Raw genomic sequence first — 47,098 nt, 5'->3', positions numbered from 1 at the left:
GCGATGATTGAACGCTGGATCAATGAACTGCCTCGAAAAATCTTTGCTTACGAAGATGCTGAATCTAAATTTCAGGCCGAATTGTCTCGAGTGTCCTAATTGGTATTGCAATTAACCATTTTTTCTGCGGTCTTGAAAAAATGGTTCTCTGTCAGCCATTCTCGATTTCCCGTTTCCAAGGCTTCTTTCAATTCCTTGACACAGATATTTTCCATCTGAATCGTCTCCATGGTCGTCGTCATGTACTTCGTTTCTTCGTACAGGTAGTTGTCCCATTCTTCTTTTACGACGGCATCTTTTAAGGCAAAGAGCAGGTCTTCCGACTCCTGCTGTATCGCCAGTAATTCAGTCCAATGGGCGTATTCTTCTTCCGTCAGGACGAACTCGCCGTACATATCCGTTTCTAATTGTTCCTGGGAACAGACGATGGGTTTGGCATAGTCTCTTCCCGTCTCGCGGTCATAGACGTGGAGCTCACGGTTTTCTCCATTGACAGTAACACGCATGGTGTACACCTCCGCTTGAGTTTAATCAAAGTAAATACAAGTTCTATTATACAGGATTTTAAGGCCGCGTCAAAGGGATTTTTGCAAACAAAAAAGAACCGACACAGTCGGCCTGAGCCTCACTGCGGCAGTTCTTTTCTTCACGTATTTACGCTTCTACAGGGTATACGCTGACTTTGCGGTTGTATTTACCAGCGCGTTCGAACGCAACTTTGCCTGCAGCCGTAGCAAATAACGTATCATCTTTGCCGATGCCTACGTTAGTGCCCGGATGGAAGTGCGTACCACGCTGGCGAACGATGATGTTGCCGGCTTTAACGATGACGCCGTCATGGCATTTTACGCCAAGGCGTTTCGATTCGCTGTCACGACCGTTACGCGTGGAGCCTGTCCCTTTTTTATGAGCGAAAAGCTGTAAGTTGAAATTGAACATTCCGTCCACCTCCTGACATCTATAAGTCGAGTACGACGTATTCTCCATACTGTCGCACCATTTCCTGCAATCCTCTTGCCATAGTCCCTAAGATAATCTCTGACGCTTCAGAGGGCTCAGGAACCGTTACCGATAAGAATCCTTCGTTTACTTCATAGGGTACGTCCTTCGAAGCATACTCCATGAGACCCAACAAAGCAGTCTGTGACAGTGCCGATACGGCGGCACAGACAATATCGCTTCCTTCTTCCGCATAATCGGCATGGCCGCTTATGGTAAATCCCGTATAGCGATATTCCTTATCTCGATGCATCGTAATGGTAATCATTAGCCTTCGATTTTTTCGATAGAAACTTTCGTGAAAGGCTGACGATGGCCCTGACGACGACGGTAGTTAGATTTTGCTTTGTATTTGAAAACAAGGATTTTCTTTTCTTTACCCTGAGCCAATACTTTTGCCGTTACTTTAGCGCCTTCGACAACGGGAGCACCTACTTTAACATCACCGTCGTTGACGACTGCCAATACCTGGTCGAATACGACATTGGAATCAACATCAGCATCCAACTTTTCGACAAAGATGTTGTCGCCTTCCTGGACACGATACTGTTTTCCGCCTGTTTTAATAATAGCGTACATGAGTGACACCTCCTCATCAATATACTCGCTGGATACGGCGTTCCCTAAAAGGACGCTTACAAGCCTCTCCACGCGGCTTATCCATAGCCACTTATGCTACGACTCATCTACTATATCATGAATTATCGGGACTGTCAATATAAACGCCCTTGGAAACTTACAAAACAGCCTTTGTCCCGGACAGACAATATCCCCGTCACGGCCGAGCCGATAACGGGGATATTCGAAAGAAACGGGATTAGTTTCCGTTGTGATTAAAGTAGTCCGCTAACCCTTTTACAATGCTTTCGGCAAAGTTCTGCTGTTGTGCCTCTGTATTGAGGGCCTGTTCTTCACTCGGATTGGAGATGAAGCCCAGTTCGAGGAGCGTCGCCGGCATGTTGGTATGCAGGAGGACGTAGAAGTTGGCCGTCTTGACACCGCGGTCCGAGAAGTTCGTCGCCTTCATGTTCTGCTGGTGAATGTAGTTGGCCAGGCCGTAATCATAAGGCGTCTTGCTGTTGTAATAGGCCGTGACACCGCCGGCAGACGGTGAATCGAAGGAATCGATGTGAATGCTGATGAATACGTCAGCCTTGGCGGCATTGCCAATATTGCTGCGGGCCTGCAGTTCTTCTACGGCACCGTCATACGGAGCGTAAACGTCAACGTCAGTCGTACGGGTCATGACGACGTTGGCACCGGCTGCATTCAACAAGGAAGCAACCTTCTTAGAAATGGCCAGGGTAATGTCTTTTTCCTTCGAAAAAGCACCGACAGCACCGGAGTCTGAGCCGCCATGACCGGGATCGATGGCAATGGTCTTACCCTGAAGCCCTTTGGTCAGGCTGTAAGACTGGCTGCTGGCGTAGACAGGAACGGTCGTAGCCGATGGTTTAGCCGGAGTCGTCGTCTTTGTCGGTGATTTCCAGGTCGAAGACGGCTTTACCGCCGGTTTGGACGTGGTCTTACTGTTCTTGTCGGTACTCCACTGACTCCACTGTTTAACCTTACCGGACTTATCGTTTATGTCGATGACGACACGGCTTGACCCCTTCGCGCCCGTCGCCCCGGGAAGGGTAAAGACTTTGACGTCGTTCTTGGTCACCGCCTGGGGCACCTTGATGGTGACATCCGTACCGGCTGAGCGCGACGACAGTTTCACGCGGGATATGACGTTACTATTAGGTTTGTAGGTTTTATCTACCTTCTTACCGATGCTGGTATTGGGCAAGGTTACAAAAACATACTCGCCAGAGTTATCGATGTAAAGTTTGGGATTTACCTTGCCGCTGACATCGAGAACGGTCCGGACAAAAGGCGTATTGGCATCGTTTCGCGTTGCCGTCCGCACATTGGTAATTTCCGTTTTCGCCGCTGCATGAGCTGATACCATCGGGATCAGACAGATGAGCATGATAAGCGGAAGCATCCATATTTTTTTAAGCACGCTATCTTCTCCTTTACGATCCTAAACTGTTAACTTATTTATTATCCCACGAATAGCCGAAAAAGTCCATATTGGAGTGCAAATAAGTCAAATAGCCACTCTTTTTTAACTCCATTTTAGGATAAATCTCAAATTTTCAGCGATTCCGTCACATCGACTCATGGTGATAACGTTTCAAGGTAATTACACACCGTATCTTCACAACGTCCCCCATTCACGATTAGTGAAGTATAACGAATATGTAAGAATTTTGATATCTCGTTACGAGTATTTATACTTATACTTTAGAATATTGTTTTTGCAAACCACCTCCCCCTATGCGAAAGAGGACTGCCAATTGACAGTCCTCTTTCGTGTTTTATCTATGCAGGGGAGGATGACTCTTAGAATAAGAAGTTGATTTCTACATCCGTGAATTCATCGGGATCGTCCGAGCCGTGTTTAGCTTTAGTGCCAAAGGTCTGAGCAGCTGTGAGGACGACGTTTTTCGCTAAGGTGTAGTCGATGCCGACACCCCAAGACTTGACGTTGTCGAGGACGCTGTCATCGCGCCAAGAGTTCGTCGCACCGCCGAGGAGGGCGCCTTTATCAGAGTTGAGGTATTCAACCCAAGCATCCCACGTACCTTTCGTATCGCTGTCAGCCGAACCGTAAGTCAATTTGCCGACCCATACTTCCGGATCCTTCGTATATCCATCGCTGAGCTGAGCACTGTTGCTGTTGATCTTTTCATAGTTGGCCAAGGCGTTCCACTTGCCAAAATTCAAGCTGGCATAAGCGCCCCAGAGATCATCGGCTGCAAAGTAATCGCCTGTATTGGTGCCGCCGCTGACGGAGAAGTCATTGTAATAAGCACCGATAGCAGAACCTGCCGAGCTGCCGCCGCCGAAGATGCCTTCTAAGACGCCGTAGCCGGTCTTGACACCGTCCAGGCCGTCATCGTCGGAACCTGCAATGTCGCCGGCTTTAAACTTACCATAGCCGCCGGTTACCGCAAAGTGGTCGCCGGAATAGGACAATTCAGCGCGGTCGAAGACGTCGCCGTACTGGAAGCCGTAGGCATGATCACCGCCGAGGACGTACGTATCGGTACGGCCGACGCTGAGGTTCCACGTATTGCCTCCGAAGTTGTAGTCCACTTTGGCATTATCCGTGAAGATATCGTTGTTGCTGTCAGCTGCACCGTTATCGGCAAAGTTAAGGTCGTTGGTGCTGATACCGTAGGTTACCGTCGTACGGTCATTGACCTGTGCATTGGCGCGAATACGAACGCGGTAATCCCAAGAGGAATCATTGCGGTAGCCGGCGCCATCGTTGCCGTTGGCAGAGCCACGGCTCTGGTGCTGGAAGCGGACACGAGCATCACCGGTCAATTTGACATTGCCGACGCGGTTTTCAAGAGCACTGACGCGAACGCCGAGGTTGTTGAGTTCGTCAGCGAATTCATCAGCCAATTTGTTGATGAGAGCCCGCTGTTCAACAGAAGCCTTATCCATGTGGGCCATGGCTTTAGCGACCATTTCGGCAGCTTCATAACGGGTAATGTTGCGCTGACCCTGGAAGTGTTCGCCGTCGACACCCTGGATGATGCCGGCATCAGCCAATTCTACGACAGATTTATACGCCCAGCTGTCAGACGGTACATCGACGAAGGGATTGGCTGCAAAGGCGCTGGCAGCACCGACAGCCATCATAACGGCTAAGGTTGTTGTGATTTTCTTTTTCATTATGTATACCTTCTTTCTTGGTTTTCAAGCCAGAAATGACAGGTTATACAGATCATCTTCATTCGCTGCAATCGAGTGTTCCTAATTTCCTCTCACCTAAAACAAAGATATTATCTGCCTTTTCCTTTCATCTCAAGGCTTGTTACAATGAGTACATACTCATTATAGTATTTTGTGATATTGGTTGTCAATATCTAATTTATTGTATACCTTTTACATCCACAATAGTCATAAAACCCGCCGCACAGCCATTGGAAAAAAATCCCGACAAAAAAGGCCCTGCAAAAAGATGCAGGACCTTTGTGATAAATCTCCTTATTCAGCTGTCGGAGGTTTGTATTTCGGCGACATGGGATTCGTTTGAGGCGTAAGGTTCTTCATGCGGCCCAACTGATCGCTCTTATCGGAGAAATAGGTATGTAAGGTAAATTCTGCCATTTCCGACAGCGGTTCATCGAGGAATACTTCATAGAGTTCGGCGATTTCCGGATTCTGCCAGCTGGCCTTGACGTCCGTATCGGCATCGCTCTGATACAAAGACGCCGTCCGGGCTTCTTGTACCTTTTTGATTTGAGGCATCTTGACTTTCGGCTGACCGCCGCCGCCGATGCAGCCGCCGGGGCAGGCCATGATTTCAATGAAGGAATAGTCTTCAAAGGCATCTTCCTTGATGAGTTCGTCGATAAAGGCCCTGGCATTGGCAAGGCCGCTGATAGCTGCGACGTGGATGACGAAGTGACCGAAGATAACCGTCGCTTTCTTGACGCCCTGCAGGCCTCGTACCGGTTCAAAGGGGATGAAGTCCTTCGGTGCCGGACGGCCGGTGAACATATGATAAGCCGTGCGGATGGCCGCTTCCATAACGCCGCCGGAGTTGCCGAAAATACGACCGCCACCGGACGAAGACCCAAAGGTCTTATCGAAATGGCTGTTTTCCAAAGCATCGAAGTCGATGTTTTCTTCCTGGATCCATTTCGCCAATTCCCGCGTGGTGATACAGATATCGGTATCGCGGATTTCCGGTTCATCCCAGAACAGGCCGGCAGCGCTCAGCTGAGGACGGCGGATTTCAGATTTCTTCGCCGTACACGGCGTAACGCAGACATTGACGATTTTCTTGGGATCGATATTTTTCTGCTGGGCAAAATACGTCTTGATGATCGGGCTCAAGATGCTGATTGGGCTCTTCGTCGACGACAGATGAGGAATGAGGTCCGGATAGAACGTTTCCGCAAATTCGACCCAGGCCGGGCAGCAGCTGGTGAACTGCGGGATAGGAATTTCTTCAGACTGCAGACGGTGCAGGAGCTCCATCGCTTCTTCCATGATGGTCATATCGGCACCAAAATCGGTATCAAAGACGTAGTCTGCACCGAGGGCGCGAAGGGCCGATACCATTTTTCCTTCGACGAAGCTGCCCGGTTCCATGCCAAAGGCTTCCCCGAGGCCGACGCGAACGGCAGGAGCCGTCTGAAAAATAACGATCTTATCCGGATCGTTCAGAGCTTCCTTGACCCGGCCGACGTCATTGACTTCGTTAATGGCATCAAAGGGGCAGGCTGTCGCACACTGGCCGCAATGAACGCAAATCGGCAGATCGCCGGTACTGGACAGGGAGTAATAGTCGAGTACGGTCTGCGTGTCGGCACAGGCTCTGCGGCATAAGGTACAGTTCTTACACTTAGTCACGTCGAACTGAACGGCACAGTTATGTTCATCAATGGGGACGCGGCGGTCGATGTTTTCAAAGCGGGAATGAAATTCAGGCATGGCGAATACTCCTTTTCGGTCTGAAATTTAAAATGCTGGGTATGATGTTGGCAGCGCCAAGAACTATGTAACATTTTATCACAAACTTTGTTACTTATAGGATAATACAAACCAGCATAAATTTCCATTGCTTTTAGAGAATTCGAGCCCCTTTTTTGCCATATTTCCTATGCTTTTTTATCATGTTTAAAAAATTACGGTTACTCCCCTTTTAAATCTTCTAATTCACACCATCTTTCCGTCAAAGCATCTACTTTCTCTTGCGTTTCCTTTTGATCGGCCAAGAGAGTTTCCACTTGTTCGTAATTACTGCCGGCGGCGGCGATAGCCGCGTTGATTCCTTTGAGCATGGCCTCATAACGAGGCAGTTCTTCCGTAATTTTCTTCAACTCTTCTTCTTGGCGCTGCGTCAGTCCGGCCTTAATCTGTACCGCTTTTATATTCGTTTTAGTAATAGAAGGTCCAGAGGCTTTTTCACTTTTCTTTTCTTGGTGATGGCTGTATTTTTCTTCCAAGTATTCACTATAATCGCCGTAAAATCGTTCCCACTGCCCCGCGTGTAATGTGAAAAGTTTATCAACCACCCGATCCAGGAAGTAACGATCGTGAGACACGACGAGGACGACACCTTGAAAAGTATCGAGATAATTTTCAAGGACCGTCAGGGTCGGAATATCGAGGTCATTCGTCGGTTCATCTAATAAGAGCACGTTGGGCTGATCCATGAGCAGGCGCAGTAAATAAAGGCGCCGCCGTTCACCGCCGCTTAACTTGGCAATGAACGTATGCTGCATCTCTTCGGTGAACAGGAATTGGTCGAGGAGGCGCGTTGCCGAAATGCGCTGGCCGAATTGGTTGACCACAAAGTGCCCCCGTTCCTGAATGTAATCGATAACCCGCATCGATTCATCAAAATCGGGAAGCTGCTGGGTAAAGAAGCCAAAACGAACGGTCTGTCCGATAGTAAGGGATCCTTCCGTCGGAACTAATTGGCCGGACAGGACTTTGAGCAGGGTCGACTTGCCGACGCCGTTGGCACCGATAATCCCGATGCGGTCATGTTTAACGACGTGATAATCGACGTGTTGGAACAAGGGCTTGACCGGGTCGTAACCAAAGGCCACATCGTCGATGTCGAGGATGGTTTTCCCCAGGCGGGCTGACGTGTCGAGAAACTCGACTTCACCGATGGGTTTGCCGTTTTCAATAGCACAGAGCTGTTCATACCGTTCTTTTCGGGCCTTCTGCTTCGTCGACCGGGCCTGGGCACCGCGCTGAATCCAGGCTTTTTCCCGACGGATGAGGTTGCGCCGTTTGGCTTCACTGGCTTTATCCCGCTCCAGTCGTTCCTGGCGAAGTTCGAGATACTGGCTGTAATTGCCGGCATACGTATAGACATGCCCTCGGTCGAGTTCGATCATCGAATCGACGACGGTATCGAGAAAATAGCGGTCATGGGTACTGAGCAGGATAGCCGATTTGCTGTCGCGGAGGTATTCTTCCAGCCAAAGGATCGTCTGTTCGTCGAGATGGTTCGTCGGTTCATCCATGATGAGGAGGTCGCAGGGCATAATCAGCGCCCGGGCCAGGCCCAGACGTTTGCGCTGGCCGCCGGACAGGTCGTCAACGGATTTCGTAAGGTCAGAAATCCCCAGTTTGCCGAGGATGATTTTGGCTTTCGACTCCAGTTCCCAGGCCTGCTGGCGGTCCATTTCGGCACTGAGGGAGACGACGGCCCGGTCATCCCCTTTTTGAACGGCCTCTTCGTACTGCCGGAGAAGCTTCATGACCGGCAGATTGCCGTCAAGGACACTCTCAAGGACCGTGTGGCCTTGTACGAACTGCGGTTCCTGGGGCAGATAATGGATGCGCGCCTTGGGATTGAACCACAACGTGCCGCTGTCCATATCGGACAGACCGGCAATGATCTTGAGGAGGGTCGTCTTCCCCGCCCCATTGAGACCGATGAGTCCCAATTTCTGCCCGCTGTCGATGGCGAAGGTCACGTCGTCGAAGAGGACGCGAAGGCCGTATGATTTTTTTACCTGTTCTACTGTCAGTACATTCATTATAATACATCACTTTCTCTATCTGGATTTTACGTTTACACTAGCACAAAGACTGCCAAGATGCAAGCCTTTCGGCCGGCCTTTGACTATATACAAGGCCTGGCAAATGTGATAAAATTAGTTGTTATCGTGATAAATTTCTAGAGAGATAAGGGGTTATTATGGCAAACAAGTTTATCTCGGGCACCTTGATCCTGACCTTGTCCGGTTTTGTCGTCAAAGCCATTGGCAGTATCAACTGGATCATCTTGTCCCGTATTCTCGGCGGTGAAGGCATCGGCATCTATCAGATGGCCTTTCCGATTTACCTCTTGGCACTCGATATTTCCAGTGCCGGCCTTCCCATTGCAATTTCCATTATTACGGCTGAAAAAGTAGCCAAAGAGGATTACTTCGGGGCCCAGCGCATCTTTCACGTATCCCTGTCGATGCTGTGTACGACGGCCTTTGTCCTGAGTGTCCTCATGTTCTTTGGCTCCAGCTTCCTTATCGATGAACATATCATCCGAGAAAGCCGGGCTTACTACTCGCTCATCGCCCTGGCACCGGCCATCTTCTTTACGACGATCATCGCCGGCTATCGCGGCTATCTCCAAGGCTGGCAGCAGATGACGCCGACGGCCTTATCCCAAATTGTGGAACAGTTGGTCCGCGTCGTCGTCATGCTGGGCTTTGCCGCTCTCCTGTTGCCTTACGGCCTCGATTATGCAGCCGGCGGCGCCAGTCTCGGTGCCGGAGCCGGGGGCCTTGCCGCTTGGCTGGTTCTCGTCTATTACTATTATAAACTGAAGCGGTCCCTTCCCGTCGACGGACCTGTTTTCGAACAGGAAAAAATCAAGGATATCTTAAAGCGCCTCGTCGTCCTGGCGATCCCTATTTCCCTGTCGAGCATCATGCTCCCCGTCGTCTCCAACCTCGATCTGCTCATCGTACCGCGGCGGTTAGAAGCTGCCGGCTATGCTACCCATCAGGCAACGGCCCTCTTCGGCTACCTGACGGGCATGTCGGTCCCGCTCATCAACTTGGCCACCATTTTGACAGCCGCCATGGCCATGAGCCTGGTACCGGCTATCAGTCACAGCTTTACCTTGAAAGAGTACGGTGAAATCCGGGAACGGACGGCAACGTCCATGCGCATCGCCTTTTTGGTCACCATCCCCTTCAGTGTCATCCTCTACGTCATGGCAGAACCTATCGTCACCTTCATCTACAACGCCCCGGCCGCAACAGAAGCGACAAGGGCCGTGGCCATCGCCATCTGTTTCTTAGGTCTGCACCAGATTTCAACGGCCATCCTTCAAGGCCTCAAGAAGCCGAAGATTCCGGTCATCAACATGGCCCTGGCCTGTATCGTCAAAGTTCTCTGCAACTGGTTCTTAGTCGCCATCCCGGCCTTTGGCATTACCGGGGCCGCCTATGCCACCGTCGCCGACATCGGCGTTGCGGCCGTCCTCAACATGTGCTTCATCTACCGTGAGATCGGCTACGTCATTGAAGTCAAGGTCATCTTAAAGAACATCGTCTCGGCTGCCGTTATGGGCGTCGCCATGTACTTTATGTACCCTTACCTTTTCAGCCATATCGGCCTCTTCTTGGCCCTCTTCCTATCGTGCATCATCGGATCGGTCATCTACATTGGCGGCATGGTCTTAAGCGGCGGTGTTACCCGTCAAGACGCTGCCAAAATGCCCTTCATTGGACGATTTATTTAACCACAGCAAAAGAGCTGCCCCATGGGGACAGCTCTTTTTTTATGGAAAATTTGAGAAATCAGTTGATAAGCAATACAGAAATAAGATTATTTGCGGTATTTTTCGACGAAGCGGCCCATTCTCTTCAGCGCTTCTTGGATCGTTTCCATGCTGGTTGCATAAGAGATGCGGACAAAGCCTTCACCCTGTTCGCCAAAGGCCGTACCCGGAACGACGGCAACTTTTTCTTCCTGAACCAATTTTTCGCAGAATTCAGAAGACTTCATGCCCGTGCAGCGAATATCCGGGAAGATGTAGAAAGCGCCCTTCGGTTCAAAGACCGGCAGGCCGATGTCGCGCAGGCCTTTATAGATAACTTGGCGGCGGCGGTCGTATTCCTGACGCATAGCTTCTACTTCTTCATCGCAGTCCTTAAGGGCTGTAATCCCACCGAACTGAGCCGTCGTATTGGCGCACATGATGGCATACTGGTGGAGTTTTAAAATCGGTGCTAACCCGTCGCGAGGTGCGCAGATATAGCCGAGACGCATGCCGGTCATAGCATGAGCCTTGGAGAAACCGTTAAATACGATGGTCCGTTCGCGCATGTCCGGTAATTTAGCAAAGGTCGTAAATTTAGCATCGCCGTACATGAGTTCGCAGTAAATTTCGTCAGCCATGACGATGAGATCGTGTTTTTTAACGAATTCAGCAATAGGCATCAATTCTTCGGCCGTCATAACCGTACCGGTCGGGTTGTTCGGATAGCCGATGACCAAAGCTTTCGTCTTCGGCGTAACGACTTTTTCCAGAGCAGCCACGCTCAGTTTAAAATCATCTTCCGGATAAGTCGGTACGAATACGGCTTTCCCGCCTGCTAATTCAACAGCTGCCGGATAAGCTACATAAGCCGGATCAGGAATGAGGACTTCGTCGCCCGGTTCGGTCATAGCCAACAGAGCCATTGCCAAGCCTTCGGAAACGCCGACCGTAACCAAGATTTCATCTTTCGGATCGTACTTGACGCCATAGCGTTTTTCAAAGGTTTCGCTGATGGTTTCACGAAGTTCCATCATGCCAGAGTTGCCGGTATAGCTCGTTTCTTTCGCATCGAGGCTTTTCTTCATCGCATCGATAACTTTGTCCGGGGCCGCAAAATCCGGTTCGCCGATACTGAGGGACAGGACGCCTTCGACCTGGGCTGCAATATCAAAGAATTTGCGAATCCCCGATGGCTTGATAGCCCTAACATTTGCCGCTGTTTTGTCGTTCCAATTCATACTAATACACCGCCTTTTCCTATGATTATTTTTGCACTTTAATATGCATTCTTTACATATATTATATCACTTTTGCAAGAATGATAAAAGGTTTATAACAAAAAAAATACTGTCCTCGTGAGAGGAACAGTATTTTTTCTTATCTATTCGCTTATGGGCTTGTCAAACAGATACTCTTCCCGGCCGACGGCTTTGCCGTTTTTCATATAAACACGGGGAACGCGGCGGGATAAATTGCACATGATTTCATAATTAATCGTACCGCAGACACGGGCGATTTCTTCGATGGAAATGAAGCTGTCGCCTTGCTGACCGAAAAGGACGACTTCGTCTCCGGCGTGAACGTTGGCTTCACCGCTGACGTCGATCATGCACTGATCCATGCAGATCGTCCCGACCTGAGGGACGCGGTGTCCGTGATAGAGGACGTCGACCTTGCCCGACAAAATGCGGGAATAGCCGTCGGCATAGCCTACGGGAAGGGTCGCGATTTTACGGCGGTCCGGTGCCGTATAGTGCCGGCCATAACTGACGGTCGCTCCGGCATCGATGAGTTTGACGTGGGCGATACAGCAGCGAAGGGACATGACCGGCCGCAGGTCGTAGGGCGTAATATCGATTTCCGGCGACGGTTCACAGCCATACATGATGATACCCGGCCGCACCATGTCGCAGTAATATTCGGGAAGCTCGAGGACGGCCGCACTGTTGCAGCAGTGGCGCAGGGCAATGTCAATGCCTTCTTCTTCCATACGCTTACACATCCAGCGAAAATGGCCGTATTGTTCGCGCGTAAAGGTCTTATCCTCACAGTCCGATACGGCAAAGTGGGTAAAGATACCGCGGACTTCGATATTGGGCAGGGCTGCCAAGGTCTTGATGTCGGCGACGCTGGCTTCATTGACGGGAAAGCCGACGCGGCTCATGCCCGTATCGATGGCAATATGAACTCGCAGGACCTTGCCAAAGCGCTGAGCTTCTTCGGAGAAAAAACGAGCATTTTTCAAGTTGAAGACGGCCGGTTCAATATCATAGGTAAGGAGTTCTTCCGTCCGCCTGGCATCGGTATGGCCGAGGATGAAGATTTCCTTATCAAGGTGGGCATAGCGCCGCAGTTCAACGGCTTCATCTAAACTGGAAACGGCAAAGCAGTCGGCTCCGTTTTCGGCAAAGGTGCGGGCCAATTCGACGCTGCCGTGGCCATAGGCATTGGCCTTGACGACGGCCGCTATCTTGACGTTTGGACCGACGTGTTTTCGAATCTGACGCATATTATGGGCCGCGGCATCGAGATCAATCTGGGCCCAAACGGCCCGCCGGGTAAAATTCATCGTACTTTCATAAGCATTCATGTCTATATCGCCTTCCCCTATGGAACTTTCCGTATTGGTATCATCATAGCACAGGGCCTAGAGGCCGTCAATAAAACGGCACAGACCGTCGAGAACCCGTTCTTCCCAGATATAATTGGTACTGAAAACGCCGGCGCTTCGCGGATCTTCTTCAGAAACTCCCTCGCCGTTCATGACGTAGGCAAAACCGCTCTTCGTCCCCGGTATGACAAAGATTCCCGACAAGAGGCCAAAGGCCTGCCCCGTGTGTCCCCAAAGAGAAAAGTCTTTCTCCCGACAGGGACGAGCCGGGCCGGTACCATCCACCAAAAAGGCCCCTAAGCCATAAGAAAAAATCGTCTGACCACAGGTATCGCCGTTGTGGCCGTCATACTGCCACTGAGGCCGGAAGATCTCCCGTAAGGAAGAAGGACTAAGGATTCGCCGCCCTCGATACTCCCCGTCATGAAGGATCATCTCGAGAGTCTGCCCCATTTCTGCCAGAGACAGGCGCAGGCCGCCTTGAGGCGAAAAAAAGGTGGCATTGGTCCCCCGTCGATATCCGTCCAGCTTATAGGTCTGACAGACCGTTTCTGCATAAGGATTTTGAAGGGCAACTGTCTCTTTTTCCGGCTGCCGGCCTTCAAAATCATCGATCCGCCCCTGCCAGCTGCCGCCTTCATCGTCCTTACTGTAAATAGTACCCAGTTTTTCAAATGCAGCCTGCGGCAGGTTGCCCGGCACATAGTCGCCTCGGCAATCGAGATCCTTTAGGATGTGCCCCTTTTGATACTGGTCAAAGCGCTGACCGGTCACGGCTTCGATGACCGTTCCCAAGAGGCCGTAATTTAAGTTGCAGTAGGTAAAATACTGTCCCGGCATTTCTCCCGTTGGAGCAAAGTGCTGTCCCTTTTCCCAATAGGGGCTGTCAGGCTGAAAAAAGGCCTCTGCGGAAACGAATGGCGGGATGCTGTAGACCTTTCCGTCGCGCAGCCCCGACGTATGCGAGGCCAGCATGCGTACGGTCACCGGGATGTCGTCATAGGCCGGGTGGCGCAGGCGAAAGCCAAGATAGTCGCTGACGTCGTCATCAAGAGACAATACGCCCGCTTCGACTAACTGCATGAGGGTAAAAATAGTGAACATCTTCGATACCGAGGCTATGCGAAAACGGCTGTCCATCGTCATCGGCAACGGTTTCGGCCGGAATCTTCGGATACCGCCGGCAAAGCGGTATACCTCGCGGCCTTCATGATAGGCGACGAGGGCCAGTCCCGGAACTTGAAGCAATTCATCGCCAATCAAGGATGAAAAATAGAGGTCCCAATCTGGTATCATCATATGCTCTCTCCTGGTAAAAAAGCCTTATAAAGGCAGGATTATCATCAAAAAAAGACTGCCCTTGCAGACAGTCTTCCCTCCGACCGCATCAAGAGTTCCCTCCCCTCTGAAAGGAAACGCTTATCCGCGGTAGTTTTCCGGATAAATGGTGATATCGAAGTGATTCTTATCCCATTCGTGTGTAATTTGATGCTTGTACGGGGCTAAGGCCGCAAGAAGGACTTCATAAGCCTTACTGCCCTGGTAGATGCCGTCATCGGAGATATCGACTTTATAGCCATTTTCATGGGAATAGAGTCCGCTGGCATGGTACCCGCCTTCAGCGCCGCCGGTGATGATGAAGGAAATGCCGGCCAGACGGGCTTCCATGTTCAACCGATCCAAAAAGGCAATGGTCGAGCTCTGGAAATGAACCGTATCCGTCGTGTGATTGCTGTCCCACGGCGTATCCATCCCTTCGGTGCTGCTCCACTTGCGAAGGTTGCTCTTGCCAAAATCACGGCGATAGGCGTAGGCATTGGCAATGGCCGCATCATACGAATCGTGCTGGTACTGGTACTCATACTGATCTTCATACTTTTGGCGGTTCCACGACGTAATGACCGTCGCTTCATGAGTCGATTCAGCATAATGGTATTTTTCTTCGCCTGTCATGACTGCGGAAGGAGCGCTCTCTTGGTTGTTCAAAATAGCATGGACCCGGTCTTTCAACGAACCTTCATGATGGGCGGCATTTTTCGCCGGGACATATTGTTTCTGCGTCGGGCCTTCATTCTGAGCTTCTTCCGTCGCGCTTACTGCTGCCGATACCGTTTTCTCCGTTCTGACCTGTACCTCTGCTGCCGACGCCGTAGCCGCGCCCATGAGGCAGCATATGGACAAGGCCGCTATAACAGCCTTCTTCATCAAATTCCCCCTTCAATACGATGATGTGTATATTATAGGCAGTTTCACTCAAGAATAACGCCTACAATTATAGCACATCTTGTGGGAATTTGAAAAGTAAATTATTGTGATAACAATTCGCGCTGAGTCAATTCCTGAATCGAGGCCTCATCCTGGTCGGCTTTTTGATTGTCTCCCAGCTTCCGGAAAGCCTGGCTGCGCGTTTTATAGCCATCCTCATAAGGCGCGATAGAAATGGCCTTGGTCAAATATTCAACGGCCTTCTTGTAGTCGCCCTGATCGAAGGCCAGCTGCCCCATACTGTCGTAGACGGCATGGTAGTCAGAATCAGTTTCGGCCAGACGCAGGGCATTGGCATAGTCTTTGCGGGCCTTGTTGAACTGCTTGAGATAGCGGTAGCATTCACCGCGGTTGTTATAGTCCATGGCCGATTCCTTTATGGACAAGGCCTTGGTTAAATCGGCAATCCCCTTTTCCGGCTGATCTAATTTAGCATAGACTAAGCCCCGTACCGAGTAAACTTCCCGATTTCCCGGCTCCTGTTCAACCGCTTTGTGCAGCAAGTTCAAAGCCGTTTCATTCAAATCGCTCTGTTCAGCCATGACACCGGCTAAGAAATAATGGCCTTGGTACATGAGCTCATACATGGTTCCAATATCCATGCGCCGCTTCGCCAGCTGCTTCTTCCCTTGCTTCTGATAAATCAGGCTTTCAAGGAAATAATTTTTAGAAAAATAGGGCATCAATTTTTCGCCTTGGCGAATATCTTCCAAGGCCTGATCATAGGCCTCCATCTTGGTATAGGCTCGGGCCCGGTTAAAATAGCCCAGTACCTGATAGAATTCGCCCGGTTTCGCCAAGGTCAAGGCCTGCGTATAATCCTTGACAGCCAATTTATAATCCTGTCGCTGTTCATAGACCGAGCCGCGGTTGAGGTACAACGACGGCTTCTCCGGAGACAGAGAAATCGCCCTTTCACTGTCGGCCAAGGCTTCGTCCGAGCTGCCCATCATCAAATAAATGAGGCCGCGACGTGCATAAAGATCGGCATTGTCAGTGTCGGCTTCAATCTGCCGGTTCACGATGTCTAAGGCTTGTTCATAATTTTTATTCTGAACCGCTTGAGACAGTCCACTATCATGACTGTCTTCCGGCAAGGCCGGCTTCACTTCCGTTTTTGTTTCAGCTTTGGTCATCAACTCGCTGCCGGAAGCGTCCTCTGCTAAAGCAAAATTAGGCAACACCAGCAAACAAGATGCCATCCCGGCCAGCACACATCGTTTCAATCCGTTCATAATTAAGCCCCCTTAGTGGTGGTTACGTAAATACTTACTATATATATTTCGACATATTTACCAAAAATCCTTCAAAAACTTGGCTAAACACTAAATTCACAATTATTTCTTTTCGAAAAAGCGCAAAAAAATCCCTTCCGGTGGGGATATCCGCAGCCGGAAGGGATAAGAATACAGATTTTTTTAAGGCTCAGCCCTGATGAGGGTCAAAGTCAAGTTTTTCTTTTATGAAGGTATTATTTTGCAGTTCTTCAAAGGCCTGCTGTAATTCCTGTTTAGTATTCATGACGATGGGGCCGCCCCAAACGACGGGTTCATGAAGAGCTCGTGACTGCATGACCAATATCTGTGAGCCTCCTTCAGCCCCTTTCAGGGTCAGGCTTTCACCGTCTGAAAGTTTAACCGCCGTCTTAGCTTCTACGGACTCACCGGCAATGACGGCATCACCTAAGAGTGTAAAGGCCATAACCGAGTCGTCGGCCTTGGTGTCGAGGACGAATTCAGCACCGGCTTCCAAATGGATGTCGTAGTAATTGAGAGGCAGATGGTCGCCTTGATGGGCCTTGCGGCCCTTGTATTCTCCGGCCAGCAGACGGATAAAGCCTCCCTCGATCTGGATGTCTTCTATTTCATCATTGCCGATATGGCGGTACGTCGGCCGGCTCATCTTTTCTTTCTGCGGCAGGTTGAGCCAGAGCTGGACGCCTAAAATCCGCGGTGACGCCGGAACCTGTTCTTCGTGAAGGATACCGGAGCCCGAGTTCATCCACTGGACTTCACCGTCGGAAATACTGTCTTCATTCCCCAACGTATCCTTGTGGACCATCTTCCCCTTGTAGAGGTAGGTCACCGTTTCGATTCCCCGGTGAGGATGCATGGGAAATCCCGCCGTATAGTCATCGGGATTGGTACTGTCAAAAGAATCGAGCATGAGGATCGGGTCAAAAGCTTCTACCGTAGCGTTTCCCAAGACGCGGGTCAGGTGGACCCCTGCCCCATCGATCGCTTTAAATCCCTTCACGAGCTTTACAATTATCCGTTCCATACGTTTCCTCCATTTCTACTCATGATTTCACCAATCGGTGATAACACAGACATCTGCCCCAAAGGCCGACCCTTTGCCATCACGCAACAAGGCGTCATAAGAGACAGACAAGTTAATTACACAAAAAGTATTATTTCACGTCCATGATACCCTTTTTCTGCTTTCCGGTAAAGAGGTCATTTTTTCGATTGTGTCTAGAGATTCTTATCGATCAAACGTCGACAAACTCCGCCTCATTCCCGTGTGCTGCAATGAGGGAGAGCAAGTCGTCAGCCGAAAGCCATACCGTCGCCGTATTGTCATTGGGATGAACGCCTATGAGGTGACCCTGAAAGTCGGCATCGACATAGAGATGGACCTGTCTTGCCTCATCGTTGAGGAGACCTAAGGGCGTCACGGCACCGGGAGTCAGATGTAAGATAGCCATCAAGTCATGCGGCGAGGCAAAAGAAAGGTTCCTCAGGCCTTGGGCTTTGCGAAAGGCCTTCAAATCGATCCGCTTGTCGCCCTTGACAGAAATCAAGTAGTAGTGCTGCTTCTTATCGTCGCGGACAAAGAGGTTCTTGGCATCCCACTGCGGATAGGGCAAGGCCACGGCCCGTATTTCGTCCATATTGAAAACGGCCTCGTGATCCGTTACCTCATAGGAAATTCCCTTGGCCGTCAAATAAGCGTATATCTCTTCTTTTCCCATGATGGATTCCTCCTTACCGGCCCTTATCACAGGCGCAGCTCATATCTTTATGTTCTTTAGTATACCATGGTTTGGGCCATTGTTTGAATGCTAAAAAAAAAGAGTGCCGCCCTCCTAAAAAGAAGGATCAGCACTCTTTCTCCTGCCCTTACGATTATAAAAAATCTCAGAAAGCGTACTCGTCAAGCCTGGCTCGTCGGATAGATGGTCATTTCACTGATGTCGACGTCTTCCGGCTGTTCGATAGCAAACCGGACGCAGGAAGCGACGGCGTCAGGAGAAATGCTGTGGACTTGGTAAAAACTCTTCATCCGCTCTGCTGTCGCCGGTTCTCCGATATGTTGCACAAGCTCCGTATCAATGGCCGCAGGAAACAGGGTCGTCGTGCGAATACGGGTACCCTCCTGGGCCGACTCCATGCGGACGACTTCCATGGCGTTGCGGACGGCAAATTTCGTAGCCCCGTAGACGCCGGAACCGACGTAGTTCTTGAGACCGGCTACGGATGAGGTAGTGATAATATGGCCCCTCTTTTGAGCCTTAAAAATAGGCAGTACCGCAGCGATACCGTGGAGGACGCCTTTGAGGTTGACGTCAATCATGGCATTCCATTCATCGAGGCGGACGTCACTCATAGGCGAATTGGGCATGATGCCGGCATTATTGAATAAGACATCGACCCGGCCGAATTCATCCATTGCGGCCTGTACCAGCCCTTGGACTTGGTCAAATTGAGTCACATCGACCTGATAATACGCGGCTTTCCCGCCTAAATGCTCGATATCGCGGACAAGGGCTTCGAGCCGCTGCGTGCGCCGGGCGCCAAGCATGACCTTGGCCCCTTGTTTGGCCAGCATTATGGCTGTCGCTGCGCCGATGCCTGAAGATGCACCGGTAATGACGATGACTTTATCACGAATAGACATAGTAATTCTCCTTTCTCCTTACGAATCTTCTTTCGTCAGCCTGTGATGGTAGCGGACGACGTTCATTTCTTTCAAATTATCAGGATTGATTTCAATCGTTTCTCCGTAGGGTTCGAGGTAAATACTGTGGTCGCCGCTGATGGACCAGGTGCCGGAATAGATGTTGTCTACATTATGCTGGTTTTCCGTCCACGTGTGATCGGCATTAAAAGTAATCTTTTGGTTGATGTCGGTGTCGATATGATTGATCCATACGCCGACGATATCCTTATCTTCAATGGCCCGTTTTTGGCTGGCCGATGAACTTTCATCGACACCGGAAGCCTGAGCGGCACTGGTATTTTGCTGCGGCTGAGATGCATTTTGTGCCGCTTCCCCGCAGCCGGCCACCAAGGCTGCCACCAACCCTATCATCAAAATGGTCGTGATTTTCTTCGACAATTTCATGATTATCCCTCCTTTAGGACTTCAAATAAAACATCGGCTTCCCCCATACCGGCAAAGAAACGGATATCGCCGTCGACGTGGCCGATGGGAACCTGTTCAAAAACTTCGCCGTTCTGACTGTATAAGATGACCAGACTTCCGAGAGGCGGCCAGAAAGAAATGTCGCCTACGGCGTAATCCTTATTCTGCGACGCTTTTACAGGCAGGCTGCCGCCACCGAAGCGGTGGCACATTTCCCTTCCGTAGAGGTTGGACATCTTAATGGTAAAGGGCATCTTTTTCAACAAAGCCCTGGCTGTGGCATTGTCCTTCCAATGGGCCCAAAGGATTTTTTCGTGATTAATCGTTACTTTTACTTTCGTATCGTTCATCTTATAGATTCACTCCTAACGTCTCAATCCAGCTGCGGATTTTTTTCTGGCAATGGTTTACTTCATAACTTCCGATACAGAGCCCTCGTCCCAGTGTCGAATCCGGCAGATAGCGCTTCATATCGGCTATCGTATCGTGTAAGTCGCTGCCGCCGGAGGTCGCAAAGGGAATGACCGTCTTCCCGGAAAAATCATAGGCTTCATAAAAAGACCGGACGACCATGGGCTCGCGGTACCACCAGATGGGATGGCCGATGAACACCACATCGTAGTCGTCCATGGCGGCTACCTGAGTTTTCAAAGGCGGGCGGATATCGTCATTTACTTCCTGATGAGCCTGACGCGAACAGGGATCGTGGTCTCGGGGATAGAAACGGTCAGTTTCTATTTCAAACAAGTCGCCGCCGGTCTGCCGGGCAATTTCCCGGGCCACGGCGCGAGTATTTCCGCTATGGGAAAAATAGGCAATTAAAATCGTATGCTTCATCGTTGTCCCTCCTTCTGACAAGGTTATTATGCCACGCCTTGCCTTGACTGAGAATCGTCAATAAGTTACCATAGCATTAACCAAAAGTTTATGGAGGCTATGATGGATATTCAAAACCTGCAAACTTTCCTGGCTGTCGCCAAGCTGGGAAGCTTTACCAAGGCGGCCGAACAGAACTTCATTTCCCCAACAGCCGTCATGAAGCAAATCAATAAACTCGAAAGTGAACTGGACTGCACCCTCTTAGAGCGATCGTCAGCCGGCATCCGCCTGAAGCCGGAAGGCGAGGTTTTCCTCACCTATGCCCAGCAGCTGATTGAGCTCTCCCACGAGGCCTATTTGGCCTGCCATAAGGCGACGAACCAAGTTTTCACCCTACGCCTGGGAACGTCCCTCCTCCATCCCAGCCGCCCCTTTTTATCGATTTGGAACCGCATCAAGGACAAGCTGCCCCAATACAGCCTGACCATCGTCCAGCTCCCAAGCGACCTCGTCACCCAAAACCGGGAATACGAAGCCCTGGGAAAGACCTGCGACATCCTCATCGGCACCTTTGACCAGGCGACGACGCACACCTTGGTCGACGCCGTTCCCTTAGGCTCCTATCGCTTCAGTATCGCCGTCCGGTCGGACAATCCCTTAGCCGAAAAAGACCTGTTAGCCATCAAAGACTTGGAAAATCAGCACCTGCTCATGGTCCCGAAGGGCATCAGCCATAAAAATGATCTGCTCCGAGCTCAGATGGAGAAAGAGTTAGCCCATTGCCAAATTCTCGAAACACCGGGCCGTTACAGTCTCGATACCTTCAATGCCGCCATCGATAAAAATGCTGCCCTCATCAACCTGACGCCGTGGGAAGACATCCATCCGGGCCTGGTCAGCATCCCCTTGGCGACGGATATCACCGTCGACTACGGCATCTTAGCCGCCAAAGATGCACCGTCTCGGGTCAAAGAATTTCTATCGACCATCCGCTACCAGCTCCTCACGCAAATGGGCGAATACGGTCCGGTTACACCTGTCGAAGAAAATCCCTGACAGCCGACTAAAACACGAACTCCACCGTCTCTTGCAAGAACGTTTCCATTTTTCCATTACCGGGAGTGAAAATCATGATTGATAAAATGCTCATTCGCGGCGCCAAGGTCCATAACCTGAAAAACATCGACGTCGATATCCCCCTTCATAAAATCGTCGGCATTGCCGGCGTCTCAGGCTCGGGCAAATCGTCCCTGGCTCTCGGCGTCCTCTACGCCGAAGGCTCCCGCCGCTACCTGGAATCCCTGTCGACCTATACCCGCCGCCGCATGACCCAGGCGTCGCAGGCCGCCGTCGACGAAGTCCTCTATGTGCCGGCAGCCCTGGCCCTTCACCAACGGCCTGGCGTTCCGGGCATTCGCAGCACCTTTGGTACGGGCACAGAACTCTTAAACAGCCTGCGCCTCATCTATTCCCGCCTGGCCAGCCACCGCTGCCCGAACGGGCACTACGTCCGGCCCTCTTTAAACGTGGCCGCCGAAAAAGCCCTCGTCTGTCCGGAATGCGGCGTCCATTTCATGGCCCCGTCAGCAGAAGAACTGGCCTTCAACTCCCAAGGCGCCTGCCCCGACTGCAGCGGCACGGGAACGGTCCGCACCGTCGATATGGCAACCCTCGTCCCCGACGAATCCATCAGTATCGACGACGGCGCCGTCGCCCCTTGGAACAGCCTCATGTGGTCCCTCATGACTGACGTCTGCCGAGCCATGGGCGTTCGCACGAACGTGCCCTTTCGCGATTTGACGGCCGAAGAAAAAGACATCGTCTACCACGGACCGGCCGTAAAGAAACACATTTTCTATAAGTCTAAAAACTCCAACGAAGCGGGCGAACTCGACTTCACCTACTATAACGCCGTCTACACCGTAGAAAACGCCTTGTCTAAGGTCAAGGACGAAAAGGGCATGAAGCGCGTCGAAAAATTCTTGAAAGAAGAAGTCTGCCCGACCTGCCACGGGACCCGCCTGTCAGAAGCAGCCAGAGCGCCTAAAGTACAAGGTATCTCCCTCGATACGGCCTGCACCATGACCCTCTCGGCCTTAACGGACTGGGTTCAAGCCGTTCCGGAATCTCTCCCAAAAGACCTGATTTCCATGGCTGACAGCATCTGTGAGGCCTTTCAAAACACGGCCAAGCGTCTCCTCGACTTGGGTCTCGGTTACCTCACCCTCGACCGCTCGGCGGGAACCCTCTCGACGGGCGAACGGCAGCGGATGCAGCTGGCCCGGGCCGTCCGCAACCGGACGACGGGCGTCCTCTACGTCCTCGATGAACCGTCCATTGGCCTCCACCCGTCGAACATCGTCGGCCTTACGGGCGTCATGAACGACCTCATCGCCGACGGCAACTCAGTCATCCTCGTCGACCACGACACGCAGATTTTAAAAGAAGCCGACTGGATCATCGAAATGGGGCCGAAAGCCGGCATCCACGGCGGTCACGTCTTGGCCCAAGGAACGATAGAATCCATCGAAAAAAATCCCGTCTCGCAGATTGGACCTTTCCTGTCAGGCAAGGCCGAGACCAAGGTCCGCGGCGACGTCCCGCCGGATGAGCTCTTCGCCAAGAGTGAGATTCGCCTTTCTACTTCGGCCATTCACACGGTCAAGCCCCTGGACCTCACCATCCCCAAGGGACGGCTGACCGTCGTCACCGGCGTATCCGGTTCAGGCAAGACGACGATGGTCCTCGAAAGCCTCATTCCCGCCATCGAAGCCGTCATAGCGAATCGTCCCCTGCCGGCTCACATTAACAGCGTCGACACCGGCGGCATCGAACAGGTAAAACTCATTGACGCCACGCCTATCGGCATCAACGTCCGCTCTACCGTTGCGACCTATGCCGGCGTTCATGACGAACTGCGAAAGCTCTTCGGAAAGTCACCTGATGCAAAAGATAAAGGCTATAAGGCCCGAAACTTCTCGTACAACACGGGCTCCCTGCGCTGCCCCGACTGCGACGGCACAGGTACCATCAGCCTCGACGTCCAGTTTCTCCCGGATGTGCACATCCCCTGCCCGACCTGTCACGGCTCGCGCTACGCCCCGGCCGCATCGGGCGTCAAATTGACCAACCAAGAAGGAATATCCCGGACGCTGCCGGAAATCATGGCCATGGATGTCGACGATGCCGTCGCTTTCTGCGCCGAATGGAAGGGCGTCTCTCAAAGACTCACAACCCTCAGCCGCCTCGGTCTGGGCTACCTGACTCTCGGTGAAGAAACGCCGGGCCTTTCCGGCGGCGAAGCCCAGCGCCTGAAACTGGCCAGTGAAATGTGGCGAACCCAGACGTCATCCCTCTTCGTCTTCGATGAACCGAGCATCGGCCTCCATCCCCTGGACGTCCAAGTCCTCCTTCGCGTCTTCCAAGCCCTCCTCGATAAAGGGGCAACAGTCGTCGTCATCGAACACGATCTCGACGTCATAAAGAACGCCGACTACATCATCGACATGGGCCCCGGCGGCGGCGAAGACGGCGGCCGCATCACGGCCACGGGCACGCCGGAAGCTATCAAACAGAACAAAGACAGCATCACCGGCCGCTATTTATAACACAAAAGGCCTCATCACTGACTTCTTTATCTTTCCAATAGAGAAATCGATGATGAGGCATCTTATTTTTTACAGCAAATTCCATACAAAAGAACCTCCACCGATCAAGTTGACCGATGGAGGTTCTTTTGCTGTTATCTGCTATTTATTTTTGGCAGCAAGGCGGGAGTTTAGATTTATCCCCCGTCTTTGACTGTCCGCTCGACGAGCAGCTGCCCGAGCAGCCGCCGCAGCAGCCGGCTGTTCCGTTGAACAGGCCGCGGACATGACGGATGAAGTACGCTACGGCGATGATGACGACGATAGCGACAATAATCGTTGCAGGACTCATACCAGAACCCCCCTTTCTATGGGATAGAAGGTCTTATGCGCCGAGACCGGCCATAAGAGCTAACTGATAGGTAACGTAAGCCAGGACATAGGCCAAGACGAGGCACATGGCATCGCTGGCGAGGAGCATCTTCCAGGAACCCGTTTCACGCTTGATGACAGCCATAGCAGCGACGCAAGGCATGTAGAGCAAGGTGAAGACCATCAGCGACAGGGCAACAGCCGGATTGAAGTTCGGGTCATCAGCCAGGAAGGTGATGAGGTTGGCTTCATGAGTATCGTCAGCCTGGACGCTGTAAATCGTAGCCAAGGTCGAAACCATGACTTCTTTAGCGGCCGTGCAGGCAACGATGGCGACGCCGATCTTCCAGTCATAACCGAGCGGTGCGATGACCGGTTCGATGAAGTGGCCTAAGCGGGCTGCATAGGACTGGGAAATCTTTTCAGCATTCTGCTGGCTGTCGAGTTCAGTCGTAGCATCGTCAGCAGCGACTTTGGCGTCGAATAAGGGCAGTGCCTGAGCATATACCGTCGGGTTCGAAGCTTCGAGATCGGCAAAAGCATCGGGATACTGCGGTTTTTCTTCGACAGCTTCCGCCTGCTGGACGCTTTCAACATCTTCTTCTTCGCTGTCTTCTTCTTCAGCGGCAGCGTCGGCAGCGGCAATCATCGATTCATACATGCCGTTCAATTCACTGTTTTCTTCGATGGACGTAAGGCCATAGGTCTGGAGAATACCAGCCTGCTGCTGTTCCATCTGAGCCGTAACCTGGTCTTTAGCGGCATCGAAGTCCTGAGAATACTGGACATCCATCGGATATGCCGTGAGGAACCAAACGATGATCGAAGCGCCGAGGATGAAGGTACCGGCCTTTTTGAGGTACAGTACGCTTCGTTCCCACATGTGCATGAGGACGCCTTTGAGGGTCGGAATGTGGTACGGCGGCATTTCCATAACAAACGGTTCTTGTTCGCCTTTAAAGGTCGTATGACGAAGAACCAAGGCAACGGCAACAGCGACGATGATACCTAAAAGGTAGATGCCGAAAAGAACCGTACCGCCATAACCGGAAGCGCCAAAGAAGGCGCCGATGAGCAGGGTATAAACAGGAAGACGAGCGCCGCAGCTCATGAAGGGGCACGCCAGGATAGTGACCAGGCGGTCCTTTTCATTATCGAGTGTACGAGCGGCCATGATGCCCGGTACGTTACAGCCAAAGCCGAGAATCATAGGGATGAAAGACTTGCCGTGCAGGCCGAGAGCTCTCATCGCGCGGTCGATAAGGAAGGCAGCGCGGGCCATGTAGCCCGTGTCTTCGAGAAGACTGATAAAGAAATACAAGAGGACGATAAGCGGTACGAAACTGAGGACCGAACCGACACCGCCGATGACACCGTCGACGAGGAGCGAGCGCAGCTGTTCATCTTCAACGACCGTACTCAACCAGTCACCGAGCATGCCGAAACCTTGGTCAAGCCAATCCTGAGGATAGGCGCCGAGGTCGATGACGACGGTAAACATGAGCCACATGAGGCCTAAGAAAATAGGAATCCCCAAAACGCGATGTGTCAGGACGCGGTCGATTTTATCAGACAAGGTATCGCTCGTACCGACATTGATAATGGATTTATTAAATACGTCAGTCGCAAATTGATAGCGGCATTGAGCAAAATAAAAGTCTAAATCGAGGTTTTTAGCCAGGGAATCGCGGAGAGAAGCCGCCAGTTCCAAGATATGTTCCGTACCGTCAATAGCCTTGACCTTGGCCACGGCATCGGAGTCGTTTTCAAGGAGTTTAACGGCCAGCCAGCGGATCGGATAATTGATGACGCCAATCTTATCGATGGCATCGGTCAATTCAGCAATCGCCGGTTCGACGTCAGCACCATAATCGACTTCCGCATTGACCAAGTGTTTTGCTTCCATGCTGGAAATGGCGTCGAGCAATTCTTTCGTCCCTAAGTTTTTACTGCCGACTAAAGGAACGACGACGGCGCCGATCTGACGGCCTAACTTTTCGAGGTCGATTTTAATGCCCATTCGTTCGGCAATATCCATCATGTTCAAGGCGATGACCATCGGTCGTCCCAATTCGACGAGCTGAGCCGCCAAATACAAGTTACGTTCGAGATTCGATGCGTCGAGAACGTTGACGATGATATCCGGCTTTTCATTGATGATGACGTTACGGGCAACCACTTCATCGAGGGACCGCGCCGTCAAGCTATACGTACCCGGAAGGTCGACGAAGAGCAAATCCTTGCCGTTAAAGGTGCGATGGCCTTCCTTCTTTTCGACAGTAACGCCGGGATAGTTGCCGACGTGCTGCTTTGAACCTGTAATGTTATTAAAAATCGTCGTTTTCCCGCAGTTAGGATTGCCGGCAAGGGCAATCTTAATCTTTCCTGCATTTTCCATGACTACTAAATACCCCCTTATTATTGATCCACGGCTACCGAAATCATAGCCGCTTCATTCATGCGCAAGGCCATAGCACAGCCTTTAATTTTGACTTCTACCGGATCTCCGAGAGGGGCCTTTTTAAAAACAGAAATACGAGAACCTTTGACGACACCCATATCTACCAGGCGATGTTGGATATTTCCCCGGCCTTCAAGGGCTTCGACAATACCTGACTGACCGACTTTCATGTCAGCTAACGAAACAATCTTCATGACTAACTCCCCTTTGCTTGCCTAGACGACGGCTTCCTCCGTCCTGGCGGCTAGTATAGTTTTCAGTGCACTTGAGCTGCTGGTATGGGAACGGACAATATCCACGTTCTTGCGCTGGGCTTCCTTCAGAGCGCAGCGGACCATACTGTGGCTCACGGTACTGGTAAACAACACCACGAGATCAGGCGACCCGATTTTCGACTTAAAATCACTGGGTACCTGAGTAAATACTTTGGCCTTATAATCGAATTCTTTGCAAATACGTTTATAACGGCACACCATGCAATCATTTCCACCTACGATGACGACACTCATTTACATCGCTCCTTTCAGCTCCGTAAATAATACTCACACATCCCTTCAACTAATGATAATATATTTCATTACCAAATATATTATATATTTTTTCACATACTCTGTCAACACATTGCTATTGAAATTCATTTATAAAAAGAAAGAAGCGCACGAAAGTGCGCTTCTTATCTTTACAAAATGCACCTTGATGCATCCTTTTGAATATGTGATTATATATCCTAATTAAGACTTATTCTCTAAAATTAAGACTTTTTAGGCTCGCCGTTTCGGCATGGATGGCCCGAGAATGCGAACACTATTCAATACGACAGCCAAGGTGGCCGTATTGTGGATGACCGCGGCCCAGAGGGGGCTTATCTTCCCTAAGGCACCGAGAAGCATGGCTGCCGAGTTTACAGCAATGGTCGCCGTAAAGTTCTGGTTAATGGCCCGCATCGTTTCCCGTCCGATATGGAGGGCATCATATAACTTAGCCGGGTCTTCCGAACGGATTGTAATGGCTGCCGATTCAGCAGCAATATCGGTTTTGTTTCCGCCGAGGCTGACACCGATATCGGAGAAAGCCAGGGCCGGCGCATCGTTGATGCCGTCGCCAACCATCATGACGTTGCCTCTTTTTTGCATCTTCATGACGTAGTTAGCCTTTTCTTCCGGCAGGATTTCAGCATAATACGAGTCGATATCCATATCCTGGGCGACTTCGGCGGCGACGTCTTTCGAGTCGCCGGTCAGCATGACCACTTCATCGATGCCGAGGCGGCGCATGCGGTTCAAGGTCTTCTTCATGCCCGGACGAATCGGATCCTGAATGGTCAAGAAGCCGAGGTACTGGCCATTTTTAGCGATGTACAACAGATTCTTGCCCCAGGTCTTATTATCGACGACCGGCATGCCTCCTACGCCCTCTTCGGTCATGAAGCGGCGGCTGCCGACAAGGATATCCCCGCCTTCGTAGTTTTCAAACGGCGGTACGACAGCCTTCATGCCCCTAGCAACGACCGTTTCTGACGAAGCATGTGGCGGTGTCTGCCAGCCCTTGGCATTGACGTACTTCTGTACGGCTACAGCCAGAGGATGTACGGAATGCATTTCAGCCGATGCGGCCAACAGTATCATTTCTTTATCGCCGACGCCGTCAATCGTTTCGATATGGTCGATCTGGGGGACGCCCATGGTAATGGTCCCGGTCTTATCGAGGACGACCGTATCGATATCGGCTAAGTTTTCGATATAGTTGCCGCCCTTGATGAGGATCCCTTTCCGAGCGGCGACGCCGATGGCTGCCGAAATGGCCGTAGCCGTCGAAAGTTTCAGGCCACACGAGAAATCGATGAACAGCAAATTGAGAACTCTTTGCCAATCTTTGGTCGCCCCGTAGACGATGGCTGCCCCGATAAAGGAGATCGGCACTAAGAGATTGGCCATCTTATCGGCAAAGTTCTGGACCGGCGCCCGGCGGGTCTGGGCTTCTTCGACGAGATGGATGATCTGAGCCAGGGACGTATCGGCGCCGACCTTTTCGACGCGGATGACGAGGTCTCCGGCTTCAATGACACTGCCGGCATAGACCGGCGACTTTTCCTGTTTGATAGCCGGATTCGATTCGCCGGTAATGGAAGCCTGATTGACAGCGGCGTTGCCGTCGACAACGGTACCGTCGACGCAGATCTTTTCGCCGAGATGAACGGCAATGAGGTCGCCCCGCTTCAGTGATTCTACGGGAACCTTGCGTTCCCTGCCGTTTTCGATGATCCAGACGTCGCGCTGATCCAGTTTCAAAAGGCCGGAAATCTGACGGCGTGCCCGTTCGGCAGCGTATTCGGTCATCATTTCAGCCCCGTTTGACAGGGCCAGGAGCGTCAGACTCGATTCCGGCTTTCCGGACAGGACCGAGGCTGCTACCGCCGTTGCCGTCAAGGTATCGGCGTTGGCCTGATGGTCTTTTACCAGGCCGAGGATACCGCTTTTAATATAGCGACGCGCGATGTATAAGGTAAAGAGTCGACGAAACAAGAGCATGGATCCGTAAAATTCCGGATTGACCTTGCGCAGGATGTTCATAGCAATGAAACCGCCGACAGAGATGATGGCTTCCCGTCGGTACGTGGCAACGTCCATGTCTTCCGGTTTATTTTCCTTTTTCCGGCCGTACTTATCTTCAAAAGCCCGAATGAACAGTTTCAGCGCCCGTACATCCAGCGTTTTACGGTAATAGACGGTAACCTTTTTTTCTTCGACAACGGCCGAGACGATATCCCGCACCTGACGAAGCTTGACGCTCAGGACCGGACGCATGCGGCTGGGAATTTCGCTGTGAAGAAAAATCGTATTGCACAAATACATGATTATTCCCTCCTCAAGAGCGAAAGGGCCCACCACAGCATCTGCGGCCCGGATGGACGATCGCCCATGAATACTGTTTTGCGAAGTCCGCGGATAACCAGGAACAAGGCAGCTAAGGTCGTCAAATCGAGAAGATGCTTCGTTTTTCGGCGAATGACCTTATTGAAGAAATCCCCCGTCGCTCGAGCTACCTTGAGGTACGCCGTTTCATCCGCCCGGCCCGATCCTTTGCGGTCGGCATCATAGACGGCATTGATAATCCCTTCAACGGCGCTGGGAAAGAGGCGGGAACGGAAGAAATCTTCCAAAAGATCCAGGGCAGCTTCACTTACTGCATAGACCAAAATACTGCCCGTAACGGTGTTGACCTCGATGGAACTGATACCGGTCATGACACCGATTTTCTTTTCCATGAATTCGGCCAACCCTGCATTGCCGACAAGGGACGCAGCCCGATAGCGACGACGGCCCGGGAGTGCGGAAACGCAGGCAAACCGCGGCACATCAGCTGCCTTTCCTCCTTGCATCGAAGGCGCACCGGCAAAGGCGCTGCCTCCCTTTTTCTTATTATGGAACAAGTCGTAAACGGCCTTTCCGATCGACGTGCCCACCATAAAACCTGAGGCGTATGACATAATCACCTTCTCCTTTCAGCATGGGTCATGATATAGTTTTCTACCCGAACGAGTTCTCGGTTTGTCCGCAGGACCTGCGGCCGATAGGTAATCAGTACCGAACCCGTAAGGACGTTGATATCGACGTTATCGATTTCTTTATAGCTGGCAATATAGGCGTATACCTTGCGGCCCAATTCAGCATTGCCGATGAGTTTCTTACTGTGCAGGCGAATGCGGCCCGGTAAGTAAGACGAGATTGAGACAGAACGGATGATGAAGTCCCATTTCGACGTCGGAATAAACATAAACGCAGCCCTTTCTATCTTTTTACCCTTTAAAAAAGACCGTTACCGAAAGGCAACAGTCTTCTTTTGACAGTCTGTAATTATTTTGCCTGTGCGGCTTCCTGAGCTGCAATCATGTCTTCTAATTCTTCCTTCTGGCGCTGCAATTCAGCGAGGGGAACGGACGCCGTCAAAGCGCCGGCTGCCGGCTGCTGCATAGCCAAGAGCTGCTGTTCACGTTCGGACATTAATTTGTAGCCGAAAACCCCTGCGACGACACCAATACCTAAGCCAATCCAAAAATCCGTATTCTGAAACATACGACACATCTCCCTTTTTAATAATCTATACCAAAATCTGCTTTTATTATAAAGTGTATTTCTTCACATGTCAATATCGTTTATCAGTTTCATTATAACTTTTTGGTCTAAACAACCATAAAAAAAGATACTCCGCCCATATCGAAGTATCTTTTAGAATGCTCAACCCCTGTATTTTACTGATATTTTAAAGAGGATTCCATTTCTTTTACAGCCCAAATTTGCTATAATCAACTCATACCCCATGTATGAATCGGGTAAATATTGAAACCATGTCTTACTAATAGAACTAAATAGAAAGGTGTGACTCTCTTGTTCAATCCGTCTCTCTTCAAAAAGGTTCAGGAAGTAATCGCCGAAAACCCGGATAAACGGGTTCTCCCCCTTTCTTTCGATGGAATGAACTACTTTATCAAACGCCGCATGAGTAATGGCCGCAACGCCTTTGCCAAACAGAATCCGTCGGCCGCTTTTTGGTGTGAAGCCTATAAAATCATGACTGTCAATTCCCGCCTGCCCTTGGCTCCGAAAATCGTCCTTCTCGACGAAGATTTTTTCGTCATGGAAAATGTCGGCAGAACCCTTCAAGGCGTCGCCAAAGAAGAAGCCTATGCCGACGTCCGTCTCAAAGCCTTTACCAAAGCCGGAGAAAGCCTGGCCCGACTCCACGTCGCCGGACTGCACCACGGCCGCCCGGCCTTGCGGGATATCGCCTATGACCGTGAAACCGATGCCATTACCCTCCTTGACTGGGAAAACGAAAAGAAATTTATCCATGCGCCGGCCGCCGTCCTCGATCTCTTTCTCTTCGTTCACAGCTGTTTCCGTAAAAACTGGTCCGATCATGCCCTCATCGACGCCGCCATGACGGGCTACACCTCCGTCGAAGGCAGTAAGCGAACCCTGAAGGGGGTGAAAGAGCTCATTCACGACTACAATACCCTCTTCTATGTCTGTCACGTCCTGCGCCCCTTCGGCTGGATCGATGTCGTCTCCGTCGATAAGACGCGACACTACATTTCGCACCTATAATTGAAGATTTGCCGCAGCACAGCGAATATAGCCGCCGGGGAGTTCCTCGACGGCTTTTTTGAGCTGCAGCCGAAGGAGGGTGTGCAGCAGTTTGGGAAGAGGCAATCCCGTCGCCGGCAGCAAGTCTTCAGCCGGAATGGCCCGCTCCATCGATAGGGCCGCTAACACTTGTTTTTCCGTCTCATCGAGGTCGACCGCTTCTCCGGCCCCAGCAGCCGTCGGAATGAGCCATCCTCGATTTTGAAAGACCTGTAAAATATCCTCCGTATCGGTAAGAGCCATGGCCCCCATCTGCAGCAGGCGATTCGTCCCCTTACTGGTCTCGGCAAAAATACTGCCGGGCATGGCAAAGACATCGCGCCCCTCTTCTAAGGCAAAGTCGGCTGTAATGAGGGAGCCGCTGCCAAGGGCCGCTTCGATGATGACGGTGGCCGCCGCCATGCCGGCGATAATCCGATTGCGGGCGGGAAAATGCTGGGCCCGCGGCTCGGTCCCGAAGGTATATTCCGAAAGGATGGCCCCGCCATTTTCAACAACCTCTCGAAATAGCCGCTTATTTTCCCGCGGATAGGTCCGATCGAGGCCGTTGGCCACGACGACGATCGTTCGCCCCTTCCCTTTCAAAGCTCCCGTATGAATTCGCGTATCGATGCCCCGGGCCCCTCCGCTGACCAAGGTAATCCCCCGTTCAGCCAGACTCATGGCCAAGGTTTCAGCAGCGTTCAGCCCGTAGGGGCTGGCCTTTCGAGAACCGACCATGGCCAAGGTATACCGATCGGCTGCCAGCGTTCCCTGACAAAAGAGGACCAACGGCGGCTGGGCAATGAAGGGCAGCCAGCAGGGATAGTCGTCGTCCCACAAGGCAATGGGCCGGACGCCATAAAAAGAAAGTTTGCGGGAAAACCCGTCCCAATCAAAAACGTTACGTTCTTCAATAAGTTTACCAAAAGAAGCTGACGAAAATCGAAGCCGACGCCGCAGCTCGTCGTCCCACGGCGCATTCCAGGCAGCTTTAGCCGAACGATAACGGTCGAGGATCGTCTTCAAGCGCCGGCTGCCGAGACCGTGAAGGGATTGCAGGGCCGCTGCATACATCGTTTCTTCCGTGATGCCACGCACAGCGTCACCTCCGTTACAGTTTATTGCGGTAGCTGATGGCTTCGGCTACATGATGTTCTTCAATCTCCTCGGCGCCGGACAGGTCAGCAATAGTCTGGGCCACCTTGATGAGCCGGTCGTAGCTGCGAGCGCTGAGGCGAAGAAGGTCAAAAGCCTCTTTCAGCATATCGCGAGCCGGCGGGCTCAAGCAGCACGTCTCCTTAATTTCTCGGTGCCCCATATGGGCATTGCAATAACAGTCATAAGGCGACAGCCGTGCCGCTTGCCGCTCCCGAGCCAGAAGGACCCGGTCCCGTATCGTCGCCGACGTCTCGGCTCCACTGCTCGCTACCAGATCACCGTAAGCCGGCCGGGCTACGCGAACGTGGAGATCGATACGGTCCAGCAAGGGACCTGAAATCTTATGGGTATAGCGATGGCGGTTGTTTTCAGAACAAGTACAATCGTCGTCAAATCCATAGCGGCCACAGGGACAGGGATTCATGGCCGCCACCAGGACGAACCGTGAAGGATAGGATAAGGCAGCATTGACTCTGGCGATGTGGACGATGCCGTCTTCCAGGGGCTGACGCAATACTTCCAGTACCGACCGGGGAAACTCCGGCAATTCGTCGAGAAAGAGGACGCCATGATGACTGAGGGTCACTTCGCCGGGATGAGGAATCGTTCCGCCGCCGACAAGTCCGGCCCGGGAGATGGTATGGTGAGGACTTCTAAAGGGACGCCTTTGCATGAGCTGCCCTTCGCGAAGGAGTCCGGCGACACTGTAGATTTTCGTCACCTCTAAGGCTTCCTTCTTCCCCAAGGGCGGCAAAATCGTTGGAATCCGTTTGGCCAGCATGGTCTTACCGCTTCCGGGCGGACCGATCATTAAAATATTGTGACCACCGGCGGCCGCAATTTCAAGGGCCCGTTTGGCTTCGACCTGACCTTGTACTTCGGAAAAATCGAGGTCGTAATCGAGGATATCGGACAACCGTTCTTGAGCCGTAATGGGCTTTAAAGGCGCCTCGCCCTTCAAATGACCGGCAACACAGGACAAGGACTCGGCCGTATAGACCGTAACGGACGGACAAAGGAAGGCTTCGGCGCCATTTTTCGGACTCACAAAAACGGACTTCGCGCCTTGAGCAGCCCCTTCGATAACCATGGGCAGGACGCCGTTTATGGGCCGTATCTCTCCATCGAGAGCCAATTCTCCTAAAAAGAGGCAGTCCGTGCAGGATTCCAGCGGAATCTGGCCGCTCGAGGCCAAGATAGCCACAGCCAATCCCAAATCGAGGCCGGACGTATCCTTCTTCAAATCGGCCGGTGCCAAGTTGACCGTCAGGCGGCGCATGGGAAACTCATAGCCGCTGTTCTTAATGGCTGCCCGGACTCGTTCCTTGGCTTCTTTGACCGACGTCGAGGCCAAACCTACCAAATCAAAAGACGGCAAGCCGTTGGATATATCCGTTTCGACGGCGATGACGTGGCCGCCGAGACCTAAGGTCGCCGCCCCTGAAATACGTGCAAACATGAAATCACCGCCTTTCCGCCAAAAAGGCATGGACGACGTGACGGATGACAGGCTGATCGTCGACTCCCGGCCAGACTTCGATGACGTCAAAGCGACAGGGCTTATCCCATAGTCGGAACTGCTTCAGATAGCCTGAGGCGACGGACGTGATTTTCTGCCGCTTCCGCCATTCGACGGCCTCACAAGGCCTGCCGTAACGCTCGGATCTTCGCGTCTTGACTTCGATAAAAACAAGGGTCCGTCCATGGTCGGCAATAATATCGATTTCACCCATGCGATTGCGGTAGTTGCAGCAGCGGATGCGATAATCCGTCTGATGCCGTATATAAGCCAGGGCCGCCTGTTCTCCATAATAGCCTAAAAGCTTTGTTTCCATGATACCTTCCCCTTTCACGTGGTTATTCCTTCCATTATAACCGTCACGGATTAAAGGGGCGTAAAAAAAAGACCCTCGCGGGTCTTTTTTCATGAAAGAATCATTAGATTTTATGAATGGCTAAAAAGGCGACCAGGACTATGAGGAGTACGATGGCAATGATACGGGTAATCGAGGCCAAGGAAATCCGAACATCCTTCTGCGCCCTTCTTTGCGGCCGACGTTCACTCATACGCCGGGCCATGCCATTTCCTTGCCGCCTAAGATATGGGCGTGCATATGATGAACGGTCTGACCGGCTTTTTCTCCCGTATTGAATACGACGCGGAAGCCGTCCTTATCGAGATTCATGACCTGAGCGACTTTTTGGATTGCATAGAGCATCTTGCCGGCTATATCGGCATCATCCGGCGTCAGGGCCGCAATGCTCTGGACGTGTTTTTTGGGAATGACCAAAACGTGTACCGGTGCGACGGGATTGATGTCCTTAAAGGCGAAGAAATTGTCGTCTTCCCAAACCTTAGTGCTGGGGATATCCCCGGCGATGATCTTGCAGAAAATGCAGTCTTCCATAATAAATTCCTCCTTCTGGATACGGCAAATCAGGCTTACGAGCCTTCCCTCAAAGGGCCTCGGCCAAGAGCTTCTTGCCATCCGTTCCGACAAGGGCTACGGAAACGACCGTCCGCTGTGAGCCTTCCGGCAGTCCCTTCACGGCGACGCGTTCATAGTTTCCCGTAAAGCCTTCCCCTTCAGTCCCTTCCTGAGTTTCGATGAGAACCGACGCCTTGGTCCCGACAAGAGATTCGAGGAGCGCCGCTTTTTGACGGGCCGACAATTCATTGACCAATTCGACGCGGCGTTTCTTTTCAGCCGTATCGATTTGACCGCTCATGGTTGCTGCCGGCGTCCCTTTACGCGGCGAATAAGGAAAGGCGTGGATATGGGAAAAATCGAGGCGTTTCAAGGTCTCCATCGTCTCTTCAAAAAGGGCCTCGGTCTCACCGGGAAAGCCTAAGATCAGATCCGTTGAAACGGTCAGGCCTTCGATGCGGCTGCGCAGACGAGCAATCAAGGCTTCATATTCGGCAACGGTATAATGGCGGTTCATAGCCTTCAACACGGCATCGGACCCCGCCTGAAGCGGCAGGTGCAGATGACGGCAAATCCGGTCCGAGCTGTTCATGACGGCGATCATCTCGTCGTCGATTTCCAGCGATTCGATAGAGCCCATGCGAATGCGGGATACGTCCGTTTCTTTGACCAAACGGTCTAAGATATGTGCCAAGGACGGGTGATCGTCGAGATCGCGGCCATAGGCACCGAGGTGGATGCCGGTCAGGACGATTTCCTTAAAGCCGGCTTCGACGAGGCGTTTCGCTTCGGCAATGACGGCATCGGGACGGCGGGACTTCAAAGCACCTCGCGTATAGGGAATGATGCAGTAAGCACAGAAATTATTGCATCCTTCTTGTATCTTCAGGTCTGCCCGCGTATGCTCGACGGCCGACGGATAGAGGGGAATTTCCTCAAACTCATCGTGTTGGCGCACGTCATGGACAGCCGTGAAAGCTTCATCATGGCCATTAGTGAGTAAATCACCGACGATAGAGACGATGCGTTTTCGTTCGTTCGTCCCGACGACGGCATCGACTTCGGGCATGGACGAAAGCAACTCCGGGTCAAGCTGGGCGTAGCAGCCGGTGACGATGACCTTAGCCGCTTCGTTGCGCTTCTTGGTCCGCCGAATGAGTTGACGTGACTTCTTTTCACCGACTTGGGTGACCGAGCAGGTATTAATGATATAAACATCGGCAGGGCCGTTAAAATCAGCTTCTTCAAAGCCAGACTGAAGAAATAAGCCCCGTATGCTGTCCGTATCGTATTGGTTGACACGACAGCCCAGGGTCGCAAAAGCAATAGTTGGCATTACTTGAATCCTCTTTCGTACATAATGATAGATAAGGCCGCCAACGACGCCGTTTCAGCCCGCAGGATCCGCGGTCCGAGAGAGACCGTGCGGCACCAGGCAAAGTGCTGTTCAGCGTAGGCGATTTCCTTTTCGGCATAACCGCCTTCAGGACCGATGGCGATGACGACATCACCGGTCCGCACGTCGCGGCAGGCTTCGGCCAGCGGCGCCGTTTCCCGTTCATAGGGAAGGATGCAGCGCGTATCGGCATAAGCGTCGACAAAGTCCGTAAAATTCATGACCGGTGCCACTTCAGGCACGTCGTCGCGGCCGCATTGCTTAGCCCCTTCCAGGGCCAGGCGCTGCCACCGTTCAAGGCGGGACTTCTGCCGTTTATCATCTAATTTTACTACACAATATTCCATTTGTACAGGAACGATTCGGCTGGCGCCGAGCTCCGTCGCCTTCTGGATGACCCAGTCGAACTTGTCGCCTTTTAAGATACCTGCTGCCAAGGTGACCACCCCTGCCGAAGCCGCCGGCTCGGATAACTTTTTGGCCGGCGTCAAATAAGCCGAATGACCTTCGATGCGAGTAATGAAGCATTCATAGGTCGTACCGGTCACGTCGGTGACGGGAATGGTGTCGCCTACGGTGTGGCGCAGGACGAGGACGACGTGACGGGCGTCGTCGGCCGATAATTCAAAGGTCCCACAAATGGGAAAATCCGTGAAAATCTTACGCATGATCTCACCTCGTCAATGTCACGGCATACCAGCCGCTTCGGAGCTGTTCATCAGCCCAATTAAATCCGGCTTCTTCAGCCGCCTGCCTTACGTCATCGATGCGGTCGTCGATGATACCGCTGACGATGAGCGTACCGCCGTCTTTTAAGTATGGCCCTACTGCCGGTAAGAGAGCCAATACGGCGTTGGTCACCAGATTGGCCACGATAACATCAGCCTGTTGCCCCTTGGGAATAGCCGTCAAAAGGTCGCTGTTGGCGATGGCCATCCGGTCTTCAACGCCGTTGAGGGCCGCATTGACCCGAGCCTGAGCGACGGCGGCGCTGTCAAAATCGACAGCTGCTACGTGAGCGGCGCCCAGCTTTGCCGAAGCAATGGCTAAGATTCCCGTGCCCGTGCCGATGTCAAAAACGACATCGCCCGGCCGCACTGCCTCTTCCAGGTATTGGACACAGAGACAGGTCGTGTCGTGAAAGCCGCTGCCAAAAGCAAGGCCCGGATCGATGGTAAGGACGTCTTCTCCCGGTTCCGGCGATGCTTTTTCCCAAGCCGGTTCCGCCCAGAAATGGCGGGAAATCTTCTTGGGATGGAAATGATCCTGCCAGGCAAAGAGCCAATCTTCGTCGTTGACATTTTTTTCAATGACCTGCCAGTTGCCGAGGTCGGCGCCGCGGCTTTCAAGGGCATTCATTTTTTCTCGAATCGTTTCCACCAAGCCTTCTTGTGTCAGCGGGAAATACGCTGTAATGCGAATGCGGCCCTCAGCATCTGGCTGCTCATCGTCGATGACCGAGCCGTTGCTGCCGCATTCATAAACAAGAAGGGCCACCAAATCGGTGGCCATTGGGGAAACGAGCAAATCGACTTCATTCCATTGCATCGTCTATGCTCCCTTCATCTTTACAGATCTTCTTTTAATCGGGCCCAACTCCAACAGAAGTCGCCCCATACTTTCCGCAAGCTCTGAAACAAATCGTCTTTCAACTTGTTCCAGACGCTTTTCTTGCTCTTTTTGGTATCTTTTTTCGTATTGCTCACAGCACTGTCATCAGCCTTTTTTTCAGCCGACTTTGGCTCCCCCACCCACGTTTCACCGCTGGCATAGGCGAATTCACGCAGGAGTTCCTGCTGTTTATCATTCAATTTCTTAGGAATGGAAACGGTGACCCGGACGTGGTGATCGCCGCGGCGATTCTTGGCACCGAGGACCGGAATGCCCTTGCCGCGAATGCGGAACAAGGTACCGGTTTGTGTACCGGCCGGAATGTTCAACTCAATCTTTCCATCCAAGGTTTCGACAGGAATCTTGGTCCCTAAGGCTGCCTGGGCAAAGGAAATCGTTTCTTCTGACAGAATATCGCTTCCTTCACGGGCAAACTTCGGATCGCGGCGAACGAAGATGTAGACGTACAAATCGCCGTGACCGCCACCGCGGGTACCCGGTTCGCCTTCACCGGCAACGCGCAGGCGTGCACCGTCATCGACACCGGCAGGAATCTTGATTTTCAGTTTCTTGCGAACTTTTACGGTTCCCGAGCCATGACATTTCTTGCATTTGTCATGGATAATCTTGCCCGAACCGCCGCAGCGGCTGCAAGTACGGACATTGACCATCTGGCCAAAAGGCGTGTTCTGGACGACACGCTGCTGGCCTGTACCGTGACAGTCAGGGCAGGTATCGACCTTGCTGCCCGGTTCGGCACCTTCGCCGTGACAGTGGTCACACGTTTCTTCCTTGGGAACTTCAATTTCCATTTCCGTCCCAAAAGCAGCCTGCTTCAAGGCGATGTCTACGTCATAGCGCAGATCGGCGCCTCGCTGAGGCCCGTTGGACGACTGCCGGCCGCCTTGACCGCCAAAGAAAGAATCAAAGATATCTTCAAAGCCGCCGAAGCCGCCCTGACCACCCTGGCCGAAACCGCCAAAGCCGCCAAACCCTCCGAAGCCGCCCTGGCCAAAACCGGCACCGGAACCGGCAGCATTCCCATTCTGGAATGCTGCCGGACCGAACTGGTCGTACTGGGCGCGTTTTTGCGAATTAGACAAGACGCTGTAGGCTTCGTTGATTTCTTTGAACTTTTCTTCAGCTGCCTTCGGATCATCAGGGTTGCGGTCCGGATGATACTTAAGGGCCAGCTTTTTAAAAGCTTTTTTTATTTCCGCATCGCTGGCGTCTTTGGAAACGCCGAGCACTTCATAATAATCTCTTTTGCTCATCTGAGAAGCCCCTCTTATCTATCTTACTTCTTATCGTCGTCGACTACGGTGTAATCGGCGTCTACTACATTGTCATCCTGCTTCTGGCTGTCACCGGCATCGGACTGAGCGCTGCCTTCCGGCTGTGCCTGCTGCGAAGCGGCGTCAGCATTCTTATACATTTCGCTGGTCAAGTCGTAAAGCGGTTTGGTCAAAGCTTCCGAAGCGGCTTTGATCTTATCGACGTCGTCGCTCTTTACAGCTTCTTTCAAGTCAGCGATTTTATCTTTGATTTCCGAAACTTTAGCAGCGTCGGCTTTGTCGCCCATATCCTTGATGGTCTTTTCAGCCTGATAAATGAGGGAGTCGGCGTTGTTCTTAGCTTCGATGCCTTCTTTACGCTTCTTATCTTCAGCTTCGTGAGCCGCAGCTTCTTTGACCATGCGGTCGATTTCGCTCTTGTCGAGGCCCGAAGAGGATTTGATGGTGATCTTCTGTTCCTTACCCGTTCCGAGGTCTTTTGCCGAAACGTTTACGATACCGTTGGCATCGATGTTGAAGGTAACTTCGATACGAGGTACTCCACGGGGAGCTGCCGGAATGCCCGTCAGTTCAAAGCGGCCGAGGGTCTTGTTGTCAGCTGCCATTTCGCGTTCGCCCTGAAGGACGTGGACATCAACGGACGGCTGGTTATCGGCTGCCGTCGAGAATACCTGGCTGCCGGAAGTCGGGATTGTCGTGTTGCGGTCGATGATCTTAGTGAAGACACCACCGAGGGTTTCGATACCGAGGGACAACGGCGTAACGTCGAGGAGGAGAACGTCTTTGACGTCGCCTACGAGGACACCGGCCTGGATAGCAGCGCCGATAGCAACGCATTCGTCAGGGTTTACGCCCTTGCTCGGTTCTTTGCCGAGGATCGATTTGATGGCGTCCTGAACGGCCGGAATACGGCTGGAGCCGCCGACGAGGATGATCTTGTCGATTTCGTCGATGCTGAGACCGGAGTCGGCAATAGCTTTCTTGGTCGGTTCCATCGTAGCATGAACGAGGTCTTCCGTCAGTTCGTTAAATTTAGCACGGGTCAACGTCAGGTCGAGATGTTTCGGGCCCGAAGCGTCAGCCGTGATGAAAGGCAGGTTGATGTTGGTCGAAAGGACCGTCGACAATTCGATTTTTGCTTTTTCAGCAGCTTCTTTCAAGCGCTGGTCAGCCATCTTATCTTGCGAGAGGTCGATGCCGGTCTGTTTCTTGAATTCGTCAACCATCCAGTCCATGATCTTGTTGTCGAAGTCGTCGCCGCCGAGTTTCGTGTTGCCGTTGGTAGCCTTTACTTCAAAGACGCCGTCGCCCAGTTCGAGGATCGAGACGTCGAAGGTGCCGCCGCCAAGGTCGAAGACGAGGATCTTGCCGTCGCCGCCTTTATCGAGGCCGTAAGCGAGAGCTGCTGCCGTCGGTTCGTTGACGATACGGAGAACGTCGAGACCGGCAATCTTGCCGGCGTCTTTCGTAGCCTGACGCTGGCTGTCGTTAAAGTAAGCCGGAACGGTGATAACGGCCTGAGTTACTTTTTCGCCCAAGTAGCTTTCAGCGTCTTCCTTCAATTTCTGAAGGACCATAGCCGAAATTTCCTGCGGCGTATAATTTTTGCCCTGAACGTCAACGGTGTAGTTTTCACCCATGTGACGTTTAATCGAGGCAATCGTGTTTTCCGGGTTAGAAACGGCCTGGCGTTTTGCCAACTGGCCGACGAGGCGTTCGCCGGTCTTCGAGAAACCGACAACCGACGGGGTGAGACGAGAACCTTCCGTATTCGTGATGACCGTAGGTTCGCCGCCTTCCATAACAGCGACTACGGAGTTTGTCGTACCTAAGTCAATACCAATAACTTTGCTCATAAAAGATTCCTCCAATCTTATTCTAAACGATAATTAACCGTTAAATGCAACTTTAACCATGGCCGGACGCAAGGTCTTTTCGCCCAGGAGATAGCCTTCCTGAAGGACTTCTACGACGATGTCGTCATCGTATTCGTCGCTGGGCACGCGCATGACGGCCTGGTGATAATTGGGGTCGAAAGGTTTGCCGACGGCATCGATTTTCGTGACCCCTTCCTTTTCAAGGACGGCCATAAGCTGTTTATAAATCATTTCATAGCCTTCGATAAAGGAGTGTACGTCGTCGGAAGCGGCATCCGTCGGGGCCTTGAGGGCCCGTTCAAAATTGTCGATGACCGGCAGGATCCGGCCCAGGACGTCCATTTTGACGACTTCCGAAATCTGAAGCTTTTCGGAAGCAGTACGCTTCTTATAGTTGGCAAAATCAGCTTGCAGGCGGACGAACTGCTTTTCAAACTTCGCGGCTTTTTCCGCATCGGCCTTGTCAGCAGCCTCGTTGGCATCCGGTTCCGTCGTTTCAGAGCCCTCATCTGCCGCCTGAGCGTCTACGGCTTCGGCTTTTTCCTTGGCAGCGTCTTCCGCTACTTTATTTGCTTCTTCCTGTAATACAGTATCTTTCTTCTCTTCGTTACTCATCTCGTTCGGTACTCCTCCTTACGTCTCGTCCTGGTAATGGGACAGCATCTGTGTCATATGCTGTTTCATGAAATCCAACAGGCCGATGATTTTAGCATATTCCATTCGTGCCGGCCCTAAGACGGCCAGCTTGCCGAGAACGACATCGTGATCGGTGAAGGTCGCTTCAATGATGCTGCAGTCGTTAATCGGCGACAGCTTCGTTTCCTCGCCGATGCGGACGGTAACGGACTGTCCTTCGCCTTCATCGTGAAGGATGTTGGCGACGATGTCCTGTTCTTCCAGCATGGTAAAGAGGCTCTTGGCCTTGTCGACGTCCTTAAATTCCGGTTTATTGAGCAGTTCCGTCGTACCGCCTTTGTAGAAATGCTCGCCTTGGCGGCGGGTCTGCTCCATGGCCCGGAAAGCCAGTCGATAGAGTTCGACGTCGTCGACGATGGTTTCATGAAATGTTTCGATAGCCTTTTCATCGATGCGGTCCATGGCCGTACCGGTCAAATAGTTGGTCAGCTTCTGGGCGATGATGTTCAAATCGTCCATGCTGGCCCCACTGGGTTTCGGGTAAATACAATTTTCAACCTGTCCCGTGTCGGTGACGACGATCATGATGGCCCGCCTGTCATCAAGGGGCAAAAAGCGGATGTACTTCAACTTCGAGTTGAGCCGCTCCGACGCCATAATCAAGGTGACGTTGTGTGTAATCCGGGCCAAGAGCTTGGCCGTCGACTGAAAGATTTCATCGACACTGCTCAGCTTATCCTGAAACCAGGACTGGACGAATTGCTTTTCCGCTTCCGTAATCTTCGTCGGCTTGAGGAGGCAGTCGACATAGAGCCGATAGCCTTTCAAGGACGGGACACGGCCGGCCGACGTGTGGGGCTGTTCCAAATATCCCATCATTTCCAGATCGAACATTTCGTTGCGAATCGTCGCCGGGCTGATGCCCAAATCATACTTACGGGCAATCGTCCGCGACCCGACAGGTTCGGCAGATGCGATATAGTCCTGAACGATGACTTGCAGTATCTTCTGTTTGCGTGCATCTAAGTTCATGACGATATCACCTCTGCTCATTTGACTTTTCTTAGCGTTCTGACTATTTGACCTCTAAGACTATATATAAGATAGCATGACCCCATTCTTTTGTCAAGCGTTTATAGTCAAAAAGTCAAAATAAATATCAAAATAGACAAAGACCGCATAAACTCCTCTTTTCCCCATAAATTTGCCATGAAAAGAAGCCGTAAAATCCGGGAAGTTCTCTTCAAATCTGTGGTATAATCAAGGAAAGGGCAATCCGTCAAGAACGCCCTATATATAACATTAACTTAAGTATCGTCTAAAAGGAGGAACTACCATGTCTCATGTAACATTCAAAGGTAACCTGAGAAACGAATTGCACGACGCCAAACAGAAACAGACTATCATCACCGACGGTCCGAAGAGTCACGGCGGCCTCGAAGAAACGTACTCCCCCGTAGAATTACTGGCTGATACCTACGCCTCCTGCGCCATCACCATCATGGCAGCCGTTGCCGGCCAGCTGGGCGGCGACCTGACCGGAACCTATGCCGATACGGAAACGTCCGTCAACGAGAAAGACTTCCGGATCGAACACATCGGCGTCCATTTCCATATGCCCAAATCCCTCGATGAAAGCCAGCGTAGCGCCATCGAAGCCTCAACGCGTGACATGTGCATCGTCGGCCGCAGCCTCCATCCCGACATCAAAAAAGATTTGACCTTCACCTACGACGCATAAGAAATCTTTTCAGGTATCACAAATTCATCCTTGATAGAGTAAACGGCCCCGTAAGATCAGACGAAAAATCTGACCTTACGGGGCCGCTCGTATCTAACAAATATAATTTCTATATCTATATTTATCCCGTAACTTCCTCATATTTGCGCCTATATTGATTCAATTGATTATGCTTAATTTTCTTATCATGCTGAAGTCTGCCAATAATAATATCAGGACTTACTTGAATCGAATCCGCAAAAACCTCGATAGAATGAAGCGAATAATCAGCCTCTAAGTAAAACGCTTTCAATTTCTCCGAAGGAATCAAGATGTCAGCAGCTGTTCTATCGGCCCTTTTTTCATCTTCTTCCGACGTACCGTCTTTTTGGTAGATGTGCCCTTCCAGAATATGCGAAATCTCATGAAAAAGGCTAAAACAGAATTGATCCGCATATTTTCCATCCATAGTAATTCCCAGTACCACTTTATTGGCGCCAGGATCATAAAAGGTAATACCATGTAAAAACGCTCCCTTGAGTTGAGGAAGGTACACTAGGGCGATGCCACAGGACTTTAGAAGTGCAGTCAATCTTTCACTGACATCATCCGGCTGATGTACCAGTAAGTTTCTGACTTTTCTTAAGTTCTGTCTCAAAGCATCTGCTGAAAACACCGCTGTTTCCATGTCCCGAGCTTTAAGTTTGGCATATTGAGCCAAGGTACGCATAATATATGTACTCGTTTCCGTATCAGACAGCTTTCTGCAAGCAATGGGCATAAGTTCTCTATTTTGAAGTAGTTCTAAGCGGCTCACTTCAAAGAACTTACATAAATTAACAATTTTCTCTATCCACTTACGAGCAGGAGGAGCCATCCCCCACTGCACAATTTTGTTGTAGGGATATTTTTGGGCGAGTTCTTTCTCTTCTTCCAATTCATTTTCCCGTTTTACTTTTACTAATTTTTCCTGATAAATGGCTTCCAGATTATTCCAAAAACCAGCCGGTACCCCTAATACTAACTCGAGTTTTTCAGCCATATCCGGAGTCAAATGCACTTCTCCATTGATCAGTTTGCTGGTATGTTTTTCGGACATCCCCATCCGTTTAGAAAATTCTTTTTGGGTCATGCCTCGATCTTCAAGCAGTTCTTTAATGGTAGCACCGGGCGGCGTCGCAATATAGCTCTTGCTTTCCAACATGAATCTCACTCCTCCCAAATTCTTAATGATAATCTATAATTTCCTGTACTTCTGCAATTTGTATTTCACTACCTATTTGGGTAAATATTAAACGATAGGGATGTTCTAAATCCAGCGCATACTGATTTTCTCTATCCCCCGTTAAGAGATGACAGCGCCCAATACGATATTGAACCATCATCTCCACTGAATCAGCAGCGTTAAGTTCATCAATCCGTTGATGAATTTTTCTAGCCATTATATCCCCGTATGTTTTTCGTGCAGCCTGAGCATTGGTACATACTTTTTCTATTTTTCGGTTTCTATAACTGACCTTCAACGTTTCATCTCATTTACCTATAAGGTTAATTTTATTCTACCATAGTTATCAAGTTTAATCAACAATTTTTATTTACCTCTTAGGTAAATAGCGAAAATATAATTCATCATAACCACGTCCCTTCGGATTGACCGCATTCGTATGAATCTCTTCGTCAAAAAATATATAGCTTTATTAATAAAAAGATGAGGCCTCTATTTTCTATCTAACCATACCATGGTTTCACCATCAAAAACGGTATTCACAGTAAAAATTAATCATATTTTATTTTTTCGCCTTGACTTAGAGACGACTCCAATAGCTATAATGTAAATCAAAAGGAGGGACTACCTTGAAAATAAAAGATGTAAGTGAACAATTACATATTTCGCCGGACACGCTTCGTTACTACGAAAAAATCGGGCTCATCCGCAATGTGCCTCGCGATAAAAACGGCATTCGCGACTACAGTGAAGAAAACTGCAAGAGCATCTCCTTCATCAAATGCATGCGGGCAGCCAACGTTTCTATCTCCGGCCTGACGCGCTATATGGAGCTTTTCGAGAAAGGCGACGCCACTCGTAAGGAACGGCGACAAATTTTAGTCAATGAACGAAACCAACTCCAGAGCAACTTGCAGGACATCCAAGATGCCTTGAGCCACTTGGACTGGAAAATCAAATTATACGACGAAGGAAAGTTCTAGTATTTTTGCAAACATTTTGCAGGAAAGCTTATTTCTCTTTATCGCCGCAAATTTTGACGCCGGTTCCATCATTCACACAGGAGGTACTTATGGAAAATATAGCGCGGCGCGGCTTTTTAAAACTAGCCGGCAGTGCGGCCCTCGGCCTTGCTTTAGGCAAAGCCAACATTCTGCCTGCCATGGCCCAGGCACCGGTCGTAGGCAGTCAGGAAACGACGGCCCAGTCCGGTCAATCCGGCTCCTATGCCAAGGTCTATTACACCAAGCACATCGACGCCGAACACTTAATTAAATTGTACCAGAAGGTCAACGAGGGCATTTACGGCAAGACGGCCATCAAAGTCCACACAGGCGAACAGCACGGCCCGTACATCCTGCCGCGGGACATGGTCAAAGCCTTCCAGGCCCAAGTCCCCGACAGTAATATCGTCGAAACGAACACCCTCTACCCCGGCGACCGCGATACGACAGAAAAACACCGTCGGACCTTAGAAGTCAACGGCTGGAATTTCTGCCCCGTCGACATCATGGATGAAAAAGGCAACGTCATGATGCCCGTCCGCAAGGGCCTCCATTTCTCGGAAGTATCCTTAGGCCGCAACATAACCAATTACGACTCCATGATCGTCCTGACCCATTTCAAAGGCCACGCCATGGGCGGCTACGGCGGATCACTGAAAAATATCGCCATCGGCTGCGCGGACGGTCAGGTCGGAAAACGCCAGGTCCACGCCTTCCATGAATCGCGGACTCCCGTCGGTTCTGACTGGTCAGACAATATGGTTCTCGAAGAAGGTTTTATGGAAAACATGGCCGACTGCGGCAAGGCCATTTGCGACTACTTCGGAAAACA

48 protein-coding genes (1 of these 48 only partly in view) are annotated in these 47,098 nt (G+C 51.4%); 7 read left to right on the top strand and 41 right to left on the bottom strand.

From position 1 onward, the window contains the following. Nucleotides 1-95 precede the first annotated feature (95 nt). From UCI88_RS11400 to UCI88_RS11365, 8 genes are all read right to left on the bottom strand, one after another. The gene (locus UCI88_RS11400) at nucleotides 96-506 is read right to left on the bottom strand and encodes a hypothetical protein (RefSeq protein ID WP_256180125.1); all 411 of its coding nucleotides are present in this window, start codon (nucleotides 504-506) and stop codon (nucleotides 96-98) included. A 148-nt stretch (nucleotides 507-654) separates the two neighbouring features. Continuing rightward, nucleotides 655-939, bottom strand: coding sequence for a 50S ribosomal protein L27 (rpmA, locus tag UCI88_RS11395; RefSeq protein WP_020311207.1), 285 nt, complete (start codon nucleotides 937-939; stop codon nucleotides 655-657). 19 nt (nucleotides 940-958) lie between these two features. Continuing rightward, a complete protein-coding gene (locus UCI88_RS11390; protein ID WP_044504137.1) occupies nucleotides 959-1,267 on the bottom strand; it encodes a ribosomal-processing cysteine protease Prp in 309 nt (102 codons plus the stop codon). After that, entirely contained in the window at nucleotides 1,267-1,578 is a 312-nt protein-coding gene (gene rplU / locus UCI88_RS11385) for a 50S ribosomal protein L21 (RefSeq protein ID WP_044504138.1), read from the bottom strand. Before rplU ends, UCI88_RS11390 begins: the two co-directional genes overlap by 1 nt. Nucleotides 1,579-1,816: 238 nt before the next feature. Continuing rightward, on the bottom strand, nucleotides 1,817-3,007 hold the full coding sequence (locus UCI88_RS11380; protein ID WP_225069694.1) for an N-acetylmuramoyl-L-alanine amidase family protein: 1,191 nt from the start codon (nucleotides 3,005-3,007) through the stop codon (nucleotides 1,817-1,819). Between the two features lie 383 nt (nucleotides 3,008-3,390). After that, nucleotides 3,391-4,734 (bottom strand): S-layer homology domain-containing protein, encoded by a 1,344-nt coding sequence (locus UCI88_RS11375; protein WP_065360492.1) that lies wholly within the window; start codon nucleotides 4,732-4,734, stop codon nucleotides 3,391-3,393. A 315-nt stretch (nucleotides 4,735-5,049) separates the two neighbouring features. After that, the gene (locus tag UCI88_RS11370) at nucleotides 5,050-6,504 is read right to left on the bottom strand and encodes a [FeFe] hydrogenase, group A (RefSeq protein ID WP_044504140.1); all 1,455 of its coding nucleotides are present in this window, start codon (nucleotides 6,502-6,504) and stop codon (nucleotides 5,050-5,052) included. A 200-nt stretch (nucleotides 6,505-6,704) separates the two neighbouring features. Then, entirely contained in the window at nucleotides 6,705-8,573 is a 1,869-nt protein-coding gene (locus tag UCI88_RS11365) for an ABC-F family ATP-binding cassette domain-containing protein (RefSeq protein ID WP_256180124.1), read from the bottom strand. Between the two features lie 161 nt (nucleotides 8,574-8,734). Between UCI88_RS11365 and UCI88_RS11360 the strand changes: the two genes are divergently transcribed. Then, nucleotides 8,735-10,285: a putative polysaccharide biosynthesis protein gene (locus UCI88_RS11360; protein WP_065360489.1), complete on the top strand. Its 1,551-nt coding sequence runs from the start codon at nucleotides 8,735-8,737 to the stop codon at nucleotides 10,283-10,285. Nucleotides 10,286-10,371: 86 nt separating this feature from the next. On the opposite strand, the gene UCI88_RS11355 is transcribed toward UCI88_RS11360, so the two are convergent. From UCI88_RS11355 to UCI88_RS11305, 11 genes are all read right to left on the bottom strand, one after another. Further along, nucleotides 10,372-11,544, bottom strand: a complete 1,173-nt coding sequence (locus UCI88_RS11355) for a pyridoxal phosphate-dependent aminotransferase (RefSeq protein WP_044504144.1) — start codon at nucleotides 11,542-11,544, stop codon at nucleotides 10,372-10,374. 143 nt (nucleotides 11,545-11,687) lie between these two features. Continuing rightward, nucleotides 11,688-12,896 carry an alanine racemase gene (gene alr, locus UCI88_RS11350; protein ID WP_044504145.1) on the bottom strand — a complete coding sequence of 403 codons (1,209 nt, stop codon included), beginning with the start codon at nucleotides 12,894-12,896 and terminating at the stop codon, nucleotides 11,688-11,690. Between the two features lie 57 nt (nucleotides 12,897-12,953). After that, nucleotides 12,954-14,216: a serine hydrolase domain-containing protein gene (locus UCI88_RS11345; protein WP_256180123.1), complete on the bottom strand. Its 1,263-nt coding sequence runs from the start codon at nucleotides 14,214-14,216 to the stop codon at nucleotides 12,954-12,956. Nucleotides 14,217-14,336: 120 nt separating this feature from the next. Beyond that, nucleotides 14,337-15,122 carry an alginate biosynthesis protein AlgP gene (locus UCI88_RS11340; RefSeq protein WP_256180122.1) on the bottom strand — a complete coding sequence of 262 codons (786 nt, stop codon included), beginning with the start codon at nucleotides 15,120-15,122 and terminating at the stop codon, nucleotides 14,337-14,339. 101 nt (nucleotides 15,123-15,223) lie between these two features. Further along, complete coding sequence (locus tag UCI88_RS11335) at nucleotides 15,224-16,417, bottom strand: tetratricopeptide repeat protein (RefSeq protein ID WP_256180121.1); 1,194 nt, start codon at nucleotides 16,415-16,417, stop codon at nucleotides 15,224-15,226. A gap of 190 nt (nucleotides 16,418-16,607) precedes the next feature. Beyond that, the gene (locus UCI88_RS11330) at nucleotides 16,608-17,462 is read right to left on the bottom strand and encodes a pirin family protein (protein ID WP_256180120.1); all 855 of its coding nucleotides are present in this window, start codon (nucleotides 17,460-17,462) and stop codon (nucleotides 16,608-16,610) included. Nucleotides 17,463-17,673: 211 nt separating this feature from the next. After that, nucleotides 17,674-18,156, bottom strand: a complete 483-nt coding sequence (locus tag UCI88_RS11325; protein ID WP_256180119.1) for a prolyl-tRNA synthetase associated domain-containing protein — start codon at nucleotides 18,154-18,156, stop codon at nucleotides 17,674-17,676. 182 nt (nucleotides 18,157-18,338) lie between these two features. Continuing rightward, on the bottom strand, nucleotides 18,339-19,082 hold the full coding sequence (locus UCI88_RS11320; RefSeq protein WP_044504153.1) for an SDR family oxidoreductase: 744 nt from the start codon (nucleotides 19,080-19,082) through the stop codon (nucleotides 18,339-18,341). An 18-nt stretch (nucleotides 19,083-19,100) separates the two neighbouring features. Then, nucleotides 19,101-19,529 (bottom strand): hypothetical protein, encoded by a 429-nt coding sequence (locus tag UCI88_RS11315; RefSeq protein WP_256180118.1) that lies wholly within the window; start codon nucleotides 19,527-19,529, stop codon nucleotides 19,101-19,103. Nucleotides 19,530-19,531: 2 nt separating this feature from the next. Beyond that, a complete protein-coding gene (locus UCI88_RS11310; protein ID WP_044504154.1) occupies nucleotides 19,532-19,900 on the bottom strand; it encodes a cyclophilin-like fold protein in 369 nt (122 codons plus the stop codon). A gap of 1 nt (nucleotide 19,901) precedes the next feature. Next, on the bottom strand, nucleotides 19,902-20,387 hold the full coding sequence (locus tag UCI88_RS11305) for a flavodoxin (RefSeq protein ID WP_256180117.1): 486 nt from the start codon (nucleotides 20,385-20,387) through the stop codon (nucleotides 19,902-19,904). Nucleotides 20,388-20,489: 102 nt separating this feature from the next. On the opposite strand from UCI88_RS11305, the gene UCI88_RS11300 reads away from it, so the two are divergent. Continuing rightward, nucleotides 20,490-21,425, top strand: coding sequence for a LysR family transcriptional regulator (locus tag UCI88_RS11300; protein WP_044504156.1), 936 nt, complete (start codon nucleotides 20,490-20,492; stop codon nucleotides 21,423-21,425). 74 nt (nucleotides 21,426-21,499) lie between these two features. After that, entirely contained in the window at nucleotides 21,500-23,977 is a 2,478-nt protein-coding gene (locus UCI88_RS11295; RefSeq protein ID WP_256180115.1) for an excinuclease ABC subunit UvrA, read from the top strand. 145 nt (nucleotides 23,978-24,122) lie between these two features. Here the strand turns inward: UCI88_RS11295 and UCI88_RS11290 are convergent, their stop codons facing one another. From UCI88_RS11290 to UCI88_RS11255, 8 genes are all read right to left on the bottom strand, one after another. Beyond that, nucleotides 24,123-24,308: a FeoB-associated Cys-rich membrane protein gene (locus UCI88_RS11290; protein WP_044504158.1), complete on the bottom strand. Its 186-nt coding sequence runs from the start codon at nucleotides 24,306-24,308 to the stop codon at nucleotides 24,123-24,125. Between the two features lie 33 nt (nucleotides 24,309-24,341). Next, entirely contained in the window at nucleotides 24,342-26,726 is a 2,385-nt protein-coding gene (gene feoB, locus UCI88_RS11285) for a ferrous iron transport protein B (protein ID WP_044504159.1), read from the bottom strand. A gap of 20 nt (nucleotides 26,727-26,746) precedes the next feature. Then, nucleotides 26,747-26,983, bottom strand: a complete 237-nt coding sequence (locus tag UCI88_RS11280) for a FeoA family protein (RefSeq protein ID WP_044504160.1) — start codon at nucleotides 26,981-26,983, stop codon at nucleotides 26,747-26,749. A 21-nt stretch (nucleotides 26,984-27,004) separates the two neighbouring features. After that, nucleotides 27,005-27,298: a DUF2325 domain-containing protein gene (locus tag UCI88_RS11275; protein WP_044504161.1), complete on the bottom strand. Its 294-nt coding sequence runs from the start codon at nucleotides 27,296-27,298 to the stop codon at nucleotides 27,005-27,007. Nucleotides 27,299-27,550: 252 nt separating this feature from the next. Then, nucleotides 27,551-29,641 carry a heavy metal translocating P-type ATPase gene (locus UCI88_RS11270; RefSeq protein ID WP_256180114.1) on the bottom strand — a complete coding sequence of 697 codons (2,091 nt, stop codon included), beginning with the start codon at nucleotides 29,639-29,641 and terminating at the stop codon, nucleotides 27,551-27,553. A 2-nt stretch (nucleotides 29,642-29,643) separates the two neighbouring features. Beyond that, nucleotides 29,644-30,255, bottom strand: coding sequence for an HMA2 domain-containing protein (locus tag UCI88_RS11265; protein WP_288159787.1), 612 nt, complete (start codon nucleotides 30,253-30,255; stop codon nucleotides 29,644-29,646). 23 nt (nucleotides 30,256-30,278) lie between these two features. Then, nucleotides 30,279-30,563 (bottom strand): HMA2 domain-containing protein, encoded by a 285-nt coding sequence (locus UCI88_RS11260; RefSeq protein WP_044504164.1) that lies wholly within the window; start codon nucleotides 30,561-30,563, stop codon nucleotides 30,279-30,281. Nucleotides 30,564-30,643: 80 nt separating this feature from the next. Further along, nucleotides 30,644-30,862, bottom strand: a complete 219-nt coding sequence (locus tag UCI88_RS11255; protein ID WP_044504165.1) for a hypothetical protein — start codon at nucleotides 30,860-30,862, stop codon at nucleotides 30,644-30,646. 399 nt (nucleotides 30,863-31,261) lie between these two features. Here UCI88_RS11255 and UCI88_RS11250 point away from each other — a divergent pair, with 399 nt between their 5' ends. Further along, nucleotides 31,262-31,894, top strand: coding sequence for a BUD32 family EKC/KEOPS complex subunit (locus UCI88_RS11250; protein ID WP_330024236.1), 633 nt, complete (start codon nucleotides 31,262-31,264; stop codon nucleotides 31,892-31,894). On the opposite strand, the gene dprA is transcribed toward UCI88_RS11250, so the two are convergent. From dprA to hrcA, 12 genes are all read right to left on the bottom strand, one after another. Further along, nucleotides 31,889-33,013: a DNA-processing protein DprA gene (gene dprA, locus UCI88_RS11245; RefSeq protein WP_256180113.1), complete on the bottom strand. Its 1,125-nt coding sequence runs from the start codon at nucleotides 33,011-33,013 to the stop codon at nucleotides 31,889-31,891. The two genes, UCI88_RS11250 and dprA, sit on opposite strands and share 6 nt — an antisense overlap. A 13-nt stretch (nucleotides 33,014-33,026) precedes the next feature. Beyond that, nucleotides 33,027-34,532: a YifB family Mg chelatase-like AAA ATPase gene (locus UCI88_RS11240; RefSeq protein ID WP_330024235.1), complete on the bottom strand. Its 1,506-nt coding sequence runs from the start codon at nucleotides 34,530-34,532 to the stop codon at nucleotides 33,027-33,029. A 4-nt stretch (nucleotides 34,533-34,536) separates the two neighbouring features. Continuing rightward, nucleotides 34,537-34,908, bottom strand: a complete 372-nt coding sequence (locus UCI88_RS11235; RefSeq protein ID WP_044504168.1) for a YraN family protein — start codon at nucleotides 34,906-34,908, stop codon at nucleotides 34,537-34,539. Between the two features lie 103 nt (nucleotides 34,909-35,011). Then, nucleotides 35,012-35,140 (bottom strand): hypothetical protein, encoded by a 129-nt coding sequence (locus UCI88_RS11230; RefSeq protein ID WP_256180111.1) that lies wholly within the window; start codon nucleotides 35,138-35,140, stop codon nucleotides 35,012-35,014. Next, a complete protein-coding gene (locus UCI88_RS11225; protein ID WP_044504169.1) occupies nucleotides 35,137-35,481 on the bottom strand; it encodes a histidine triad nucleotide-binding protein in 345 nt (114 codons plus the stop codon). Before UCI88_RS11225 ends, UCI88_RS11230 begins: the two co-directional genes overlap by 4 nt. A gap of 49 nt (nucleotides 35,482-35,530) precedes the next feature. Next, complete coding sequence (mtaB, locus tag UCI88_RS11220; RefSeq protein WP_256180110.1) at nucleotides 35,531-36,838, bottom strand: tRNA (N(6)-L-threonylcarbamoyladenosine(37)-C(2))-methylthiotransferase MtaB; 1,308 nt, start codon at nucleotides 36,836-36,838, stop codon at nucleotides 35,531-35,533. After that, nucleotides 36,838-37,566, bottom strand: a complete 729-nt coding sequence (locus UCI88_RS11215) for a 16S rRNA (uracil(1498)-N(3))-methyltransferase (RefSeq protein ID WP_256180109.1) — start codon at nucleotides 37,564-37,566, stop codon at nucleotides 36,838-36,840. Before UCI88_RS11215 ends, mtaB begins: the two co-directional genes overlap by 1 nt. Before the next feature lie 4 nt (nucleotides 37,567-37,570). Next, complete coding sequence (gene prmA / locus UCI88_RS11210; RefSeq protein WP_256180108.1) at nucleotides 37,571-38,446, bottom strand: 50S ribosomal protein L11 methyltransferase; 876 nt, start codon at nucleotides 38,444-38,446, stop codon at nucleotides 37,571-37,573. 20 nt (nucleotides 38,447-38,466) lie between these two features. Further along, nucleotides 38,467-39,783 (bottom strand): molecular chaperone DnaJ, encoded by a 1,317-nt coding sequence (gene dnaJ, locus UCI88_RS11205; protein WP_256180107.1) that lies wholly within the window; start codon nucleotides 39,781-39,783, stop codon nucleotides 38,467-38,469. Between the two features lie 23 nt (nucleotides 39,784-39,806). Further along, complete coding sequence (gene dnaK / locus UCI88_RS11200) at nucleotides 39,807-41,660, bottom strand: molecular chaperone DnaK (protein ID WP_044504173.1); 1,854 nt, start codon at nucleotides 41,658-41,660, stop codon at nucleotides 39,807-39,809. A 33-nt stretch (nucleotides 41,661-41,693) separates the two neighbouring features. Next, nucleotides 41,694-42,296, bottom strand: coding sequence for a nucleotide exchange factor GrpE (gene grpE / locus UCI88_RS11195; RefSeq protein ID WP_256180106.1), 603 nt, complete (start codon nucleotides 42,294-42,296; stop codon nucleotides 41,694-41,696). An 18-nt stretch (nucleotides 42,297-42,314) separates the two neighbouring features. Beyond that, entirely contained in the window at nucleotides 42,315-43,349 is a 1,035-nt protein-coding gene (gene hrcA, locus UCI88_RS11190) for a heat-inducible transcriptional repressor HrcA (RefSeq protein WP_044504175.1), read from the bottom strand. A gap of 304 nt (nucleotides 43,350-43,653) precedes the next feature. On the opposite strand from hrcA, the gene UCI88_RS11185 reads away from it, so the two are divergent. Next, on the top strand, nucleotides 43,654-44,058 hold the full coding sequence (locus tag UCI88_RS11185; RefSeq protein ID WP_256180105.1) for an OsmC family protein: 405 nt from the start codon (nucleotides 43,654-43,656) through the stop codon (nucleotides 44,056-44,058). Between the two features lie 121 nt (nucleotides 44,059-44,179). Here UCI88_RS11185 and UCI88_RS11180 read toward each other — a convergent pair whose 3' ends face one another. Together UCI88_RS11180 and UCI88_RS11175 are read right to left on the bottom strand one after the other, a co-directional pair. Further along, nucleotides 44,180-45,241 carry a helix-turn-helix domain-containing protein gene (locus UCI88_RS11180; protein ID WP_256180104.1) on the bottom strand — a complete coding sequence of 354 codons (1,062 nt, stop codon included), beginning with the start codon at nucleotides 45,239-45,241 and terminating at the stop codon, nucleotides 44,180-44,182. A gap of 22 nt (nucleotides 45,242-45,263) precedes the next feature. Then, nucleotides 45,264-45,560, bottom strand: coding sequence for a type II toxin-antitoxin system RelE/ParE family toxin (locus tag UCI88_RS11175; RefSeq protein WP_256180103.1), 297 nt, complete (start codon nucleotides 45,558-45,560; stop codon nucleotides 45,264-45,266). A gap of 331 nt (nucleotides 45,561-45,891) precedes the next feature. Between UCI88_RS11175 and UCI88_RS11170 the strand changes: the two genes are divergently transcribed. Then, the gene (locus UCI88_RS11170; RefSeq protein ID WP_256180102.1) at nucleotides 45,892-46,245 is read left to right on the top strand and encodes a MerR family transcriptional regulator; all 354 of its coding nucleotides are present in this window, start codon (nucleotides 45,892-45,894) and stop codon (nucleotides 46,243-46,245) included. A gap of 89 nt (nucleotides 46,246-46,334) precedes the next feature. Beyond that, nucleotides 46,335-47,098, top strand: the 5' portion of a protein-coding gene (locus UCI88_RS11165; protein WP_256180101.1) for a DUF362 domain-containing protein. 277 nt of this gene lie beyond the right edge of the window; only the first 764 of its 1,041 coding nucleotides appear in the window; it begins with the start codon at nucleotides 46,335-46,337; its stop codon lies beyond the right edge, outside the window.

The organism is Megasphaera massiliensis (assembly GCF_036305205.1).
Classification (GTDB): Bacteria; Bacillota; Negativicutes; order Veillonellales; family Megasphaeraceae; genus Megasphaera; species Megasphaera massiliensis.
This window is presented reverse-complemented; position numbering and strand designations above follow the sequence as displayed.

Bases quoted from the DNA above. Each gene is read 5' to 3' on its own strand.
- UCI88_RS11400 (WP_256180125.1), bottom strand. From the start codon at position 506: ATGCGTGTTACTGTCAATGGAGAAAACCGTGAGCTCCACGTCTATGAC.
- rpmA (WP_020311207.1), bottom strand. From the start codon at position 939: ATGTTCAATTTCAACTTACAGCTTTTCGCTCATAAAAAAGGGACAGGC.
- UCI88_RS11390 (WP_044504137.1), bottom strand. From the start codon at position 1,267: ATGATTACCATTACGATGCATCGAGATAAGGAATATCGCTATACGGGA.
- rplU (WP_044504138.1), bottom strand. From the start codon at position 1,578: ATGTACGCTATTATTAAAACAGGCGGAAAACAGTATCGTGTCCAGGAA.
- UCI88_RS11375 (WP_065360492.1), bottom strand. From the start codon at position 4,734: ATGAAAAAGAAAATCACAACAACCTTAGCCGTTATGATGGCTGTCGGT.
- UCI88_RS11370 (WP_044504140.1), bottom strand. From the start codon at position 6,504: ATGCCTGAATTTCATTCCCGCTTTGAAAACATCGACCGCCGCGTCCCC.
- UCI88_RS11365 (WP_256180124.1), bottom strand. From the start codon at position 8,573: ATGAATGTACTGACAGTAGAACAGGTAAAAAAATCATACGGCCTTCGC.
- UCI88_RS11360 (WP_065360489.1), top strand. From the start codon at position 8,735: ATGGCAAACAAGTTTATCTCGGGCACCTTGATCCTGACCTTGTCCGGT.
- UCI88_RS11355 (WP_044504144.1), bottom strand. From the start codon at position 11,544: ATGAATTGGAACGACAAAACAGCGGCAAATGTTAGGGCTATCAAGCCA.
- alr (WP_044504145.1), bottom strand. From the start codon at position 12,896: ATGAATGCTTATGAAAGTACGATGAATTTTACCCGGCGGGCCGTTTGG.
- UCI88_RS11345 (WP_256180123.1), bottom strand. From the start codon at position 14,216: ATGATGATACCAGATTGGGACCTCTATTTTTCATCCTTGATTGGCGAT.
- UCI88_RS11340 (WP_256180122.1), bottom strand. From the start codon at position 15,122: ATGAAGAAGGCTGTTATAGCGGCCTTGTCCATATGCTGCCTCATGGGC.
- UCI88_RS11335 (WP_256180121.1), bottom strand. From the start codon at position 16,417: ATGAACGGATTGAAACGATGTGTGCTGGCCGGGATGGCATCTTGTTTG.
- UCI88_RS11330 (WP_256180120.1), bottom strand. From the start codon at position 17,462: ATGGAACGGATAATTGTAAAGCTCGTGAAGGGATTTAAAGCGATCGAT.
- UCI88_RS11325 (WP_256180119.1), bottom strand. From the start codon at position 18,156: ATGGGAAAAGAAGAGATATACGCTTATTTGACGGCCAAGGGAATTTCC.
- UCI88_RS11320 (WP_044504153.1), bottom strand. From the start codon at position 19,082: ATGTCTATTCGTGATAAAGTCATCGTCATTACCGGTGCATCTTCAGGC.
- UCI88_RS11315 (WP_256180118.1), bottom strand. From the start codon at position 19,529: ATGAAATTGTCGAAGAAAATCACGACCATTTTGATGATAGGGTTGGTG.
- UCI88_RS11310 (WP_044504154.1), bottom strand. From the start codon at position 19,900: ATGAACGATACGAAAGTAAAAGTAACGATTAATCACGAAAAAATCCTT.
- UCI88_RS11305 (WP_256180117.1), bottom strand. From the start codon at position 20,387: ATGAAGCATACGATTTTAATTGCCTATTTTTCCCATAGCGGAAATACT.
- UCI88_RS11300 (WP_044504156.1), top strand. From the start codon at position 20,490: ATGGATATTCAAAACCTGCAAACTTTCCTGGCTGTCGCCAAGCTGGGA.
- UCI88_RS11295 (WP_256180115.1), top strand. From the start codon at position 21,500: ATGATTGATAAAATGCTCATTCGCGGCGCCAAGGTCCATAACCTGAAA.
- UCI88_RS11290 (WP_044504158.1), bottom strand. From the start codon at position 24,308: ATGAGTCCTGCAACGATTATTGTCGCTATCGTCGTCATCATCGCCGTA.
- feoB (WP_044504159.1), bottom strand. From the start codon at position 26,726: ATGGAAAATGCAGGAAAGATTAAGATTGCCCTTGCCGGCAATCCTAAC.
- UCI88_RS11280 (WP_044504160.1), bottom strand. From the start codon at position 26,983: ATGAAGATTGTTTCGTTAGCTGACATGAAAGTCGGTCAGTCAGGTATT.
- UCI88_RS11275 (WP_044504161.1), bottom strand. From the start codon at position 27,298: ATGAGTGTCGTCATCGTAGGTGGAAATGATTGCATGGTGTGCCGTTAT.
- UCI88_RS11270 (WP_256180114.1), bottom strand. From the start codon at position 29,641: ATGTATTTGTGCAATACGATTTTTCTTCACAGCGAAATTCCCAGCCGC.
- UCI88_RS11265 (WP_288159787.1), bottom strand. From the start codon at position 30,255: ATGGTGGGCACGTCGATCGGAAAGGCCGTTTACGACTTGTTCCATAAT.
- UCI88_RS11260 (WP_044504164.1), bottom strand. From the start codon at position 30,563: ATGTTTATTCCGACGTCGAAATGGGACTTCATCATCCGTTCTGTCTCA.
- UCI88_RS11255 (WP_044504165.1), bottom strand. From the start codon at position 30,862: ATGTTTCAGAATACGGATTTTTGGATTGGCTTAGGTATTGGTGTCGTC.
- UCI88_RS11250 (WP_330024236.1), top strand. From the start codon at position 31,262: ATGAACTACTTTATCAAACGCCGCATGAGTAATGGCCGCAACGCCTTT.
- UCI88_RS11240 (WP_330024235.1), bottom strand. From the start codon at position 34,532: ATGTTTGCACGTATTTCAGGGGCGGCGACCTTAGGTCTCGGCGGCCAC.
- UCI88_RS11235 (WP_044504168.1), bottom strand. From the start codon at position 34,908: ATGGAAACAAAGCTTTTAGGCTATTATGGAGAACAGGCGGCCCTGGCT.
- UCI88_RS11230 (WP_256180111.1), bottom strand. From the start codon at position 35,140: ATGAGTGAACGTCGGCCGCAAAGAAGGGCGCAGAAGGATGTTCGGATT.
- UCI88_RS11225 (WP_044504169.1), bottom strand. From the start codon at position 35,481: ATGGAAGACTGCATTTTCTGCAAGATCATCGCCGGGGATATCCCCAGC.
- mtaB (WP_256180110.1), bottom strand. From the start codon at position 36,838: ATGCCAACTATTGCTTTTGCGACCCTGGGCTGTCGTGTCAACCAATAC.
- UCI88_RS11215 (WP_256180109.1), bottom strand. From the start codon at position 37,566: ATGCGTAAGATTTTCACGGATTTTCCCATTTGTGGGACCTTTGAATTA.
- prmA (WP_256180108.1), bottom strand. From the start codon at position 38,446: ATGCAATGGAATGAAGTCGATTTGCTCGTTTCCCCAATGGCCACCGAT.
- dnaJ (WP_256180107.1), bottom strand. From the start codon at position 39,783: ATGAGCAAAAGAGATTATTATGAAGTGCTCGGCGTTTCCAAAGACGCC.
- dnaK (WP_044504173.1), bottom strand. From the start codon at position 41,660: ATGAGCAAAGTTATTGGTATTGACTTAGGTACGACAAACTCCGTAGTC.
- grpE (WP_256180106.1), bottom strand. From the start codon at position 42,296: ATGAGTAACGAAGAGAAGAAAGATACTGTATTACAGGAAGAAGCAAAT.
- hrcA (WP_044504175.1), bottom strand. From the start codon at position 43,349: ATGAACTTAGATGCACGCAAACAGAAGATACTGCAAGTCATCGTTCAG.
- UCI88_RS11185 (WP_256180105.1), top strand. From the start codon at position 43,654: ATGTCTCATGTAACATTCAAAGGTAACCTGAGAAACGAATTGCACGAC.
- UCI88_RS11180 (WP_256180104.1), bottom strand. From the start codon at position 45,241: ATGTTGGAAAGCAAGAGCTATATTGCGACGCCGCCCGGTGCTACCATT.